Source organism: Synechococcus sp. BDU 130192, assembly GCF_963876085.1.
Classification (GTDB): Bacteria; Cyanobacteriota; Cyanobacteriia; order Cyanobacteriales; family MRBY01; genus MRBY01.
In genome coordinates, this window is sequence record NZ_CAWNNO010000033.1 from 227,915 (window position 1) to 284,002 (window position 56,088).

At 49.7% G+C, this 56,088-nt stretch carries 57 protein-coding genes (1 of these 57 running past the window's edge); 34 read left to right on the forward strand and 23 right to left on the reverse strand.

What is annotated here, in order from left to right:
* A protein-coding gene (locus tag AACT35_RS09705; RefSeq protein WP_041443552.1) for a SpoIID/LytB domain-containing protein crosses the window boundary here: on the forward strand, window positions 1-973 show its 3' portion. Its footprint begins 146 nt before the window's first position; 973 of the gene's 1,119 nt are visible here — the last part of the coding sequence; its start codon lies beyond the left edge, outside the window; its stop codon occupies window positions 971-973.
* Window positions 974-1,075: 102 nt separating this feature from the next.
* Here the strand turns inward: AACT35_RS09705 and crtH are convergent, their stop codons facing one another.
* On the reverse strand, window positions 1,076-2,617 hold the full coding sequence (gene crtH / locus AACT35_RS09710) for a carotenoid isomerase (RefSeq protein ID WP_099240789.1): 1,542 nt from the start codon (window positions 2,615-2,617) through the stop codon (window positions 1,076-1,078).
* A gap of 229 nt (window positions 2,618-2,846) precedes the next feature.
* Complete coding sequence (rpmF, locus tag AACT35_RS09715) at window positions 2,847-3,014, reverse strand: 50S ribosomal protein L32 (RefSeq protein WP_012307503.1); 168 nt, start codon at window positions 3,012-3,014, stop codon at window positions 2,847-2,849.
* Between the two features lie 95 nt (window positions 3,015-3,109).
* Between rpmF and AACT35_RS09720 the strand changes: the two genes are divergently transcribed.
* The 6 genes from AACT35_RS09720 (at window position 3,110) to AACT35_RS09745 (ending at window position 9,536) form a co-directional block, all read left to right on the forward strand.
* The gene (locus AACT35_RS09720) at window positions 3,110-4,327 is read left to right on the forward strand and encodes a DUF389 domain-containing protein (RefSeq protein WP_339374608.1); all 1,218 of its coding nucleotides are present in this window, start codon (window positions 3,110-3,112) and stop codon (window positions 4,325-4,327) included.
* Between the two features lie 344 nt (window positions 4,328-4,671).
* The gene (gene pstB, locus AACT35_RS09725; RefSeq protein WP_012307505.1) at window positions 4,672-5,475 is read left to right on the forward strand and encodes a phosphate ABC transporter ATP-binding protein PstB; all 804 of its coding nucleotides are present in this window, start codon (window positions 4,672-4,674) and stop codon (window positions 5,473-5,475) included.
* A gap of 317 nt (window positions 5,476-5,792) precedes the next feature.
* A complete protein-coding gene (locus tag AACT35_RS09730) occupies window positions 5,793-6,245 on the forward strand; it encodes an FHA domain-containing protein (protein WP_030006412.1) in 453 nt (150 codons plus the stop codon).
* Window positions 6,246-6,301: 56 nt separating this feature from the next.
* Window positions 6,302-7,096, forward strand: coding sequence for a TIGR03943 family putative permease subunit (locus tag AACT35_RS09735; RefSeq protein ID WP_012307507.1), 795 nt, complete (start codon window positions 6,302-6,304; stop codon window positions 7,094-7,096).
* Window positions 7,097-7,129: 33 nt separating this feature from the next.
* Window positions 7,130-8,692: a phospholipase D-like domain-containing protein gene (locus tag AACT35_RS09740; protein WP_099240791.1), complete on the forward strand. Its 1,563-nt coding sequence runs from the start codon at window positions 7,130-7,132 to the stop codon at window positions 8,690-8,692.
* 55 nt (window positions 8,693-8,747) lie between these two features.
* Window positions 8,748-9,536: a tetratricopeptide repeat protein gene (locus AACT35_RS09745; protein WP_099240793.1), complete on the forward strand. Its 789-nt coding sequence runs from the start codon at window positions 8,748-8,750 to the stop codon at window positions 9,534-9,536.
* Between the two features lie 11 nt (window positions 9,537-9,547).
* On the opposite strand, the gene recQ is transcribed toward AACT35_RS09745, so the two are convergent.
* The 5 genes from recQ to AACT35_RS09770 form a co-directional block, all read right to left on the reverse strand.
* On the reverse strand, window positions 9,548-11,686 hold the full coding sequence (recQ, locus tag AACT35_RS09750; protein ID WP_099240795.1) for a DNA helicase RecQ: 2,139 nt from the start codon (window positions 11,684-11,686) through the stop codon (window positions 9,548-9,550).
* Between the two features lie 22 nt (window positions 11,687-11,708).
* Window positions 11,709-12,344, reverse strand: a complete 636-nt coding sequence (locus AACT35_RS09755) for an exopolysaccharide biosynthesis protein (protein WP_065710954.1) — start codon at window positions 12,342-12,344, stop codon at window positions 11,709-11,711.
* 120 nt (window positions 12,345-12,464) lie between these two features.
* Window positions 12,465-14,438, reverse strand: a complete 1,974-nt coding sequence (gene htpG, locus AACT35_RS09760; protein ID WP_099240797.1) for a molecular chaperone HtpG — start codon at window positions 14,436-14,438, stop codon at window positions 12,465-12,467.
* 119 nt (window positions 14,439-14,557) lie between these two features.
* The gene (locus tag AACT35_RS09765; RefSeq protein WP_012307513.1) at window positions 14,558-15,151 is read right to left on the reverse strand and encodes a D-glycero-alpha-D-manno-heptose-1,7-bisphosphate 7-phosphatase; all 594 of its coding nucleotides are present in this window, start codon (window positions 15,149-15,151) and stop codon (window positions 14,558-14,560) included.
* The gene (locus AACT35_RS09770; protein WP_099240799.1) at window positions 15,144-16,103 is read right to left on the reverse strand and encodes a glycosyltransferase family 9 protein; all 960 of its coding nucleotides are present in this window, start codon (window positions 16,101-16,103) and stop codon (window positions 15,144-15,146) included. The genes AACT35_RS09765 and AACT35_RS09770 overlap by 8 nt, the downstream gene beginning before the upstream one ends.
* An 82-nt stretch (window positions 16,104-16,185) precedes the next feature.
* Between AACT35_RS09770 and ispD the strand changes: the two genes are divergently transcribed.
* Entirely contained in the window at window positions 16,186-16,881 is a 696-nt protein-coding gene (gene ispD, locus AACT35_RS09775) for a 2-C-methyl-D-erythritol 4-phosphate cytidylyltransferase (protein WP_099240869.1), read from the forward strand.
* On the opposite strand, the gene AACT35_RS09780 is transcribed toward ispD, so the two are convergent.
* The 3 genes from AACT35_RS09780 to AACT35_RS09790 form a co-directional block, all read right to left on the reverse strand.
* On the reverse strand, window positions 16,878-18,542 hold the full coding sequence (locus AACT35_RS09780) for an adenylate/guanylate cyclase domain-containing protein (RefSeq protein ID WP_099240801.1): 1,665 nt from the start codon (window positions 18,540-18,542) through the stop codon (window positions 16,878-16,880). The two genes, ispD and AACT35_RS09780, sit on opposite strands and share 4 nt — an antisense overlap.
* A 228-nt stretch (window positions 18,543-18,770) precedes the next feature.
* Entirely contained in the window at window positions 18,771-19,307 is a 537-nt protein-coding gene (locus tag AACT35_RS09785; RefSeq protein WP_099240803.1) for an AMIN domain-containing protein, read from the reverse strand.
* Window positions 19,292-19,603, reverse strand: a complete 312-nt coding sequence (locus AACT35_RS09790) for a DUF3067 family protein (protein WP_012307518.1) — start codon at window positions 19,601-19,603, stop codon at window positions 19,292-19,294. The genes AACT35_RS09785 and AACT35_RS09790 overlap by 16 nt, the downstream gene beginning before the upstream one ends.
* 227 nt (window positions 19,604-19,830) lie before the next feature.
* On the opposite strand from AACT35_RS09790, the gene petC reads away from it, so the two are divergent.
* Complete coding sequence (gene petC, locus AACT35_RS09795; RefSeq protein WP_012307519.1) at window positions 19,831-20,373, forward strand: cytochrome b6-f complex iron-sulfur subunit; 543 nt, start codon at window positions 19,831-19,833, stop codon at window positions 20,371-20,373.
* Between the two features lie 50 nt (window positions 20,374-20,423).
* Window positions 20,424-21,401 (forward strand): cytochrome f, encoded by a 978-nt coding sequence (gene petA / locus AACT35_RS09800; protein ID WP_062434829.1) that lies wholly within the window; start codon window positions 20,424-20,426, stop codon window positions 21,399-21,401.
* Window positions 21,402-21,450: 49 nt separating this feature from the next.
* Here petA and AACT35_RS09805 read toward each other — a convergent pair whose 3' ends face one another.
* The 4 genes from AACT35_RS09805 to miaB all read right to left on the reverse strand — a co-directional run bounded on the left by AACT35_RS09805 (window position 21,451) and on the right by miaB (window position 24,215).
* On the reverse strand, window positions 21,451-22,035 hold the full coding sequence (locus AACT35_RS09805; RefSeq protein WP_099240805.1) for an HD domain-containing protein: 585 nt from the start codon (window positions 22,033-22,035) through the stop codon (window positions 21,451-21,453).
* An 81-nt stretch (window positions 22,036-22,116) separates the two neighbouring features.
* Window positions 22,117-22,374, reverse strand: a complete 258-nt coding sequence (locus AACT35_RS09810; protein WP_062434834.1) for a hypothetical protein — start codon at window positions 22,372-22,374, stop codon at window positions 22,117-22,119.
* Window positions 22,375-22,377: 3 nt separating this feature from the next.
* Entirely contained in the window at window positions 22,378-22,854 is a 477-nt protein-coding gene (locus tag AACT35_RS09815; protein WP_099240807.1) for an MEKHLA domain-containing protein, read from the reverse strand.
* Between the two features lie 5 nt (window positions 22,855-22,859).
* On the reverse strand, window positions 22,860-24,215 hold the full coding sequence (gene miaB / locus AACT35_RS09820; protein WP_099240809.1) for a tRNA (N6-isopentenyl adenosine(37)-C2)-methylthiotransferase MiaB: 1,356 nt from the start codon (window positions 24,213-24,215) through the stop codon (window positions 22,860-22,862).
* Between the two features lie 280 nt (window positions 24,216-24,495).
* Between miaB and pipX the strand changes: the two genes are divergently transcribed.
* The 9 genes from pipX (at window position 24,496) to AACT35_RS09865 (ending at window position 33,810) form a co-directional block, all read left to right on the forward strand.
* Window positions 24,496-24,765, forward strand: a complete 270-nt coding sequence (pipX, locus tag AACT35_RS09825) for a transcriptional coactivator PipX (protein WP_012307526.1) — start codon at window positions 24,496-24,498, stop codon at window positions 24,763-24,765.
* A gap of 42 nt (window positions 24,766-24,807) precedes the next feature.
* A complete protein-coding gene (locus AACT35_RS09830) occupies window positions 24,808-25,476 on the forward strand; it encodes a YggS family pyridoxal phosphate-dependent enzyme (protein WP_099240811.1) in 669 nt (222 codons plus the stop codon).
* A 418-nt stretch (window positions 25,477-25,894) separates the two neighbouring features.
* Window positions 25,895-26,488: a cell division protein SepF gene (locus tag AACT35_RS09835; RefSeq protein WP_012307528.1), complete on the forward strand. Its 594-nt coding sequence runs from the start codon at window positions 25,895-25,897 to the stop codon at window positions 26,486-26,488.
* 154 nt (window positions 26,489-26,642) lie between these two features.
* Entirely contained in the window at window positions 26,643-27,452 is an 810-nt protein-coding gene (gene proC, locus AACT35_RS09840) for a pyrroline-5-carboxylate reductase (RefSeq protein WP_099240813.1), read from the forward strand.
* Window positions 27,449-28,606: a 7,8-didemethyl-8-hydroxy-5-deazariboflavin synthase subunit CofH gene (gene cofH / locus AACT35_RS09845; RefSeq protein ID WP_099240814.1), complete on the forward strand. Its 1,158-nt coding sequence runs from the start codon at window positions 27,449-27,451 to the stop codon at window positions 28,604-28,606. The genes proC and cofH overlap by 4 nt, the downstream gene beginning before the upstream one ends.
* A gap of 92 nt (window positions 28,607-28,698) precedes the next feature.
* Complete coding sequence (ccsB, locus tag AACT35_RS09850; RefSeq protein WP_065716720.1) at window positions 28,699-29,715, forward strand: c-type cytochrome biogenesis protein CcsB; 1,017 nt, start codon at window positions 28,699-28,701, stop codon at window positions 29,713-29,715.
* Between the two features lie 146 nt (window positions 29,716-29,861).
* The gene (locus AACT35_RS09855) at window positions 29,862-31,619 is read left to right on the forward strand and encodes a KGK domain-containing protein (protein ID WP_158227981.1); all 1,758 of its coding nucleotides are present in this window, start codon (window positions 29,862-29,864) and stop codon (window positions 31,617-31,619) included.
* A 53-nt stretch (window positions 31,620-31,672) separates the two neighbouring features.
* Complete coding sequence (gene tilS, locus AACT35_RS09860; protein WP_099240818.1) at window positions 31,673-32,701, forward strand: tRNA lysidine(34) synthetase TilS; 1,029 nt, start codon at window positions 31,673-31,675, stop codon at window positions 32,699-32,701.
* Between the two features lie 329 nt (window positions 32,702-33,030).
* Window positions 33,031-33,810 (forward strand): RNA polymerase sigma factor SigF, encoded by a 780-nt coding sequence (locus tag AACT35_RS09865; RefSeq protein WP_012307534.1) that lies wholly within the window; start codon window positions 33,031-33,033, stop codon window positions 33,808-33,810.
* Here AACT35_RS09865 and AACT35_RS09870 read toward each other — a convergent pair whose 3' ends face one another.
* The 6 genes from AACT35_RS09870 to AACT35_RS09895 form a co-directional block, all read right to left on the reverse strand.
* The gene (locus AACT35_RS09870) at window positions 33,811-34,788 is read right to left on the reverse strand and encodes a DnaJ C-terminal domain-containing protein (protein WP_099240820.1); all 978 of its coding nucleotides are present in this window, start codon (window positions 34,786-34,788) and stop codon (window positions 33,811-33,813) included.
* Window positions 34,789-34,913: 125 nt separating this feature from the next.
* Complete coding sequence (locus AACT35_RS09875; protein ID WP_099240871.1) at window positions 34,914-37,148, reverse strand: PBP1A family penicillin-binding protein; 2,235 nt, start codon at window positions 37,146-37,148, stop codon at window positions 34,914-34,916.
* 196 nt (window positions 37,149-37,344) lie between these two features.
* Complete coding sequence (locus tag AACT35_RS09880) at window positions 37,345-37,548, reverse strand: phycobilisome linker polypeptide (RefSeq protein WP_012307538.1); 204 nt, start codon at window positions 37,546-37,548, stop codon at window positions 37,345-37,347.
* Between the two features lie 225 nt (window positions 37,549-37,773).
* Window positions 37,774-38,259, reverse strand: coding sequence for an allophycocyanin subunit beta (apcB, locus tag AACT35_RS09885; RefSeq protein WP_012307539.1), 486 nt, complete (start codon window positions 38,257-38,259; stop codon window positions 37,774-37,776).
* 83 nt (window positions 38,260-38,342) lie between these two features.
* A complete protein-coding gene (locus AACT35_RS09890; protein ID WP_012307540.1) occupies window positions 38,343-38,828 on the reverse strand; it encodes an allophycocyanin subunit alpha in 486 nt (161 codons plus the stop codon).
* A gap of 455 nt (window positions 38,829-39,283) precedes the next feature.
* Entirely contained in the window at window positions 39,284-40,144 is an 861-nt protein-coding gene (locus AACT35_RS09895) for a DUF72 domain-containing protein (RefSeq protein ID WP_099240822.1), read from the reverse strand.
* Window positions 40,145-40,402: 258 nt separating this feature from the next.
* Here AACT35_RS09895 and AACT35_RS09900 point away from each other — a divergent pair, with 258 nt between their 5' ends.
* The 4 genes from AACT35_RS09900 (at window position 40,403) to crtB (ending at window position 44,367) form a co-directional block, all read left to right on the forward strand.
* Window positions 40,403-40,582 (forward strand): NblA/ycf18 family protein, encoded by a 180-nt coding sequence (locus AACT35_RS09900; protein WP_030006436.1) that lies wholly within the window; start codon window positions 40,403-40,405, stop codon window positions 40,580-40,582.
* Window positions 40,583-40,831: 249 nt separating this feature from the next.
* The gene (locus AACT35_RS09905; RefSeq protein WP_012307544.1) at window positions 40,832-41,704 is read left to right on the forward strand and encodes a universal stress protein; all 873 of its coding nucleotides are present in this window, start codon (window positions 40,832-40,834) and stop codon (window positions 41,702-41,704) included.
* A 169-nt stretch (window positions 41,705-41,873) separates the two neighbouring features.
* Complete coding sequence (gene pds / locus AACT35_RS09910) at window positions 41,874-43,289, forward strand: 15-cis-phytoene desaturase (protein WP_099240824.1); 1,416 nt, start codon at window positions 41,874-41,876, stop codon at window positions 43,287-43,289.
* A 136-nt stretch (window positions 43,290-43,425) separates the two neighbouring features.
* A complete protein-coding gene (gene crtB, locus AACT35_RS09915) occupies window positions 43,426-44,367 on the forward strand; it encodes a 15-cis-phytoene synthase CrtB (protein ID WP_012307546.1) in 942 nt (313 codons plus the stop codon).
* A 62-nt stretch (window positions 44,368-44,429) separates the two neighbouring features.
* On the opposite strand, the gene AACT35_RS09920 is transcribed toward crtB, so the two are convergent.
* Window positions 44,430-44,825 carry a response regulator gene (locus AACT35_RS09920; RefSeq protein ID WP_012307547.1) on the reverse strand — a complete coding sequence of 132 codons (396 nt, stop codon included), beginning with the start codon at window positions 44,823-44,825 and terminating at the stop codon, window positions 44,430-44,432.
* A gap of 319 nt (window positions 44,826-45,144) precedes the next feature.
* Between AACT35_RS09920 and AACT35_RS09925 the strand changes: the two genes are divergently transcribed.
* Entirely contained in the window at window positions 45,145-47,661 is a 2,517-nt protein-coding gene (locus tag AACT35_RS09925) for a DNA gyrase/topoisomerase IV subunit A (protein ID WP_173867259.1), read from the forward strand.
* Here AACT35_RS09925 and AACT35_RS09930 read toward each other — a convergent pair.
* Window positions 47,636-47,827, reverse strand: coding sequence for a hypothetical protein (locus AACT35_RS09930; RefSeq protein WP_099240828.1), 192 nt, complete (start codon window positions 47,825-47,827; stop codon window positions 47,636-47,638). The genes AACT35_RS09925 and AACT35_RS09930 overlap by 26 nt on opposite strands.
* Before the next feature lie 103 nt (window positions 47,828-47,930).
* Between AACT35_RS09930 and AACT35_RS09935 the strand changes: the two genes are divergently transcribed.
* From AACT35_RS09935 to AACT35_RS09945, 3 genes are all read left to right on the forward strand, one after another.
* Window positions 47,931-48,752, forward strand: a complete 822-nt coding sequence (locus tag AACT35_RS09935) for an ABC transporter permease (protein WP_254048077.1) — start codon at window positions 47,931-47,933, stop codon at window positions 48,750-48,752.
* A gap of 50 nt (window positions 48,753-48,802) precedes the next feature.
* Entirely contained in the window at window positions 48,803-49,030 is a 228-nt protein-coding gene (psb34, locus tag AACT35_RS09940) for a photosystem II assembly protein Psb34 (RefSeq protein ID WP_099240830.1), read from the forward strand.
* 379 nt (window positions 49,031-49,409) lie between these two features.
* Window positions 49,410-49,733: a translation initiation factor gene (locus AACT35_RS09945; protein WP_099240832.1), complete on the forward strand. Its 324-nt coding sequence runs from the start codon at window positions 49,410-49,412 to the stop codon at window positions 49,731-49,733.
* Here the strand turns inward: AACT35_RS09945 and AACT35_RS09950 are convergent.
* Window positions 49,730-50,623, reverse strand: coding sequence for a ChaN family lipoprotein (locus tag AACT35_RS09950; protein ID WP_099240834.1), 894 nt, complete (start codon window positions 50,621-50,623; stop codon window positions 49,730-49,732). The two genes, AACT35_RS09945 and AACT35_RS09950, sit on opposite strands and share 4 nt — an antisense overlap.
* Before the next feature lie 137 nt (window positions 50,624-50,760).
* Between AACT35_RS09950 and AACT35_RS09955 the strand changes: the two genes are divergently transcribed.
* The 7 genes from AACT35_RS09955 (at window position 50,761) to AACT35_RS09985 (ending at window position 55,907) form a co-directional block, all read left to right on the forward strand.
* Window positions 50,761-51,174 (forward strand): VOC family protein, encoded by a 414-nt coding sequence (locus AACT35_RS09955; protein ID WP_099240836.1) that lies wholly within the window; start codon window positions 50,761-50,763, stop codon window positions 51,172-51,174.
* Between the two features lie 46 nt (window positions 51,175-51,220).
* Entirely contained in the window at window positions 51,221-51,817 is a 597-nt protein-coding gene (locus AACT35_RS09960; RefSeq protein WP_099240838.1) for a hypothetical protein, read from the forward strand.
* A 79-nt stretch (window positions 51,818-51,896) separates the two neighbouring features.
* Window positions 51,897-52,553, forward strand: coding sequence for a YdcF family protein (locus tag AACT35_RS09965; RefSeq protein ID WP_099240840.1), 657 nt, complete (start codon window positions 51,897-51,899; stop codon window positions 52,551-52,553).
* 30 nt (window positions 52,554-52,583) lie between these two features.
* Window positions 52,584-53,048, forward strand: a complete 465-nt coding sequence (locus AACT35_RS09970) for an NADAR family protein (protein ID WP_065710980.1) — start codon at window positions 52,584-52,586, stop codon at window positions 53,046-53,048.
* Between the two features lie 88 nt (window positions 53,049-53,136).
* On the forward strand, window positions 53,137-54,348 hold the full coding sequence (locus AACT35_RS09975) for an FAD-dependent hydroxylase (RefSeq protein WP_099240842.1): 1,212 nt from the start codon (window positions 53,137-53,139) through the stop codon (window positions 54,346-54,348).
* 90 nt (window positions 54,349-54,438) lie between these two features.
* Window positions 54,439-54,957 carry a hypothetical protein gene (locus AACT35_RS09980; RefSeq protein WP_254048078.1) on the forward strand — a complete coding sequence of 173 codons (519 nt, stop codon included), beginning with the start codon at window positions 54,439-54,441 and terminating at the stop codon, window positions 54,955-54,957.
* 59 nt (window positions 54,958-55,016) lie between these two features.
* Window positions 55,017-55,907: a hypothetical protein gene (locus AACT35_RS09985; RefSeq protein ID WP_012307561.1), complete on the forward strand. Its 891-nt coding sequence runs from the start codon at window positions 55,017-55,019 to the stop codon at window positions 55,905-55,907.
* Window positions 55,908-56,088: the final 181 nt, after the last annotated feature.

The window sequence follows — 56,088 nt, forward strand, 5'->3', positions numbered from 1 at the left end:
CACCAATGCTTTAATCAGAAATGGCCAAGGCCAAGTCCTCGGTGAAATTGCCGGAATGAGTTCCTTTGCCGTGGGACGCCAGGGTAATCAATTGGCGTTTGACCGTTGGCGGGCAACTGAGGTTTGGATTGAGCCCCAGGGTGATGGCTATGTGTGGATTGGCGATCGCTGGTACCGGGGGCGCACCCAACTCCGGCAGAGTGGCAACGGAATTCTCGCCATCAATCACGTCGATCTCGAAGACTATCTCTATAGTGTTGTCGGCGCTGAAGCAATTCCCAGTTGGCCCCAGGAAGCCCTCAAAGCCCAGGCTGTCGCGGCCCGTACCTATGCATTAAAAAAACGCTCGGAAAATGCCGGGAAACCCTATGACCTAGACACCACAACGGCGACACAGGTCTACAAGGGTCTAAATAGCGAGTACAGCACAACCCATGCTGCCGTTAACGCCACGGAAAGTCAGGTGATGACCTATAACGGTAGTGTTATTCTGGCGGTATTCCATTCTTCTTCGGGTGGCCATACCGAAAACGTCGAGGATATCTGGAGTCAACCTCTGCCCTATCTCCGGGGGGTCGTAGATTATGACCAATCTTCGCCAGTCTATCAGTGGAGTAAAACCATTTCTGCGGCTCGCTTAGGGGAACTGGTTGGTGGTGTTGGTACTGTAAAGCAACTCATTCCCCAACGGGCTACCCCCCAGGGTCGGGTGATTACGATGAAAGTGATTGGCGATCGCGGCACCAAAAATATCAGTGGCGATCAACTGCGTAGTTTATTGGAACTGCGTAGTACCTTGATCAATGCCAGAATCCAACAGGGCGACGTTTATATCTACGGTAAAGGCTTTGGCCATGGCGTTGGTATGAGTCAATGGGGAGCTAATGGTTTAGCAGCCCAGGGCATTGATTACCAACAAATTCTGCGTCACTATTACCAAAATGCCACCATTGCCAAGTTGACGCCACGGTAACTGTCAGTTTTCAACGTGAAGTAAATACAAGATCTCAGGAGGGGTAAAATTCCCCTCTTTTTTGGTTTTCCCAAGGGCGATCGCCTTTCTTGTGCCTGTCACTTAATAGCCGAGATCTGTCGCCACCTTGTGGGCACAGGCAAAACCAGAAAACGCCACAGCATTTAAGCCCTGTCCGGGGAAGGTACTATCGCCGACACAATAAAGTCCAGAGACTTCTGTTTTATTGACCCTGGGTGGAAAACCAGCAAAATTAAACATTCCCAATAACCCCAAAAGTTTGCGCTGGGGAATCGGCCCGTAGGAGCCATCGACCCGTCCGAGGAATTTGCGATGGGTGCGCGGTGTCCCCACTTCCATGTAGTCCAATCCCGCATCTAATCCTGGAAAAATAGCTTCAAGGCGATCTACGAGTTGCCAGGCGGCGGCTTCTTTTTTGGCTTCATATTCCTGAGGAGAAAGGCCCTGCCATTCGCTCAGCCAACTGGGGGTAAAGGTGTGAATGATGTGGTATCCCTCAGGGGCCAGACTCGGATCGAGGAGCGTCGGAATAGAAACAAAAATAGTACCCTGTTCGGCTTCCATGGTGTCCCAATTTTCGAGCAAAATGTGGTGGCATTCCGTCCCAGGAGGAAGAACATCGGCTTTGACACCGAGGTGAACGCTGAGAAAGCTGGGGGATTTTTGGTAATTCTCCGTCCACTTTTCTTCAAAAAAGGGTTTATTTTCACTGGGGAGCAGCTTTTCAAAAGTATCCCAACGGGTGGCATTGGAAATGACTTTTTTGGCGAAATACTCGGTGCCATTGGCTAAGCGCACGCCGACGGCCCGGCCTTGGTCGGTGATGATTTCGTAGACATTTGCACCATATTGGATTTCACCACCATGTTGTTCGAAACCTTCAGCCAACTTGAGGGCGATTTGGCCCACTCCGCCTTCTGGATAGTTGATGCCCCCGTAATGGCGATCGCTAAACACCATACCCGCATTAATCATGGGAGTCAGTTCAGCTGGCACCACTGACCAGCAGTAACATTCCATATCGATAAACTTCAGCAGTTCGGGGTCTTTAATATATTGACGGGCGAGATCCCCAGCATTTTTGGGTAAATATTTAAGTAACTCTAGGCAAGCAAAGGGTTTCTGCATAAAGACCCGCAGCAGGTAGCGAATTTCTTCGAGGGAAAGCAACTCAATGCTATTGAGGCAATTAAATACTTTCCAGCATTCATCATAAAATTTACGAATGCCCTTGGCTTCGTGGGGAAACCGTGCCGTTAACTCCGTTAAAAATTCTTCGTAGTCACGGTGTACCTTGACCTCAAGATCATTGGGGAGATGGTAATGAATTTGCACCGGATCTGGGATGGTCGGAATTGACATATCCACTGCGGCGAGGGCCCGGGTGAGGAGATTGGTGGTGCCGCGATCGCCAAAGCCAAAGATCATCGAAGCGCCCACATCAAACCGATAGCCCTGCCGCTCAAAATAACCCGCACTGCCACCGGGGATCACATAGCGTTCTAGCACCAGCACCTTGATCCCTTTTGCTGCTAATTGGGTTGCCGTGACGAGGCCCCCGATACCGGAACCAATGACAATCACATCGTACTGGGGAGCAGAAATGGCAGTTTTGGCGGTCATAAACGGTGAGGCTCGCAAGGTAGGCTAAATTTTGACTGTTACATAGTCTACCTTTATTTCCCTTGGGATTAGTAGGGTAACTCTCCGGCGATGTTGCGGCGACAGTTCTTCGTTGGGCATGGGCCTTTGTCACAAAAAAAGGCGGAAAACTTTCCACCTTGTTGTATCAGAACTATATTTATTTTTAATAAGAGATTTAGAGGGCACTGGGGCCAGAAAAATACTGAATTTACTCTTCGTCGTCTTCGGGGGAAGGATAAACAAAGCTAGAACGACCAGTGAGTACAGATTTGCCAAGGGAAAGGGCCTTTTGGGCTTCGATGGTTGCCTTACGCTTCCAGTGGGCCCGGCGTTGGTCACGCTTTGCCTTTGAGGTTTTCTTCTTTGGAACTGCCATGGGATTAACTACAGATTTTTACAGAATTACCATTATAAAATCTTCTCTCCCAAAAAGTAAGTCCTCCGTCAGAATCTCTTGAATTGTGGGGGTGAATGAAGGCGGGGTTTGTCACGGGTAAAGAAATCCATGCAAATCCCACCAGAGAGGAACCGAGCTTTTACAATCGAAATCGCATTTGTGTGTCTATTTGTCCAGGAGTCTTAACAGCGATGGTGTGGTATCGACGACGGCTATACCGTAATCCCCAAGCCTACGGGGTCGTGATGGAATGGTGGTTGGGTTGGGTCGATTTTGTGCAGTGGTTTATTCCTCGCCCGGTGACGGGGAAAAAGACGCGGCGTCTGTATCGGCAGCTTTTGATCGAGGCGAGCTGGCGGCTTAATTTTGTGATGTTGACGGTCAGCTCCTGTATTATTGCCACCTTCGGGCTCATTAGTAATAGTACGGCTGTGATTATTGGGGCGATGCTGGTGGCGCCGCTCATGTTGCCGTTGCGGGGATTGGCCTTTGCCGCCCTAGAAGGGGAATTGAAATTATTTTGGCGATCGCTGTATTCAATTACCGGCGCAACCGCCCTTTCCCTGGCTTTATCCTGGATGATCGGCGTCGTCATTGGTATTCCTGATTTTGGCTCGGAACTCACGGCCCGGACGCAGCCAAATCTGATCGACCTTGGTATTGCCGTGGCCGCTGGGGGGATTAGCGGTTTTGCGAAGGTGCGCCGAGGGATCAGCGATGCCCTCGCCGGGACGGCGATCGCCGTTGCCCTGATGCCTCCCCTCTGTGTGGTGGGCTTATCTTTTTCCCAAGGCTATTTCAATTACTCCCGTGGCGCTTTCTTACTCTATCTAACCAACCTCCTCGGCATTACCCTTGCCTGCATGGTGGTCTACATCTTGGCCGGTTATGCCGAGATCAACCACGCCCTGGGTTGGACGATGGCCCTAACCCTGATTTTGTTAGTACCCCTGGGGGCAAGATTTGTTCAACTCGTGCAACAGCTCCGCCTACAACAAACCATCACCAGCCAGCTCACAACTAAAACCGTCACTGTTGGTCAAGATGTTGAAAATGTTCGGGTGCGGGTTGACTGGACTTCTTCCCCACCGATTATCTATGTTAATCTCCAGGCGAAAAAAGAAATTACCCCCAGACAAGCCCTGCTCGTTGAAGAATTTTTACGCAAGCGTAATCGGCAAATTTTTAAAATTGTGTTTCAGGTCAGTCCAATCCAAGAAGTCAAAGCCGATGACATCGATCCCCATGATTTAGATTTACCCCAATTGGACATGGCCCCACCACGCCAATAAAAAAGACTCCAATTGTCAACTAGAAATCCTTGAAAGATCAAGCTTTTCGCTTTAGTTCAACCTAACAATAACCGACAAAGAACGACCCTATCTAGCGCCAGTCAAAAGGTTTACCTATTCTTAAAGTCAAGATGTCGCAGGACTGATAATATACTGGAGCCGAAGGTTTTGTATTCTAATGGTCTAGGCAAAACTGATAAAGCTGGCAAACGCGGAAACCCTCTCCATCGTTAAGCTCTTCTCAGATTTAAACAAGCCTCAACATTAGCTCCACCAAGTCATTCGGCAAGTGATTGACTATTTTCTTGACTCCCCGCATCCGGCCTAGATAAGCTGCTTTTCCAATGATTGAACTCGACAATGCAAACGCCACAGACTACGTTCTGCAGACAGAAAATGTCAGTGTCTATTACGGTAACTTCCTGGCGATCAAAGGCGTTTACCTCAACATTCCCAAAAATCAAGTAACAGCATTTATTGGCCCCTCTGGTTGCGGTAAAAGCACTCTGCTGCGTTGCTATAACCGTCTCAATGATCTCATTCCTTCTTTCCGCATAGATGGCGACATCGCTTACCATGGCAGTAGTCTCTACGGATCCGGTGTAGATCCAGTGGAAGTGCGCCGTCGCATTGGCATGGTGTTCCAGAAGCCAAACCCCTTCCCCAAATCGATCTATGACAATATCGCCTATGGGGCACGGATCAATGGTTACAAGGGCGACATGGACGAACTGGTAGAACGCTCACTGCGCCAGGCCGCTCTTTGGGATGAGGTTAAGGATAAATTGCGTCAAAGTGGCCTCGCCCTATCTGGGGGGCAACAGCAACGGCTTTGTATTGCCCGGACAATCGCCATTCAGCCAGAGGTGGTGTTGATGGACGAGCCCTGTTCTGCTTTAGACCCGATTTCGACTCTCAAAATTGAAGAGTTGATCCACCAGCTCAAAGAGCAATACACGATTGTTATCGTGACCCATAATATGCAACAGGCTTCGCGGGTCGCTGATATGACGGCATTTTTCAACGTGAAGACCAATGATGATGGTACTCGCCAGGGCTATCTGGGGGAATGTGACCGCACGGAGGTTATTTTCCAAAATCCCCGGGAACAGGCCACCCAAGAATATGTCAGTGGCCGTTTCGGTTAATTTGAGGGAATGACTTTAGGGTCTGTTTTTCTCGCAACGCTACACTAAATTTTTGTCTCAGCCTTAGCCCATATCTGCTGTTGCAGGTAATGGGTTTTTTGTTTGTGATTGAATTTGTTACGGGTTGACCAAAAAAGACGGCACTTCGATAGGATAGGACAATCCTAGAGACTGAACATGAATTGGGCTTTGTGGGTTCATACCACGATTGAATGTTGAACTGATATGTTTAAATGTGAGGACTTAGTATTGTCTTTGTTTAGCGACAATTTTTCTGCACTGATTTGGAATCCATGGCTGTTGCTCCTACCGTCACAATGAATCAACCTCAACATGTTTTTGTTGTCCAAGATGACACTGGACAACGGGAATATATTTTGACGGATGCTCGCTATTCTATTGGGCGTCGTAGTAGTTGCGCGATTCACCTCCAGTCTCAGTTTGTGTCTCGTCTCCATGCCACCTTAGTCCGGCATCTCACGGATGATCATGTTTACTATCGCATTGTTGATGGGGACGGTTTGCAGGAGGCGAGTGCCAATGGCATTTTGGTCAATGGGAACAAAGTGAATGCGGTCACACTCCAGGATGGGGATGTCGTGACGTTTGGCCCCCAAATTTTGGGTCGTTACGAACGGCGATCGCCGCGTGCTTCAAAGCGCACTCAGCCAGGGGAGGAAGATCCCTTTGACATTACGCTCATTGATCCGGCGATGTTAGCCGAGGATCAAGAACTGATGGCTGATGAAGAGGCAACACGTTTGTTTTAGGGTGGCCTTAACGGAAACGGGTGATAGTTGTTTGAGGTATTTTTTCCAGGAACGCAATGGTTAATTTTTCTGCTCCGAAAGCGGCTGGTTTGGCCCCTTGGTTTGATATTACGGCCCTGTTGTTGTGGGGAGCTTTGCTGCTCAAGTATGCGATTACGGGCCAGCTAGCTCTGTTGATCCACCCCAATTACTTCGGTTTATGTGTGGCGGCGGGGATTATTCTCCTCCTGCTGGGGTTGGGAAAATTACTACAACAGGTGCGTCCCCAAGTTAGTGGCGGGGAGTCGGTGCAGCACATTACGCTATTACCCCAGAATGTGGGGAGTGCCCTATTAATTGTGGTGGCGATCGCCGGATTTTTGATCCCGCCGACCATTTTGTCGAGCCAAACGGCGATTCAACGGGGTTTAACGGAAGAGTTGCCCCTCACCCGGAGTCAACCGGAAAGTTTTCGGGTCGGCACCTCCCCAGAGGAGCGGACGTTATTGGATTGGATTCGGACGTTGAATGTTTACCCGGAACCCGATGCCTATACGGGGGATCCGGTGAAGGTGAACGGCTTTGTGACTCACCTGCCCCAGTTGCCGGACAATTACATGATGGTGTCGCGGTTTGTGTTGACCTGTTGTGCAGTGGATGCCTATCCGGTGGGATTGCCCGTGAAACTCGAAGGCGATCGCCAAGCCTTTGCGCCGGACTCTTGGGTAGAAGTCACGGGGGAAATGATTACCGAGGATCTCCAACTCACCACAGAAGCTGAGGGTGATAATAATTTGCCCCAGCGTCAGTTGGTGATCCAAGCCAGTGCCGTCGAACCGATTCCCACCCCCAGAAATCCTTACGATTATTAGGTATAAGGGTGGTGTTGCGCTCTTAAATCTTCGATGGTTAATCCCGCCGTTCGCCGCCCATTTTTCGTTCTTTGGGGTCTGTTGGCCGTTGGTCTGCTGGGTTGCCAGGGGGGAAGGGGGCGATCGCCCCAGGATGAATCCATTCAGGTGTATTTCAATCAGCGTCAAGGCCGACGTATTAGTTACACCGAACCCTACCGCCAACTGAAACGCCCAGGGGATAACCTCGAAGAAATTTTGATTGAGGGCATTAACAGTGCCCAAAGCACCATTGATATTGCGATTCAGGAGTTGAACTTACCCCTGGTAGCTGAAGCTCTGGCCGACCAAGCCGCTGCGGGAATCACAATTCGCGTCATCGTCGAAAATAATTATCGTCAACCCTGGGCCACACCTGATTCGGCAGAAATTTTAGAACTCGATGAACGGGATCAGGGAAAATACCAAGAATTTGTCGCCCTCGCCGACGAAAACCAAGATGGCTTTTTGGATGCGGCAGAGACGGCTAAATATGATGCGATCGCCATTTTAGAACGGGCAAAGATTCCGATTTTGGACGACACCGCCGACGGTTCCAAAGGGAGCGGCCTGATGCACCACAAATTTATGGTGGTCGATGGGGAAACGGTGATCACCGGCTCAGCAAACTGGACATTGAGCGGCATCCACGGAGATTTCGCCAACCCGGAAACCAGGGGCAATGTAAACCACCTAATGCGGATCCAAGATGCGGCGATCGCCCAGGTTTTTACAACAGAATTTGAGGAGATGTGGACAGGGCGTAAGTTTGGAGTCCAGAAACTTCAGGAACCGCCCCAAACCTTTAGCGTAGGCAACAGTCGCGTCACCGTTCAGTTTTCGCCTTTCTCTAGTTCCCAACCTTGGGAAAATACGAGCAATGGTCTCATTGGCAGCACCCTCGCCCAAGCCCAGGAGTCAATTAGCCTGGCCCTATTTGTGTTCTCTGAGCAAAAAATCGCCAATATTTTAGAAAAAGAAGCTCAAGAAGGCACTGCAATCCGCGCCTTAATTGATCCGAGTTTTGCCTTTCGGGAATATAGCGATGGACTGGATCTGTTGGGGGTGAATCTCAAGGAAAAATGTGACCCCTTTAATCGGCCCTGGGCTAACCCCATTCAAACTGTCGGCACGCCCAAATTACCCAAGGGGGACAAATTTCACCACAAATTCGCTGTCATCGATGGAAAAACCGTAATTACTGGCTCCCATAATTGGTCGGCTGCTGCCAATAATCAAAACGACGAAACTCTCTTAATTATCCAGAACGAGGCGATCGCCCAACAATTTCAAGCTGAATTCGATCAGTTTTATACCACGGCCTATCTGGGGATTCCGCCCTTTATCGCCAGCAAACAAAAAAACATCCCTGCTGACTGTACCGTAGCCGCCACCGATGGCCCCGTGAACCTCAACACCGCCAGTGCCGTCGAACTCGAAACCTTACCTGGTATTGGCCCCAGCCTCGCCCAAGGAATTATCGAAGGCCGCCCCTACTCTGGTTTGACGGATCTGCAACGGGTATCGGGCATTGGGGAAAAGAAAGCCGCCGACCTGGCCGGAAAAGTCACTTGGTAGAGACGCGTTATAGTACCCTTAGCCCTTTCTCTGAACGCCGTTGAGCGATTTATCTATGCGCCCAATTTTTAGTTTTCTGTGTAGTCTGCTGCTGTGGATTAGCCTTTGTTGGCCCAGTGTTGCCCTCACCAATGCCCAAATCTCTGAAGGCGATCGCCTCACCCAAACCGCGATCCAGGCGGCGAAAAAAGGCGATTTGTTTACCGCCGAAAAAATTTGGTCCGATTTAATTGAAGCATTTCCCCAAAATCCGGCCCTCTGGAGCAACCGAGGCAATACGAGGGCGAGTTTAAATCAGTTTGATGCAGCCCTCGACGATCTCAATGAAGCGATCCGCCTGGCCCCAGACCAAGTCGAACCTTACTTTAATCGCGGTGCGATCCTCGAACAACAGCAACGGTTTAGCGAAGCGATCGCCGACTATGACAAAGCCATCGAACTCGATCCCCAAGAGGCGATCGCCTACCACAATCGCGGCAATGCCTATGGCAGTTTGGGCAATTGGGAACAGGCCCGCCAGGACTACCAGAAAGCAACGGAACTGGATCCCCGCTTTGCCTGGGCCGCCGAAAGTTATGCCCTTTCCCTGTATCAAGTTGGCGAAAACAACCAAGCGATCCAGCGAATGAAAGGCCTGGTGCGCAAATACCCGATGTTTGCTGATGCGCGGGTGGCTCTGACGGCGATGCTCTGGGGCAACCATCAATTCGGCGAGGCTGAAAGTAACTGGGTGGCTGCAGCGGGTTTAGACGATCGTTACCGGAATCTAGAGTGGTTAGAGGATATTCGTCGCTTTCCACCGAAAGTCCTTGAAGATTTAGATAATTTCCTCAATCTCCAGTAAATTTCAAGATTCTAGGCTGATTTTGCGGTTTGCAGCAGTTTAGCCCGCACCAGTTTAATTGCATCGTAGCTGTATTTTTCCTGGAGGTGCTCCCGCAACTGCGTTAAGGATTCTGCTCCCACGGTGGCGATCGCCTTTTCAATTTCCACTTGGGCGGCTGGTTTGACGAGGCGGTCTAGGTCAGTAATCTCGCCATTCTGGAGTAATGTTGCCAGGTGCTCGTTGATCGTCCCCGCCGTCAGACTGCGCCGCTTGGCAATTTCTGTAACCGAAAGGCCCTGTTGATAAAGCTGGAGGGTGAGTAACTGGGTGCCATTGACCTGGGGGTTTGGTGGCTCTTGGCTGGCGCAAAATTCCTGAATTGCCGCGAGGAAAGGCTCCCCATAACGCTGGTATTTCGCACTCGTTACCCCAGAAATCAAACAAAAATCTGCTTGGGTGCGGGGTCGCTGAGTTGCCATTTGCCGGAGGGTCGCATCGGAAAAAATCATATAGGGAGCAACCCAATTTGCATCGGCCAATTGTTTCCGCAGTTGTCGCAGTTGCCCAAAAAGAATTTCCGCATCGAGGCGACTTTCAGAAATCCCCAGAATTTCCTGGGCCGTTTGCCGCCGTTCCACAGCAATTTTCACTGTTTTCTGTTGTCGCAAAATTTCCCAACTGCGAGCGTTGAGCTTCAAGACCCGATAGCCGTCGCTTGTTTCTGCTACTAAGCCCTGATGTAAAAGCGATCGCCCCAAATTTTTCCATGCTTCCTTAGTATGGTCGAGGCCAATGCCATAGGTAGACAGTTGGTGGTGCCCATTTTGGATAATTTTTTCTTTCTTGGAACCCCGCAACACATCGATAATGTAGGTCATGCCATAACGTTCTCGACAGCGGGCAACACAGGATAAAAATTTCTGGGCCTCAATCGTCCAATCTTCGACAGGGCGAGGATTCTGGCAATTATCGCAACCGCCGCAGTCCCCCGGAAATTGCTCCCCGAAATAGCTCAGTTGGATCGTCCGCCGACAATCGATCCCCTCGGCATAGTCGATCATCTTTTGCAGCTGTTGGTAGGCAATTCGTTTTTCCTGTTCGTCTTCCTTGAGTTCAATGAAATATTCGGCCCTTTTAATATCCCCTGCCCGATAGAACAGAGTACAGTGGGCAGGCTCCCCGTCTCGACCCGCACGACCCGACTCTTGGTAATAGCGTTCTAAATTGGTCGGTAAATCATAATGCACCACAAAGCGCACGTCGGGTTTGTTGATGCCCATGCCAAAGGCAACGGTGGCGACCATCACAGGCACATCATCCCGGATAAATTGCTCTTGATAATCCGCCCGTAAACGATCCGCCAAGCCCGCATGGTAGGGCAAGGCTTTAACGCCATCTTGTTTGAGGCGATCGGCCAACTCGTCTACTTTTTTGCGGCTAGAACAGTAGATAATTCCCGGTTGCCCGCGCCGTTGACGAACATAGCGCAGCAGTTGCGTATAACTTTTCCGGTCTTTGGGAAGAACCTCGTAGTAAAGGTTGGGGCGATTAAAACTGGTGCAGTGAAAGCTGGGGTTTTGTAAAGCGAGTTGATCAATAATATCTTCACGGACGCGCTGGGTGGCGGTGGCGGTAAAGGCCTGGCAAGGAGTCTGGGGATAACGCCTCCGGATGCGACTGAGTTGGCGGTATTCGGGGCGAAAATCATGGCCCCATTCTGAAACACAGTGGGCCTCATCCACCACAAAGCCAGCGAGGCCAATGGTCTGATCCACATCTGTAAGTAGTTGCTGAAAGCCTTCGTTAAATAATCGTTCTGGGGCAACGTAGAGCAGTTTAATATTGCCGTTAAAAATTGCCTGGATCCGCGATCGCGCTTGGTCGAGGTTGAGGGTACTGTTTAGGAAAGTTGCACCAATGCCATTGTCTGTCAGGGCATCGACTTGATCCTGCATTAGGGCAATCAAAGGAGAAATCACCACCGTCAACCCCGGTTTCAGCAGGGCGGGCAGTTGGAAACAAAGGGACTTGCCCGCTCCTGTTGGCATCAGGGCGAGGACGTCGCGGTTTTCCAGGGCAGCGGTAATGACCGCCTTTTGGCCATGGCGGAAATTGTCATATCCGAAGAAGTGTTTGAGGGCGGCTTCTAGGGATGGGAACTGGGACATGGCGGCAACAAAACGAAAACAACTAGCCCCCTAATCGTACCGTGACCCAGTCTTTGAGCAGATCCAATAGGCTGAGGCCACCGTTGAAGAACACATAAATGACGGACACCATCAGCACGGCAATGACAACAGAGAAAACAACCCCAGCGCCACTGATCAAGCCATCGTCCTCTTGGAGGCCAAAGGCGGTGAGGAAAATCGCCATGGCCGGGAGGGTATTGGTGCCGGGAATGGGGATCATCATCGAGGTAGCCATCAGGGCAATGGTACAACCCATAACTGTGCGACCCAGGCGACTCTGGCAAACGATGGGAAACCGGGGGTGGGCGATCGCCTCAATTTTTTTGAGCCAAGGGAGACCTTTTTTCAGGATGCCCTGGGCCATGGTCGTTTTGATGGTTTTTCGTTGCCAAGCAACCGGAAGCCAGAGTTTTTTCCGCCCAAAAATCAACTGGAGGGCGATCGCAAAAATTAAAATCCCAAAGGGCGTCGAATAACCCGGGGCCGGAATCGGCAGGGCCGACGGAAAGGCCAACAGCAGCAAAATGACCCCAAAGACTTTTTCCTCTGCGAGGGCGATCGCCTGGGCTAAACTAACGGTTTCACCACGGTCTTCTTCAAAAAAATAACGGTGCAATTCTTGGGAGAGGCGAGCCATAGCCAAATGTTACGCAGAGGGACAGCTACTGAGCATAGCGCAATGCCCGTCCGTTAATTGTGTTTACAAAAAAAATCTCCCCACCGGGGGGGGAGATCATCGGGCGAGTTAAATGAAGGCTTACTTCTGGGTTAAACGGGTCAACACTTGGTTCGAACGTTCCACAAACGCTTTCATCCCCTCCGCATCAAAGGCCTTCTGGGCCATCAATGCCAGGTCATAGACGTGCTGACACATCATATCGATGGTTTCCTGATTCGAGGCTTTGCCATCTGCTTGGATAATTGAACCCTGGCTGAGTTGGTAAATATTTTCGATCAAGGGGTGCGACAAATTAATCATCAACACATGATCTTCTGGGAATTGCATTGCCGTCTGTTGCATCATCGCCGTCATCTCTTGCAGACGTCGCATGGCCTCTGGTAAAAGCACCATTGCCGGGGGCGTTGCCGCTGTTTCTGCGGATTTAATCGATTGGGTTTTGATGTTGACCTTTGGTTTCCCAATCGCCTTTTCAAACAACTCTTTAATGACGTCGCCACGGGTTTTGTTGGTATTCGGGTCAACAATTTCACTGGCCTTATCGTCTTCTACGAGGCTTTGATCTAGCTCCGAGTCCACCCGTGAAAACTTCACATTGCTGTATTCCTGTTCCAGGAAAGGAATGAAGTAATTGGTATCAATAAAGGAGTCCATGTAAAGGACTTCTAAACCTTGGTTTTTGTACAGTTCAATGTAAGTGCCCTGGGTGCTGGGATCGGTGCAATAAAAAACGCGATTTTCGTGCTTTTCTTTATTGCGCTCTAAATAATCTTTGAGGGTTGTATAGGGGGCCGTAGACGTTGCCTGGGTGTCTTCGGATTTCACGTCTTCCCACACATCGCCATCATTGCCCTGTACTTCTACTTTCGGCGTTGTCGCTGCTGTTTCTGGTTGGTGGGTTGTGCGGTAAATGAGAATGTCTTCGACTTGTTTTTTAAACTTCTCATCGCGGATACTACCGTACTTCACAAAGGTGCCGACATCTTCCCAACTTTTAACGTAGTCACTATAGCTTTCGTTGTAGAGGGACTTCAGGCGATCGCCAACTTTTTTGGCAATGTAATCGGAGATGCGGCGCACTGTCCGGTGGTTTGTTAAGGCACTGCGAGAAACATTGAGGGGAATATCGGTGCTGTCCACAACGCCCCGCAGCGGCATCAGAAATTCAGGGATGACTTCTTCGCAATGGTCACTGACAAAAACCTGATTACAGAACAGCTTGATTTGTCCTTTAGTAACATCAATGTCCGGGCGCAGTTTCGGAAAATAGAGAATGCCATTGAGCAAGAAAGGATAGTCCGTATTCAAGTGAACCCACAGTAATGGGTCTTCTTGGAAAGGGTAGAGATAGCGATAAAATTCGAGGTAATCTTCGTCGGTTAAATTCTGGGGAGATTCTTTCCAAATGGCCCGCTGTTTGTTGATTTGTTCCCCTTCAAAGCGAATGGCAACGGGCATAAAATCAGAATAGGTTTTAACCAATTGGCGAATCCGTTGGGATTCTAAATATTCTGTTTCCTCGTCCATCATGGTGAGGGTAATGGTTGTGCCGATGCTGGTTTTGTCACTGGCACTCAGTTGAAATTCGGGGGAACCATCACAGCTCCAATGAACCGCTTCCGCACCATCTTTGCAGGAAAGGGTATTAATTTCTACTTGAGTGGCCACCATAAAGGCAGAATAAAACCCTAAACCAAAATGCCCGATTAAATCGTTCGCATCCTTGCCATATTTTTGAATAAATTCTTCGGCACTCGAAAAGGCAACTTGGTTAATATATTTTTTGATTTCGTCGGCGGTCATCCCAATGCCATTATCGGTAATGGAGAGTTGTTTTTTCTCCTTGTTAACGTCAATAATGATTTCCCCATCGGGCACATCAATGCTACTTTCACCGGCCATTTTTGCCATTTTGCGCTTGGTGATCGCATCGGCGGCATTGGAAATGAGTTCCCGTAAAAAGATCTCGTGGTCGGTATACAGAGATTTTTTGATTATCGGGAAAATATTCTCGGTATGGATTGTAATATTGCCTTTTTCGAGGACTGCCATAGGTCGTATGTTTCCAACTTGGTCTAAGGATTTGTCCTCTATTTTGCCGGAACTTGGGAAAACCTCAAGGCGGCGATCGCCCCCATCCCTAGATGCGGATTTCCGTATTTTCTTGATTCCTATGGCTTCTTTTGGAGCTGTTGTAATACCCAATTCACCCCATCTTGGAGATCCTTGGCGACATAATCGGGCTTGGTATGGTGTTGGTACTTGCCGCTGAGAACTTGTTTACCGTAGCCTGTTTGAACCAAAATTCCCCGGAGGCCAGCGTTGTGGGCGAGGTCAATATCCGTCGCCTTGTCCCCCACCATAAAACTACGGCGTAAATCTAAATCATGTTCCCAGGCCGCTGTCACCAACATTCCTGTATTCGGCTTGCGCCAGGTGCCCCACTGGGTAAAGTCTGGGTGGGTGCCCCCGGCTGACTGGCTTAAATAAGGGCAATAATACAGCGCATCGAGGTGGGCCGCCGCTTCTTGGTTTAGGAGGGTACGCAGTCTGGTGTGGAGGGCTTCTACATGGTCAATGCCATAGTAGTCCCGGGCTGGCCCCGATTGGTTGGAAACCAAGCAACAAAAAATTCCTTGATCGTTGAGCGATCGCACAGCCGCCGCCACCCCTGGAATTAGATTCAGGTCTTCGAGGGTGTGAATATATCCTGCTTCGATGTTAAGGACACCATCACGATCAAGGAAAACTGCTGGTTTAGCCACGCCAAATTTGAGCCAATACGTCTTTGGGTTGAATATCTGCCATTTTTCCAGTGGGAGACTGGATGCCAATCAATTTATCATTCTGTGGCGGTAAGAGCTTTTCGGCGTGGGTCGCACCAAAGAGAGCAATGGTGTAAGTCCCCACGGCGGCGGCCAGGTGCATCGGCGCACTATCTGTACAAACCATCAAGTTGGCCCCGGCAATCATGGCTGCTGCTTTACCAATATCCTCAGGCCGTGTCACCTTTAGCGCTGGATAAAGGGCGATGAGTTCCGTGACCCAAGGGGCATCGTCCGGGCCTTGGAGCAAGACAATCGGGAGGTTTGGCTGCTTACTCTGGATATCTTCAATGATCGGTTGCCAATTTGCCACAGGGTAGAGTTTGTTGATGCCCTTGGCTTGGGAGAGTTGACTGGCACCACCGTGGATCAGGATATACCCCTCGGTTAAGCCCAGGCGTTTTTGTTCCCCTTCGGCCCACTGAATGTCCCCATTGGGCACTGTGATACTGGGGGATGGACAATCGGTGTCAATGCCTAAGCCTTTGAGGAGATCGTGGTAGAGGGCCGCTGCGTATTGGTTTTCGTTGAGGGGGGCTGGATTGGAGATAAACCAAGATGTTGCGGTTTTGTAGCCCACGCGGGTGGGAATTCCATTCAGCCAGAGCAGGAAGCCCACAGCCCAATTTTTGCCGAGGGAGAGGGCAATTTCGTACTCGCGATCGCGGATGGTGCCGAGAATATTGAGATAGTCAGCCGGGCCATTGCGATCTTTAAAGTCGAAGGTCAGCACTTCATGAACCTGGGGACAGACGCGATAGGCTGCCTTGGCACGGGGTTCGACCAGAACGTCAATCATGGCTTCGGGATAACGTTCCTTGAGATCAGCGAGGGTCGGGAAGAAGAGGATTTGGTCGCCAACTCCTCCGGGAACTAGGGCTAGTATGCGCATCTTGGGGGTATAAACTTACGTATCCAGCATCATTTTAGAAGAGAATAGGCGGAAACGTTTAGTAACTTAGGGAAAAGCCATGGTGCACTTGTTATTGCCTGCGGCGGGCGTCGGCAAACGGATGGGCGGCGATCGCAACAAACTGCTGATGACACTACAGGATAAACCGCTCTTTAGTTGGACGCTCCAGGCAGCGGCGGCGGCGGATGCGGTGGCCTGGATTGGCATCATGGGACAGCCTTTAGATTTTCCGGACTTTGAGGCAATTTTGGCCGATTTAAAGCTTTCTAAGCCTGTCCAACTGATTCGAGGTGGCAAAACTCGCCAAGAGTCAGTTTATAACGGCCTACAAGCCCTTCCCCCAGAGGCAACCCAGGTGCTGATCCACGATGGGGCGAGGTGTTTGGCCACCCCAGCACTATTTAATCGCTGTGCGGCGGCCCTAGAAACCTGTGAGGGCTTAATTGCGGCGATCCCCGTCAAGGACACCATTAAGGTGGTAGATGAACAAGGTTGGGTCAAAGAGACGCCGGAGCGGGCGAAGCTTTGGGCTGCCCAGACGCCCCAGGGGTTTACGGTGCAGCGCCTCAAGGATTGCCACGAAAAAGGCAAAACCCTGGGTTGGGAAGTGACCGATGATGCGGCTTTGTTCGAGCGTTGTGGTCTGCCTGTGAAAATTGTCTCTGGGGAAGAAACAAACCTCAAAATTACGACGCCAGGAGATTTGGCGATCGCCGAATTTATTTTGCAGAGCCGTGATGAAATGCCAAAAACCTAGGAGTTGGAAACCTCGGTGCTTTTTAACAGCGGTTTGGGGTGGCGGTGCCGTTGGGTACGGTAAACCTGGATGGGGCGGTCAATGCCTTTAAATCGCCCGGCACCCATGGGAATAAATAAATCCTGGTGGCGATCGCCAATCGCTTGATATGTCGCATCGGTGATCACACATTCCCCCGGCGGACAAATGGTCTCAAGGCGGGCGGCAAGATTCACCGTTCCCCCCAGAACCGTGTAGTCCACCCGCTGGGAGCTGCCCACATCGCCCACAAAAGCCTTGCCGCTATTTACTGCAACCCGCAGTTGAATCGGTTGGGGCCAAATATTTTGTAAATTTAGTTGATCAAGGCGGTTGAGCATGCCCATGGCGGTGGCGATCGCCCGTTCAGCATGGTCGATCTGGGGTTCCGGTGCCCCAAAAAACGCCATAATGCAGTCGCCAATAAACTTATCGAGGGTTCCTCCTTGGGCAAACACCGAGTGGAGCATCTCTTCAAAAAAAACGTTCAGCAAATCCGCAATGGCACTGGGGGAAGACTGCTCCGCAATGGGCGTAAAATTAACGATGTCTGCAAATAGAATACTGATTTCCGCTTCCCTAGGGGGGAGTCGCCCATTTTTTAACGCCCCCACCGAAATTAATTGATGTACCACCGCAGGCGAATGGTAACGCTCTAGTTTTTGACGAATTTGAGCCTGTTCCTGGAGACGACGGCTCAGCAACCACCGTTGCACACTGGCTGCCAACAGATGGCCAATGGTCGAAAAAAAACTTAAATCATCATCGGTTAACGATTCTGATTCATCTAACTTCAAGTGGGCATCACCATACAAAACCCCCACCACTTTTGTTTGATCCCATAGGGGCACCGCCAACACTCCCCGAATCCCCTTTGCCAAAATGCTATCTTCCCCCGCAAAGCGCTGGTCGCTCTGGGCATCTACGGATTTGAGGGCAACCCTTTCTTTAAAAACCTTTTGGCAGACCGATTGACTAATCCAAGCACTGGTGCGGATGGCCGGGTGATTATCCGGGAGACTCTGGGCCGCAGCACTGAGGAGTTCTAATTTGCCATTGCCCCGAATATCAATGAGCAGCGCCAGCCGTTCTAAGCCTGGCAATTCCTGAAAAATAACATTCCGGGTCAGGCGAAAAATAGCTTCAATGGATTCGGCAGAACTAAGTTGTTTCACAATGTCCACCAACTCCTTGAGGCGGGCGATCGCCGTTTCCGTGTGGGGCTGATGACCATAGCCTTCTTCCCCCTGTAGCCATTGCTCCTTGAGATCTTCGGCGTTACGGAGAATAGTGCGCCCCGATCCCCATTGGTCGGCCTGTAGATCTGTCGTTTCATCGAGGGTCACATTCTGGAACGTGACTAAAATTGAGGCATGGCCAAGACGGATTAAATCTCCTTGGCGGATCGTTTGGGGCTCAGTAATCCGGACGTGATTGAGATATGTGCCATTGGTGCTGCCCAAGTCCTCTAAAATCCAAGCTTGTTGTCGCCGTTTGATCCGGGCGTGGTACCGGGAAATTTGGGTCATCTGTAGCGAGAGACTACATTCAGGCAAGCGACCGATCACAAACTCCCCTTGATCGACCACCACAATACGTTCTGGGTAGCCCTCAGCTTGGATGCGGAGTTGCAGATCAGTCATAGGAGTTTCACGGGAAATAACACGTGCCAGTGGCCTGCGAAAAAAATTGCTGAATTTAAATAGTCAAAGCGATGACAGGGGAATTCTGCCCACGGAAGTTCAGAAAACAAGGGGAAATTTTGCTCGGCTTGTCATAAAAAGTCAGCGCCCGAAGCGGAGATTCATCCCTGAGTGTAGCCCAAGGAGGATATTTTTCTGTCTAAAGATAGTGGCGATCGCCACAAACCGTTAAGGAAGTTCTGGCAATGGGGGGAGTTGGATCGGTATCGCCTGGGTGGGAGGCAAGAGGGCCGGGGGAAATGTGAAGGGGAGATCTGCACTGGCGATCGCCCCTTGGAATTCAAAGTTCCACACCACAGAACCATCGGCCTGGGGCAAACGTTGAAAGGTGGGCGACCAAGTGGGCGGAATTTCCCCAGCCCAGGTTAAGACAATGCGGGTGGTGCGGTCATTAAATTGGCCAATGCGTAGTTGACGAATGGTGCCGTCGTAGGCCTGGGTCAAGGTGGCAGCGGGCCAGCGGGTATCGGTCAGGTCAATGATCAGACGAGTCGGATTACTGAGGCGAGAATATTGGGGAATCGTCGTTGGGGCGGTTTGGAGGCGGAGTTGCTGTGCTTGGGGATCAAAGGCCCAATCTTGGAGGGGGAGCAACTCTGGCGATAGATCGGCGATCGCCTTGGGGCTGTGGCTCAGTCCGGCTACCAACACCAGCACTACACAGACACTCTGATTAAAATATTTTTGGATTAACCCAACAGCCATTCTGAGGCCCGTTCTCCCAATTCCAAACGAATACTAATTGCTTTGCCGACCCTGGGGCGTTCTGTGGTTTCTTCGAGGTAAGTATGGACTTGTTGACTCACACCCCATTCCCCTAAATAAGTGGCGATCGCCTGGAGATGTTCCTCATATTGAGCCTCCGAGAGGGGAAAAGAAACCTGTTCCAAATATTTCCACATCACCTGGAGATACCATTCCCCCTTAATTTGTCGCAGTTGGATGTCATAGGATCGTCCCCATTTACGCCACAAAAGTTCCCGTAGTTCTCCACCATTCATCGCCCACTCCTCCTGCGGTTCATTGACATTTCTGTGGCCAAAAGCCTAATCTCAGCCGATCTGTAATAATTTATCTACAAAACTTTGTTAACCTTTTTAAAGACTATCCGGCAACCAACTAAGGCTCAAGCTCAGGTAAAACGCCATCTTTGCTCGCCATTTGGATGATATTCTTCATAGGAAGTATTGTAGAAACGCTTACATAACTATACAAAAAGGCTCTGATTATGACTCAATTATCAGGTTCCTCCGATGTTCCAGATCTAGGTCGTCGCCAATTTTTGAACCTCCTCTGGGTGGGGACGGCGGCGGGAACGGCTCTCGGTGGTTTATATCCCGTTATTAAATATTTTATTCCTCCTTCTAGTGGTGGCGCTGGTGGTGGCGTGATTGCTAAAGATGCCCTCGGTAATGACATTATCGTGAGCGACTATCTCCAAACCCACACCGCAGGCGATCGCTCCTTGGCCCAAGGCCTCAAAGGGGATCCCACCTATGTGGTTGTCGAAGGGGATAACACCATCTCCAGCTATGGGATCAACGCCATCTGTACCCACCTTGGCTGTGTCGTCCCCTGGAATACCGCTGAAAATAAATTCATGTGTCCTTGCCACGGTTCTCAGTATGACGAAACCGGGAAAGTTGTCCGCGGTCCGGCTCCTTTATCCTTGGCCCTTGTCCATGCGGAAGTGACTGAAGATGACAAGATCTCCTTCACCGACTGGACAGAAACCGATTTCCGTACTGACGAAGCTCCTTGGTGGGCCTAAAGACCCCATACGGGTTCATCCATTAGAGAAAACGCTTGTAAAAATTTACGATGAAAACACCTGAACTGATGGCAATCTGGCAACGGCTAAAGACCGCCTGCCTCGTGGCGATCGCCACCTTTGGTTTATTTTTCGCCAGTGATGCCCTTTTCCCCCAAGCCGCTGCCGCCTATCCTTTTTGGGCTCAGCAAACCGCCCCAGAAACGCCCCGTGAAGCAACAGGCCGGATCGTCTGTGCCAACTGTCACCTCGCTGCCAAAGAAGCCGAGGTGGAAATTCCCCAGTCCGTTTTACCCGATCAAGTTTTTGAAGCCGTTGTCAAAATTCCCTATGACCACAGCCAACAGCAGGTTCTAGGGGACGGCTCCAAGGGTGGCCTCAACGTTGGTGCTGTTTTGATGCTTCCTGATGGTTTCAAAATTGCGCCCGCTGATCGTCTCTCTGACGAACTAAAGGAAAAAACCGAAGGTCTCTACTTCCAGTCCTACGCTCCGGATCAAGAAAACGTCGTGATCATTGGGCCGATTTCCGGTGATCAATACGAAGAGATCGTTTTCCCGGTACTCTCCCCCGATCCGAAAACCGATAAGAACATCAACTACGGTAAATATGCAGTCCACCTCGGTGCGAACCGTGGCCGTGGACAAGTTTATCCCACTGGTGAACTAAGCAATAACAATCAATTTAAAGCGTCTGCCACCGGCACCATCACCAATATTGCAGTGAATGAGGCTGCGGGTACGGATATTACCATTTCCACTGAAGCGGGCGAAGTGATCGATACGATCCCGGCTGGCCCCGAAGTGATTGTTTCTGAAGGTCAGGCGATCGCCGCTGGTGAAGCCCTCACGAACAACCCCAACGTCGGTGGATTTGGCCAAAAAGATACAGAAGTTGTTCTCCAGAATCCCGCTCGCATCTATGGCTACATGGCCTTTGTCGCTGGGATTATGTTGACTCAAATCTTCCTCGTTCTGAAGAAGAAACAGGTAGAACGGGTTCAAGCCGCTGGCCAACTCGACTTCTAAATTACAAGAAATTTAAAATTGTGCGAAGGCAGACTCCGGTCTGTCTTTTTTATTGCTGATGTGCTTGATTCGCCGCCACTAATGTCTTCAAAGTTTCCATCGTGCGGTGCAATTCCTGGGCGAGGGGATGGGATAAATCGAAGATTTTCAAAAGTGAGTTGTAATACCAAAGGGTGCCCTCTTTTTTGCCTTTAAAACGGGGCCAGAGAGCTTCACCGATCCGTTGGTAATCCCACAAAATAGATTGGACATTGTAAAGTTTATCGGCCATGACAACGAGGTGCACTGAGGCTGAAGCTGTTTGTAGATGCTGCAGGTAAGCTTCTTTGCGTTCCCGCCAAGGCCTCTTTTTTTCACCATCAAAACTATTGGAACAGCCTTCGACAATGGTTGCCACCCGCTCGCCAAATTTTTCACAGATTAAAGCTCTGGTTTCCCATCCCCCTTGGTCTTTGATGGCATCATGGAGTAGGGCGGCGATCGCCTCGTCTTCATCACCACCGGCTTCGAGCACTAAACTGGCAACCCCCAGGAGATGGGCCACATAGGGAACGCCAGAACCTTTACGCACTTGCTGACGGTGTAATTTTTCCGCAAAAACCAGCGCTTCAGAAAATCGATCAGAGAGTTTCATCAACTTAATGCCTAGGTTGCATTTGCACCAATCCTAACCAATGAACTAGGCAGGATTGTGCCTCATTAATGGGGAAGAGAATTAAGACAGTTCATCGGATTTGTCACCAAACCAGAGGCCCAGTTTTTTCACCACCCAACTGAGGATTGCCCCCAACATCAAAATACCAATGGCTGGCGTAAACACAGGCTCCCAGAGGGAATACCACAAATCCCAGCCCAGATTAACCCCCGATGAGCGGCCAACTAAGGCGATCGCAAACCAAAAAAAGGCGAACAACACCACAAACACATCCGCGACCAATAGACGATCCAACCACAGGGTAAATTGCTCTTTCATGTCCTAATCTAAATCTGTCCATTTAGAATATACGGCAGCCTGCCCCCAGTAATTCCCCGCCGAGTCGAGTAAGTCCCAAAGCTTAACATCCTCGATCCGTACCCGCTTCCCGCTTTTGGTAATGCGTACCCCCGAAAAACCCGTTTTGAACCCATAACTACGGCTGCTCGCTAACAATTGATTGCGCTCTGCTTGTACCTGTGCCGAAGGTTCCGCCGATTGTCGGGAGGGCATCTGTAACAACTCCTCCCAAGACCGTTCCCAAAGTTCTAAACCGAGACGAGAACCATAGTTATAAATTGGGTCGGCCTCCGTGCCATGGGAAAATACCACCAGCGGCGCGTCAAATAAAATCGCCGCCTGCTTTTGGGGGGATTCACTGCGATCAATCAAATCCGCCCCAAACCAATGGTGATAACTATCCAAAATAAGCTGCACTTGGGTGATCGCCGCTGGGGTGAGCCAAGGTTGAGTGGTCATAGTATCTAAGCAGTTACGAGGGCTTCAATGGCTTCTCCGGTTAGGCTAAAGGCCCGTGCTTCGGTGATTTTGACCGCAACAATTTTCCCTTTGAGTTCGTTAATGTCTCCCTCAAAAAAAGTGAGGCGGTTGCCCCGGGTCCGTCCCATAACCTGACTCGGATTTTTCGGATTTTGATCTTCAACAAGCACTTCTTCGATCCGTCCGGCATAGCGTTGGGAGCGTTCTGCTGCTTTTTGGGCGACCAAATGATTCAAACGTTGGAGGCGATCGCCTTTTACTTCCTCTGACAATTGATTATCCCAAGTGGCGGCGGGGGTGCCGGGTCGGGGAGAATAGGCCGCCGTATTTAATTGATCAAAACCAATCTCATCCACTAATTTGAGGGTGTTTTCAAACTGCTCTTCCGTTTCTCCGGGGAACGCCACAATCGCATCCGCACTAATGGAAGCATCGGGCATATAACTCCGAATGGTATTGATAATGCGGCGATATTTTTCGTGGGTATAACCGCGTCGCATCGCCTTAAGCACCTCATTGTCCCCAGACTGGAAAGGAATATGAAAATGCTCACAAACCTTGGGTAACTCCTGGCAAGCCTTAATCAAGCGTTCCGTAAAGTAGCGGGGGTGACTGGTGGCAAAGCGAATCCGCTCAATGCCCGGCACATCGTGGACGTAATATAAAAGGTCAGTGAGGGTATATTTATTCCGGCCTTCTGCTGTGGTCCCCGGTAGATCCCGGCCATAGGCATCGATGTTTTGACCGAGGAGCGTGACTTCCTTAAACCCTTGTCGCCCTAGTTCTTCCATTTCTGCCCGGATCGCTTCTGGATAGCGCGATTGTTCCGTGCCCCGCACCCCAGGGACAACACAATAGGTACAGTGCTCATTACAGCCGTAGATTACATTGACCCAGGCCGTAACCGTGCTGTCTCGCCGGGGTTTCGTAATATCTTCAACGATATGGATTGGCTCCGTTGCCACCACCTGACTTCCCCCTTCAACTTGCTCTAACAAATCCTGGAGACGGTTGGCATGTTGAGGCCCCATGATCAGATCCAGTTCCGGGACACGGCGCAGGAGGCTTTCTCCTTCCTGTTGGGCGACGCAACCAGCAACGATCAGGGTGAGGTCGGGTTTTTCTTGTTTCCGCTTAGCCTGACGACCGAGGTAAGAGTAAACTTTTTGTTCCGCATTATCCCGAATCGTGCAGGTGTTGTAGAGGACGAGATCTGCAGCATAGGGATCTTCGGTGAAGTGATAGCCCATCTCTTCGAGGATGCCTGCCATACGTTCAGAGTCGGCCTTGTTCATCTGACAACCGAAAGTGGTAATGTGATATTGACGAGGCTTAGTCATGGTCGTTTCAAAAATAATGGGCTAGGCAAATTAGCAGCTTTTTATTCTACCAATTTAGGTTTCGCTTGTGGGAGATGGGGATGTGAATCCGCCAAAACCTCGATGTGAGTTGTGAAAACTCTGGATCACGCTATCCCAGGGGGAGCCTTGCCTATATACTATGTCTAATATTTTTGATGTGTATTTTTGATTACAGCAAAGCTAACCTCTGATTTTTTGTGGTCGAAAACCGAAAAAGAAAGGGTGCTTTGTGGCTATTGGTGAACTCGCTAAAATTTGAATGAATACGGAATCTTATTTTAATCACCCGACATTTGGGATGCTCTTTCGGATTTGTGAACTGGAAGACAAGCAAGAGTTATTTACAACGCTCTATGCCCAGCGGTTATTTTTCATTGTGCACCAAGATACCAATGGCATGAGTTTTGAGTCGGTCACCCGGATGGATGCCCGGTTAAAAATGGAAAATCGCCTGCGTCAGGTACGCCGATCCGGTGCCATGGCTGAGTTTCAAGTATTACAGGCGCTCTATAAACGGACGTTCCAATAAGCGAGTTAGTTGAGTCTAAAATTTACGGGTCATTTTTTAGTAATGTCAGATGCGATCGCCGAAAATATTGCCCGACTACGGGAAGAAATCCCCCCGGAGGTGCGCCTGATCGCCGTTAGCAAAACCCACTCTGCGGCAAAAATTCGCCTGGCCTACGCGGCGGGAATTCGAGATTTTGGCGAAAATCGGTTCCAGGAAGCCCAGCAAAAACAAGCGGAATTAGAGGACTTGCCGGATATCCGGTGGCATTTTATTGGCCATCTGCAAAAAAATAAGGCAAAAAAGGCGATCGCCCATTTCGATTGGATTCATACCGTCGATAGTCTCGCCCTCGCCCAAAAACTGGATCAGTACGCCGCCTATTTAGAAAATCCAGCCCGCTGCTGTTTACAAATCAAACCCCTGCCTGACCCCAATAAATTTGGCTGGGAAATTCCCCAACTCCTGAGTGATCTACCGCACCTCGCCACCTGTCAACACCTCAAGCTTCAGGGTTTAATGACAATTCTTCCCCTGGGGCTTTCCCGCACTGAGACCCAGATGGCCTTTGAACAAGTATTTTCCCTCAGGGAACAACTGAATCAGATGGCAAGCTTACCAGAGCAATTAACAGAATTATCCATGGGAATGTCCGGTGATTATCCCCTGGCGATTGAGGCTGGAGCAACAATGATTCGCGTTGGCCAGAGGATCTTTGGGGCACGGGAATAAGCCAATCTAACCGCTGAAAAATTTGTTGATCACCCCAGTAAATAGCCGCAGTTCCATAAAGAATTTTGAAATTGATCCTCTTGCAACAAATCTATTGATGAAAAATATCTAGAATTTGCAATGTTCGCTTCACAAAATCTTATCAATGTCGATTCTCCAAAACTTCACTTTTAGGGCAAAATAAGCCATATGTCCCAAGGCGATCGCTAAGCTTAAGAATTTTAAATTGGCGAAACCCTAGATAATTCATCCCTTAGAATATGCTCAAAATTACCTAAGTCTTGGTCAAGTCTCTTCACCCTTCGAGCCTTATATCCTGGACAAACAATTTTTGGAGATGTTGCCCATCATCTACCAAGCCGACGAAGCATATCATCAATCAATATTGAAAACCCTATAACCAAGGATATTTAGCCCCATGTTCAACAGCATACGTAACTTCCTAGGCTTCAACGAACCAGAAGAATACGAAGAATACTATGAAGGGGAAATTGATAACAACGATTATCATGCCCTCTATCCTGCTGAAATGCCCACCCCTTTGCCCGAAGAGAGTGCGCCTGCCCCCCGTCGTCTACCTGAAAACCCTACCGTTGCTTCCAACTTTGCCATGAACTCTAACACCACCCCCACTCGTAACAATGTCATCGGCCTCCCTGGCGTCAGTAACTCCCCGGCTGAAGTGGTTGTTTGTGAGCCCCATTCCTTTGAAGAAATGCCCCAAATTATCCAAGCCCTTAGGGATCGACGTTCCATTGTCCTCAATCTCAACATGATGGATCCTGACGAAGCACAGCGGGCAGTAGATTTTGTTGCGGGTGGGACTTTTGCTATTGATGGCCACCAAGAACGGATTGGCGATAGCATTTTCCTCTTTACACCGAATTGTGTACAAGTCACAAATAGCTTAAGCCGCGAAGAAACTCCTGCCACCCCGGCAGCCCCGGCTCGCCCAGCGGCCCCGGCTCCCGCTTGGAGTGATGAGATGACACCGATGGCCCAGGCTCAATAAGAATTGGCCCAACAAAAACGCTGTAAAGTCCAAGGCGATCGCCAAATTTTGGGGATAGATTTTCTGTCCCCTTTTTGGTGCGCTACATTTGCCTTCTGGGAAAAAATCAGTCAAGATGAATGCGTCATTTCAGGGATGAATGTGAAGAATTAAGATGGCGGCAAAATTCGGCATGATTGGCGGCGGTGTTATGGGAGAGGCCCTCCTCGCACGGCTCCTCAAGGAACAAATTTACTTGCCAGCAGACGTGATTGTGAGTGAACCTGTGGCGGAGCGACGGGCCTATTTACAGCAGGAATATCAGGTGGGTGTCACGGCCAGTAACCAAGAAGCGGCGATCGCCTCTGAGGTTCTGATGTTGGCAATCAAACCACAAATTTTTAATCAAGTCGCCACTGAACTCCAAGGCCAGCAGCTAGAAACGCCTCCCCTGGTGTTGTCAATTCTTGCTGGGGTGACCCTGGCTCAGTTACAAGACGGTTTTAGGGACTATCCAGTGGTGCGGGCAATGCCGAATACACCGGCGATTATTGGCCAAGGGATGACGGCGATCGCCCCTGGGGATCGCGTTTCAGAGGCCCAGGTCGCCCTCGCAAAACAAATTTTTGGGGCTGTGGGTGAAGTGGTAGCAGTACCAGAGTCTCTGATGGATGCGGTAACTGGACTTTCTGGCTCTGGCCCGGCTTTTGTGGCCTTGATGGTAGAAGCCCTGGCCGATGGCGGCGTGGCGGCAGGTTTGCCCCGGGCCACAGCCCAACAACTCGCCCTCCAAACGGTCAAGGGAACGGCGGAATTACTCCAAACCTCCGGCTTACATCCCGCTCAACTCAAAGACCGGGTGACCAGTCCGGGGGGCACTACCATCGCTGGTGTTGCGGCCCTTGAAGCCCACGGGTTTCGCTCAGGGGTCATTGCTGCTGTTACCGCGGCGAAGGCCCGTTCTGTCGAGTTAGGCCAAGGATGAAGTTACTGCAGGTACTAGATGCGGCGATCGCCGGTGTTGATCTCACGGTTGAGGCCGGAGTATTCCTCCTTTCCCAAACGGAGCCGGAGGCCATCGAAAGTATCCGCATGGCGGCTGATGCCCTCAGACAAATGCTTTGCGGGGAAACCGTTACCTATGTGGTGAACCGCAATCTAAACTTCACTAATATTTGTGAGCAGCACTGTCACTTTTGTGCCTTTCGACGGGATGCGGGAGATCCAGATTCTTTTTGGCTCGATCAAGCACAACTCCAGGAAAAAGCGGCGGCGGCCTGGGCGGAGGGAGCAACGGAACTGTGCATCCAGGGGGGGTTAAATCCCCAGGCGAAACGTAATGGGCGATCGCTCGACTATTACCTCGATTTGGTTGCTGCTTTGAAGGATGCTTTTCCGGGTTTGCATCTCCACGCCTTTTCTCCCCAGGAAATTGAATTTATTGCCCGCGAGGATCAGCTGTCCTTCCAGGATGTAATCATTGCCCTCAAGGATGCTGGTGTTGGTTCCCTACCGGGTACGGCGGCAGAAGTCCTCGACGATCAGATTCGTCGTCAAATTTGCCCCGAAAAGTTAAAGGCGGCAACGTGGCTAGAAATTGTCAGTACAGCCCATCACCTGGGACTACCGACCACCAGCACAATGCTCTGTGGCCACATCGAAACACCATTGCACCAGGTACAACATTTAGCCCAGATCCGGCAACTGCAACAACAGGCGATCGCCGAGGGTAAACCCGCTAAAATTACCGAATTTATTCTGTTGCCCTTCGTCGGTCAAGCCGCGCCCCAGGTACTCCGCAAAAAAGTGGGCCGAGATCAACCGGATCTACAAAAAACCCTGTTATTAACGGCAGTGGCGCGTCTCTTTCTTGGCAAATGGATCATCAATCACCAGCCGAGTTGGGTCAAACTGGGCTTAGGGGGGGCCACCACTGCCCTCCGTTGGGGCTGCAATGATTTGGGCGGCACCCTCATGGAAGAGCACATTACCACCATGGCTGGGGCCCAAGGGGGAACCTGTTTAACGGTCTCTCAATTACGAACGGCGATCACCTCAGTGGATCGCCTTCCCGCAGAACGTAACACCCTCTATCAGAATCGACATAGCCGTCGGGGGAGCTCAGCCGATATGATCTAATGGGAAGATAAGTAACGATAAAAATTTTTTAATTACAGTCCGCTAAAAGTCCAAGTTTTTTTTGATCGATATTTTTTTAGGAGAATCGCACAATGGATTTGGTCGCACTCCAAAGCCTTTTAGATAACACTTCTTTTTTGGTTCTTTTCTTGACGATGCTCCTCTATTGGGGCGGGGCTGCGTTTCCGAACATTCCGGGCTTAACCGGTTTAGGCACCCTCGGCGTGGCGATCGCCAATCTCTGCATGGCCACCCTCCTGGGAGCCCGTTGGTTAGAAGCCGGCTATTTCCCCCTTAGTAATCTTTATGAATCGCTCTTTTTCCTCGCCTGGGGGGTAACCACCATGCACCTCGTCGCCGAATGGATGAGTCGCAGTCGTTGGGTCGGTGTAATTACTGCTCCGGTTGCCATGGGGATCACGGCCTTTGCTGCCCTATCGCTCCCGGCGGAAATGCAAAATTCTGCCCCTCTCGTCCCGGCTCTCAAATCTAACTGGCTGATGATGCACGTCAGTGTGATGATGATCAGCTATGCCGCACTCTTGGTGGGATCTCTATTGGCGATCGCCTTTTTAATTGTCACCAAAGGCCAGAAAATTGAATTGCGGGGCAGTTCCGTTGGTAATGGCAGCTATCGACTCCGCCAGCCCCAAAACACCACCGACGAAACCCCAGTGACCGTAGTCGCTTTTCAGAAAACCGAACCCCAAAGTAACGGTAATACCGCCGTCCTAGCATCCCCTGACCTCCAGCAGCTCACTACGACCCCAGCTCTCAGTCCCCAGATGTTGAGCCTTGCCGATACCCTCGATAACATCAGCTACCGCATCATTGGCCTAGGATTTCCGCTTTTGACCATTGGGATTATTGCCGGTGCCGTTTGGGCCAACGAAGCCTGGGGTTCCTATTGGAGTTGGGATCCCAAAGAAACCTGGGCCCTGATCACTTGGTTAGTTTTCGCCGCTTATTTACACGCCCGTATCACCCGGGGTTGGCAAGGTCGACAACCCGCCTTTCTCGCAGCGGCAGGTTTTTTAGTCGTTTGGGTATGTTATCTAGGGGTCAATATTCTTGGTAAAGGATTGCATTCCTACGGTTGGTTTTTCTAAAAATCCGTAAATTTTAAAGAGAAAAAGACATTTCCGTAGGAAAAGCCCGATTAAAATAAGACACAAAGGCGGGAATTGTGATCAATCCGCCCGAACCCTCTTTTAGCTTGATGACCTAACTATTTTGACACTGTGGGGAAATAACCGTGAGCAAAAACTTTCAACCACTGAGCAACGGTGAAGTGCTGTCGATTAATAGCGAATCTCGTTTTGTAATCGGCCATAGCACTTTTCGCGTTGACGAGTTCGCCGCCGCCTTAAAGCAACTCTTGCTAGAACAAGGGTTGGGGGGACTCACCGAAGAAACCGTTGATTGGTTAACGGATAACGGCATTGAATGTGATGTGCTGCGGTTTGGTGCCTCTGGTTGGGTCAAAGGAAAAGTCAGGCTACACCTTGAATTTGCCGAAGAAGACGGTGGGGAGGCAAGCGCAGACCCAAAGCCTAAGGCAGCTGCCGATCTCCTTCCTTCGGTAGCTGCCAGTGATTTCCCTAGTGCGACTGCCTCTACGACTTCTGAATCAGAATCAGACTTTGATGATTTGGAACTAGAGTTTAACGAAGCAGAATTTGCTGACCTTGGTTTGGATTTTGATGATTCTGAATCTGATACCCCAGAGACAGATCTACCAGACCTTGACCTGCCGGACATGGAGGTCGAGCCCCAAGATATTAGTGCAGATTTAGAAGATTTAAATCTAGCAACTGCCGATGGTGCTGATTTCTCTGATCAGGATGACCTCGATGATTTTGAGGCCCTTTTTGAAGAATCTAGCGACACAGCCGAAGCAGACTTGGCAGAACCAATCGACGACCTTGATGATCTGTTCGGGGAAGAAGACTTTGATTTTGATGCTGCTGTTGCCGAAGTAGAACCTGAAATTCATGGGCCTGACACGGCATCAGAGGAAACTGCGGGAGTCACTGATACCTTCTCAGAAGACCTAGACTCAGAGGAGTTAGAAGAGGCGCCAGACTTTGCCGAGACAATGACTCCTGAAGCAGATTTTACCGGGATCGCCCCAGAAGCTGATCACGGTGAGGAGAATATCTCGACTAGCACCTCAGAACCCGTTGAAAAGTCCACCGTTAATGGTAAAGAAACCATTGTTTTTCAAGAGACTCTGGTGCAGCCGGATGAAGAGTTTTTAGAAAATATTTTTGATCAAGAAACTTCTGAATCCCCAGAGCAACAAGCTTCAGAGGCAGAAGCTGAGCTTCAAGAAACCGATGATTTAGAGGCATTATTTGCGGAAGACACACCAGCTAATGCGCTAAATGAAGCAATTTCTGACGAAGATCTCAATGATTTGTTTGGTGATACAGAAGAGGGAGATTTTGATCTTGATTTAGATTTAGATGAATTTGCCGACGACGATGAGCCAACTGCAATCACCGTCGATAGCATTGAAGAACAGGAAATGGCCCTTACAGACCTGTTTGATGAACCGGAACAGATTCCAGAGGAAGACGATTTATTCCAATCCCTATTGGAAGAGAGCCCAACCCCTGAGACTGGTGATTTAGAAACTTTAGATCTACCAGAAGATCTACCGGAAATGGAGACAGAAAGTACTCCTGAAGCCCTAGAAACAGATTCTCTTGAGGCCCCTAATCCCTTTGGAGAGGTGACAGAAGATCAAGCACCAACCCAGGAGGATGTTTCAGAGGCGGATGATCCGTTTGCGGTGTTTACAGGTCAGGACGCCGAAAGTCTAGATGATCTGTCAGGGGATTTGGAGTTGTCTTTAGATGAGGCAGAAGAGCCATTATCCGAGGATAGTGATCTCGATTTAGACGATCTTTTTGATGACTCAGAAGTTTCAAGTACCCAGAATACCCAAGCATCGGAGGATGATCTGGGCCAGTTTATCAATGTTGCGATGTTTCGTAAAAAGCCATAAGCCTGGATACGAAGGTAATGATCCTATGGGCGTATTAGTAGATCGATGATTCCATGAACTGGAGTCCTTTACACGCGCGGCTACACCAACATTTGAAGGAGTCAAATTTATTGCCTGCAGGGGCCAAGCTCATCATGGCTGTCTCCGGCGGGCAGGATTCTGTGTGTTTAAGTCGGTTGATGCTGGACTTACAACGCCATTGGCAATGGTCCTTGGCGATCGCCCATTGTCACCATGGCTGGCCCGGTGATGAAGAGATTGCCGCCCACGTACAAACTCTGGGGGCACAATGGCAGTTACCTTTCTACCTCTGCCGCGCGGCGTCTTCTCTTCCAGAAACAGAAAATGCGGCACGCCGCTGGCGCTATGACACCCTAACTCACTTAGCAGAACAACTCGATCAGGCCTATGTGGTGACGGGTCATACCCAAAGTGACCGTGCCGAAACCCTAATATATAACCTGGTGCGGGGGGCGGGGACGGCTGGTCTAGGCAGTCTCACCGAACGGCGATCGCTCTCCGATAAGGTCAAGCTGGTGCGTCCTTTGTTGACAATTACGCGACAGGAAACGGGGGAATTTTGCCGACAATTTAATCTGCCTGTGTGTCTTGATCCTTTCAATCAACAAATGCGCTTTAAACGCAACCAAATACGCCAGCAAATCTTGCCCCATTTACAGACATTAAACACCCAAGCCGATAAACACCTTGCCCAAACAGCTCTCATTTTGCAGGATGAAAATGACTACCTTGAGGCGATCGCCCAACAATATCTCCAGCAAGCCCTAACTCCCCAGCAACATCTCCATCGCCTTGTCCTACAGCCCTTACACATTGCCCTCCAACGCCGGATTATCCGGCAATACCTCCAGCGGATTTTGCCCAAAATGCCCACCTTCGCCCAAATTAGCGCTACAGTCGAGTTGATCCATGGCTGCAATGGCGATCGCCTCAGCACTTTACCCGGTAAAATTCAACTGCAAGTCATGGGAGAATGGCTTGTGCCGGAAGCACTAAAATCAAATTTACCCAAACCAACTAATAATCAAGATCATTATCCGCCGCAGACCAAAGACTATTAATTCCGTAGATTTAGGGAGTCTTTGGAAAGAATTTAAAAGGTTATCTTCCCTGGTTTTTCAGTAGTTTCACGGAGTTTTGTTGAAGATTCCGTAAAAAGTAGTGAATTTTGATAAAAATCAATACTATTTCGGATCTACCTATGCCAATATTATGATCACGAACAGTACAACTGATGGATGTTAGGGGTATCTAAATTTATCTTTCCCAAAATCCTCCCTTAGTCTCGCATTAATTTTGAAGTTTTTCATCAGAAAAATAGCGTATCTTTTTTAGTTTGCTCCAATCCATTTCTCAGTAATCGCTTGACCATTAATCTGGCCGAAAAATAATGGAACCTACGACGACAAAAGTTAGTGACAATATTAAGTCAAAAACCCTGGAACTGTTACAGGAATATCGGCAGTCCCAAGATGTCAAAATTCGTAATCAGATTGTAAGTTTAAATATTGGCTTGGTTCGCAAAGAAGCCCACCATTGGTCGAGACAATGTAGCGAAAATTTTGATGATCTCATGCAGGTGGGGAGCTTGGGTTTGCTCCGGGCCATTGAGCGATTCACCCTAGAGCGGGGCAATGCTTTCAGTTCCTTTGCGAATCCCTATATCCGTGGTGAAATTCAACATTACCTGCGAGATAAAAGTTCTACTGTCCGTATTCCCCGCCGAATGTTGCAATTGCGGCAACAGTCTAACCGCTTTATCCACACTTTTCGCCAAGAACATAATCGACAACCCTCTGCCATCGAAATTGCTGAACACCTCAACATTTCTGTAACTGAATGGCAATCCATTAATCTGGCTTATCAAAACCGTGATCCTGTCAGTCTTGATGTTTCTGTAAAAGCTGACCAAGGGGAAAATACTTCTTTAGGAGATCTGGTTCCGGATCCGGGTTACAAAAGCTTTCAACTGGCCATTGAAGATCAAATTCGCATTCAACAGGGCCTTGCTCAACTCGAAGAACATACCCGCAAGGTATTGGAATTTGTTTTTCTCCACGACCTTACCCAAAAAGAGGCCGCTGACCTACTAGGAGTGAGTGTTATTACCGTGTCACGGCGGATTAAAAAAGGGATTAATTCCCTTAAGAAAATCCTCGGTGGTGATTAGTTAGAGGCTTATATTTTGGAGGCGATCGCGGGGTTTAAAAGAATTAAGCGCCCGGAGCTTCTCATAACACTCTTTTTCCGCTTCGGTGGGTGCAGCAGGGATAGCAATCTCAATTTTGACAAGCTGATCTGTGCGGTTTCCCTTTGGTTTGGGCCAGCCCTTGCCTCGGAGTCGCAGTGATTGTCCTGATTTAATCCCTGGGGGAATTTTCATCGTCACCATACCATCCGGCGTTGGGACGGCGACAGATGCCCCTAGCACAGCCTCATCGGGGGTAATGGGTAAAGTACAGATTAAGTTATCCCCTTCAAAGTGGAAAAAGTGATGGGCCTGGAGCTGAACAATTAAATACAGATCACCCCTCTGGCCACCCATGGCACTGGGAGAACCTTTGCCCTTGACACGGATTTTATTGCCGTTGGTTACTCCTGCTGGGATTTTGACTGTAATTGTCTCTGTGCCTAGGCTCAACCGTTTTTCAACACCGCGAAAGGCTTCGGACAATGTCAGTTGAATATTTGCTTCTCGATCGGCGCCTTGGGTTGTACCACTCGCTGCTGTATTGAAACCAAAATCACTGTAGGGATTCCCTGTGCCTCTTTGCCCAGCACCCGCTGCGGCTCGTCCGAGTAAATCGTTAATAAATTCATCAAAGCTGCCAAAATTACCAAAGTCGAAGTTACTAAAGTTCTCAAAATCGACGTTTACGCCAGCACCATAGGGACTACCGCCCCCGCGAGCCGCCTGTTGCCAGTATTGGCCAAACTGGTCATATTTTTGCCGTTTTTCTGGATCAGAAAGGACTTCGTATGCTTCACTAATTTCCTTAAACTTCGCTTCAGCGGCATCATTACCTGGATTGCGATCAGGATGGTATTGGAGAGCGAGCTTGCGAAACTTTTTCTTAATTTCATCGGCAGAGGCACTTTTACTGACCCCAAGGATGGAATAGTAATCTTTAAAATCCGTTGCTGCCATCGAAATTAAGCCTCCTTGCGGGGGTCATGATTTACTACACCATAGAATAGCAAATTGCTCTGCCAAGAATGGTTTGGTTTTCCCGATGGTGCGTTGTTAGATTTCCGTATTGGAAGCGGTTTTAATTAAAAGGCTTCACGCATATAAGCGCCCCACAGTTTAGCCGCGTATGAGCTCCCGCCCCGGGTTGGACTATTATCGTCGTTTCCCAACCAAATGGCCGTTACTAAATCTTGGGAGGGGACATAGCCAACAAACCACAGGTCAACATTACTGTTCGTTGTTCCTGTTTTGCCGGCTTCATCAAGGCCCAGACGGGCGGCGGAGCCTGTGCCCCCTTGAATCACTCCCTGGAGCATACTGGTCATGGTGCGGGCGGTATCGCGGGAAATGACCTGTTCTCGGTGGAGATCGGCGCGGTTACTGAAATCGTAGAGTAAATGACAGCTATCAATAGTTTCACCAGTACAGTCGCTGCTATCAAAAATCCGACGGATGGCGTGGGGTTTATTCCAGGTGCCGTCGTTGGCAAAGGTCGCATAGGCCCCTGCCATTTCTAAAACAGAGACTTCACTTTCTCCCAAAATCAAACCAGGGGAGGGTCTCAGTTGTGAGTCTACGCCTAATTGTTGGGCAAAGTTAATGACGCCATCTAACCCCACTGTCTGGGCAATGCGCAGGGCGATCGCATTTTCTGATTGGGCCATGCCGCGGAACATATCGGTACTGGCGGTGCTGGTGCGCTCACAACCACGGTATTGTTGTCCTTGCCAATTGAGAGGCGCACAGGAAAAAGAAGTGTAGGGGGAAATGCCTTGTTCAAGGGCGGCACCATAGCCAAACACTTTAAAGGTTGAACCTGGTTGTCGTTTCGCCTGGACGGCGCGATTAAATTGGCTTTCGGCATAATCTTTGCCGCCAACCATGGCGAGAATTTCACCCGTGTCGCTATCGAGGGTGGCGATCGCCCCTTGGGAAAATCCAACCTGGGTGCCATCCTGCTCAATGGAGGCCTTGAGAGCCGAGGCCGCTTTCTGTTGCATCGTGATGTCCAGCCCCGTTTCGATGTAGAGATTCCCCATTTTTAGGGCATCTTCCCCCAGTAATTCCGTCAACTCCTGCTGTACATAGCCATAGAAATAAGGAGCGGCATTGTTCGATAGCGAACGGCGGGCTTCTTCACTTAAACGCTCTTCGATGGGCGTCAACTTTGCCTGACGTTGTTCTTGATCGGTGATCATCCCTAACTTGTGCATCCGGTCAATCACAAGATTGCGCTGTTCGCGGGATTTATCCGGATCAACAATGGGATTAAAGGCATTTGGGGCGGGCAACATGGCGATCAAAGTCACAGATTCCAGCAAATCGAGGTCTCGGGCTGACTTGTCAAAATAAAACTGAGCCGCATCCTCAAAACCCGATTGGCCTACCCCCAGGTAAACCTTGTTTAAATACAGCAGCAAAATTTCATCTTTACTGAAGAAAGTTTCCATCTTCAAGGCGACAATTATTTCCCGCAATTTACGGCTGGCACTTTTTTCTCGCCCCACCTCTGGAAATAGACTCCGGGCCACCTGTTGCGTAATTGTACTTGCCCCTTGGGTCGCACTTCCCCGTAAAAGAGCCACCCTGATCGCCCGCGCAATCCCAATGGGATCAATGCCTGGGTGCCAATAAAAACGGGCATCCTCAGAAGCCATTACCCCGTTTTTTAGGTAAGGTGAAAAATCCTTGAGCCGCTGCAGTTCCCGATGGCTATCGGTAGTAACAGGATTAATTGCGGTCTCTCCGTCCCGGGAAAAAATCACGACAGGGCCTGTAACGCCGGAGGGAAGAGGATTTAAAGGATATTTTGTCCATTGCCATAGCAAGAATAGGGTCAAGAAACCGACGAAGCCACCACCGCTTAACAGACTATACCGAATAATTTTGACCCAGACCGGCATTTCATAACGGTAGGTCAAACAAGCGGCCTGGGCTAATTCGGGGGGCGCAAGATGAATCACGTCACCATGGCGGAGGGGAAAATGTTTAACTTTACGCCGATTGACATAAATACCATTAGAAGAGCGTTCGTCATGGATGAGGTAATGGCGCGGATTTTCGGGATCTTTACTAAGTGAAAAATGTTGGGCACTCACCGTTTCGTTGCGGATGGTGATGTCTTGGCTCGAACTCCGGCCCCCTGTGTGGCGATCGCCAATCAACGGAAAAGGTTGTGTCTGGCCTTCAATGTGTAACTCAGGTACGCGAGCACCAGGCTTGAGGGTATGCTGCCCAAAGTGAACCATCGTGTTGAAGGCTTGGGTGACCATCTGTCCCAATTGTGTTTTTGGAGGTTGGGGATTTTGTTGGGTCATCGCGAGTACCACCACAAAGAGACACTGAAAATACAAGATCTAGGGTAGTCAATTTTGGCGTGAAATTTAGACTTCGTTACCCATTCGTGAACCAAATTTTTGCCAATGACCCCAGATTTTGCCAAAAAAATAAGAGGCCGTTAATCGACCTCCCCAAGTCAAACCCAAAAACAGATAGACACTTGACGATTTGTATTTAGGTCAAACCAGTATTGGTGCCGGGCTTACCAGTTGCCAGTTGCACCTTAACAATCTTGCCGCCCATCTTCATGATGCGTTGTTGCTCACGGAACCAATTGTCGTAGGGAACCAGCTTGGTGAAGTATGTATTTTGTAATTCACGCTGTGTCCGAATTCGGCTTTGGCTTGGTACACAGGCCGTAATTTTAAACATCCGCATAGCTTAATGATCTCCTTAAAAGTTTTTGAACCCAGTCGTTTATCTGAAAGAGTTTTATTATCAAGGCTGATATAGCAAAGTTCGGAAGTCGCAACCCAGATTCTAGATCCCCAAAACTTGTACCCAGATAAACCTAGTAAAAGCTTATAAAGAGCTAGACAGTGAGCGCATACCTCCGAACTCAATTGGGTTACTACACCATTTGCATCCGACAGATGCGAAGCATTAGCTTAAGCCAGAGCAGATGTAGTCGAAGTAAACACCCATTTCACGGCCAGCGTCAGCACCGACAAGACCAGCAGTGACTTCTTTCATTGCTTGGATTGCTTGAACAGTAGAACCAACGGGTACACCGAGGGAGTTGTAGGTTTCTTTCAAACCGTTGAGCACACGCTCATCGAGGATGGAAGGATCGCCAGCAAGCATTGCATAGGTTGCATAGCGGAGGTAGTAGTCGAGGTCACGAATACAAGCAGCGTAACGACGAGTGGTGTACATGTTGCCACCAGGACGAGTTACATCGGAGTAAAGGAGAGACTTAGCAACAGCTTCCTTTACAATTGCTGCAGCGTTAGCACTGATGGTGCTAGCAGCACGGACACGGAGAGCACCAGTTGTGAAATAAGCCTTGAGCTTATCCATTGCACTGCCATCAAGGTACTTACCTTGGACGTCAGCAGAGTTGATTACAGAAGTAATTGCGTCTTGCATTGTTATAATTCCTTATCTTAGTAGGTCTTAACGAAGTTCCAGAGGGTAAAAACCACTATGGAGAAAGTAATCAAATTTTATGATTACTCCATTGCTCCGATGACATAGTCAAAGTAAGCACCAGCTTCAGCTGCATCGTCGCCAGACATCATGCCAGTCGCAACAGCTTTCATTTCACGAACGGCCTGAGCAACCGCATCAACGGGAGTGCCCAAGGACTTGTACATTTCGCGAACACCAACAAGACCGATTTCTTCGATGGGAGTTACATCACCAGCAACGACACCGTAGGTGATTAGACGGAGATAGTAGTCCATGTCACGGAGGCAAGTTGCAGTCATTTCTTCGCCGTAAGCGTTACCGCCGGGAGAAACAACGTCGGGGCGCTTCTGGAAGAGGGCATCACCAGCAGATTTGATGATGCGCTCACGGGAGCCAGTCAGGGTTTCAGCGATCCGAAGACGGCTTTCACCAGAAGTAACAAAAGCTTTGATGCGATCGAGTTCACCGGGGCTGAGGTAACGAGCTTCAGCGTCGGCATTCACGATGGATTTCGTGACAATACTCATCTATGGATTCCTCCTCTAGATATGAGACTAAATAAAGTAAATAATTACCAGATTTTAGGTTTAAACTGGTTTTTTATCAAATGAATGGTGGCTTTCTTTAATTTGCTTTATATTGCTCAAATTAAAACCAACATTGTGGGTGTGTGAAGCCCCTAAGCGTCCGGATTACTACCTAAATGTTTCATCAGAGAAATAAGCCGACACTGTCCTAGGTTTTCCTACAGCCATCCGCAAATATTTTGCGTTACTGTGTCACCTCTCCTTGTTGTTTCGTAACAGTTTTTAACATCTACAGGGGCTAAGGGGGATCTTGGGTTGAGTGCTGTCCTGAGGGACTAGAGCTGGTATTTTTCTCAGGTGCTGGCAGGTTTACTGAAAAATAGACCTCGAATTTTGGACTTTGACACGCATGGAAATGCCAGGATTGGGGGGTCGATGCCGAAAGCCAATGGTTTTTAGAAAAGACTGAGTTGTTCTGGTTCGGGGGTGAGCTCCTGCCAGGGAAGGGGCGGCACTGGAATCTGGGCCTGTTGTAGTTGTTCTTGGAAATAGCGGGCATGGCCGGGGGAGTGATCTTCGATGGGACAGTGCATGAAGAAATAGATGGAGTGGCCAGCGGCATACCATTGCTGAATCTGCTGGCACCATTGCTCAAAGTAGGGCTGATTTAAGGAACGTTTGGGATGGCTGATAAAACGGACAATGGCTTTCTGGTTCGTTACTGTTGGGATCAGCGGCACTTCTGGTTTGGGGCGTTGGGAATGGGCCTGGGGGTTATCGGGGCAATTGTAAATGGGGCGGGTATCTAATAGAACTTTACTCACACTGTGGTGAGCGAGCAGGGTGTCAAGGCGCAGGCGATGGGACGTCTGAAACCAGTCGAGGTGGCGTACTTCTACGCCTAGGGTGACGGAAGAATCTGCTAGAGCGAGTAGAAATGCCTGTAGATCGTCGTAGTAATTCGGGGAATAGTAAGGGGGAAGCTGGGCAAAGATACAGCCTAGGCGATCGCCTAAAGGTGCAACCCGGTCGATAAACGCTTTTGCCTGGTCTAATTGAGCCATTAACGGGCCTTGGTGGGTCACGGTCTGGGGAAATTTCAAACAAAAGCGGAATTCAGGGGGCGTTTGTTCCCGCCAGCGTGTCACAGTTTCGGCGGATGGCACTGCATAAAACGTCGTATTTCCTTCTACGGCATGGAGGCGATCGCCATAGAGTCTCAAAAAATCCTTCGCAGCACTGCCCCTTGGGTAAAAATCCCCTAACCAACCCCGGTAGGCCCAGACTGCACACCCCAAACGAAATTCCTGTACCACGAAGACATTTCTCCCTACTGCTAGTTTGGCTGTCCCTGATTTTTACTGATTTTATCTAGAAATCCAGACAAACAAGTATTTTTACTCATTGCTTTGTTCACTTTGAGCAACTTCTTGGGAGAAGAATCGCTAAAAACGAATTGACGCAATCACACAGTTGTCAATAATTGTTTACAATATGTAATAGTTGGCCGGGCATTTCTGCATCAGTAGAAATTCAGCCCAGTATTAATTGTCAAAACTGTTCAGGAGATAACTATGTTTCCAACAAATAACGAACTCTCATTAGAACAACAATTCAGTCTCCGTTCCTTCGAAAGCCAAGTGCAACAGATGAACCGTGAGCAAGCCCTAGAGCACCTCGTGAAACTTTATGAGCAAATGCTCTCACGGGAGAATATGTACAAAGAAGTGATCAAACACCAATGGGGACTCTAGAGGATAATCCAAATGCTGGAAACAGCACTAATAGTCCGATTTATTCCGACTAAGAGCATCCACTGGTGAACGTGAATATTTTTCACTGGCCTCCTTCTCAAGCCTGATCACAACAGCATCACGCTAGGGATGTGGGGGTAGGGAAAAAATTCCAAACGATTTATTGACTTGCAGTTCAACTTCTTCGGGGAGAAGTGCTACCGTAAAGAAAATTTTGATTCTTAGCCCACAATTTTTAGCGATATTGCCATGTTTCATAGCGCCTTAGTCTGTACAGATTTTTCCGATGGCTTAGATCGACTCACTGGCTGCATCGCAAATCTGGTACAGGGAGGACTATCCCGGATTGTTTTTTTCCATAGTGTGCCCCTCTGGACAGAAGGCAATATCCCCCGCATTGACAAAGAAAAAGTTGCCGCTGCCCAAGCCCATCTTTCCAAGGCCCTCACCCAGGTGCCGGCTGGTGCAGATGTCAAAGTAGAAATTGTTTCTGGGAATGCCCTCGATAATATTCCCCAAGTCCTTGAGCAATATCAATGTGATGTCATTTTGGTGGGCACCCCCATCAAAAATTTAATCCAGGAAAAAATGTTTGGTAGTACAAGCCTGGGTCTGATCAAGTCTCTGAAAAAGCCGATCATGATCCTCCGACCCCAGATTGTCTCTACCTATACTTGTGAAGAGTTGGCACTGCGTTGCCGCCATCTGTGGCGATATCTGCTGCTTCCCTACAATGGCAGTGATGAGGCGAAATATCTAATTGAACAGGTGAAGACTTTTGCGAAAAATGCGCCCCAAGGGGCGATCGCCAATTGTTTTTTGTTGTCTGTCCTTGATAATTCTGGTATCCAGCGCATTCAGATTGAATATCTCCAAAAAGAGGCCGAGGAAAAACTCGCGAAGGTCAAAGGAGAGCTAGAAGCCTTGGGGTTAACGGTCAAAACCGCCGTTAAAATTGGCAATCCCCTCAGTGAAACCCTCGACATTGCCGTCAAAGAAGATATTAGTGCGATCGCCATCGCCAGCAAACCCCGCAATCAACTCCTTGAACTCACGGTACATAGCTATGCGAGCGATTTGTTGCACCGCAGTTGGTTCCCGACCCTATTTTTCCCGATGTAGGTAATCCGGCATCAAAATAAAGGCGATCGCCCTTGCCGCAATTTAGACCGTGGATTTTGTGGAAAATCAAGGGATTTCTGGAGAAAAACTCAAATGTAACGAATTGCAAAGTATAATGAACAACATCTAATTTTTAGTTGTCGTTCGTTAGAGTAGGAAGCCCTTCACCATGCGAGTTGCGATCGCCGGAGCCGGATTAGCAGGATTATCCTGTGCGAAATACCTTGTTGATGCAGGACATACTCCTATTGTCCTCGAAAGAAGAGACGTTCTCGGTGGCAAAGTCGCCGCATGGCAAGACGAAGATGGAGACTGGTACGAAACTGGTTTACACATCTTTTTTGGAGCCTATCCCAATATGCTCCAGCTCTTTAAGGAACTCGACATCGAAGATCGTCTGCAGTGGAAAGAGCATACGATGATCTTCAACCAGCCTGATGCTCCCGGTACCTATTCCCGGTTCGACTTTCCCGATCTGCCTGCCCCCATCAACGGTGTGTTTGCCATCCTCCGCAACAACGACATGCTCACCTGGGAAGAAAAAATCAAATTTGGCATCGGCTTAATTCCGGCGATGGTACAGGGCCAGAAATATGTCGAAGACATGGATCAATATTCCTGGTCCGAATGGATGAAGAAACAAGGAATTCCTGAGCGGGTCGAGAAAGAAGTTTTCATCGCCATGTCCAAGGCCTTGAACTTCATCAACCCCGATGAAATTTCTGCCACCATTCTGCTCACCGCCTTGAACCGCTTCCTCCAAGAAAAGAACGGCTCAAAAATGGCTTTCCTCGATGGCTCTCCCACCGAACGCCTCTGCAAACCCATCGTGGACTACATCACTGAACGGGGCGGCGAAGTCCATCTCAACCGTCCCCTCAAAGAAATTCAACTCAACGAAGATGGCTCTGTAAAAGGCTTCCTGCTGCGTGGTCTAAACGGTGCCGAAGACGAATTCTTTACCGCTGATGCCTATGTATCAGCGATGCCTGTTGATCCTCTCAAGGTAATGTTGCCCAAGCCTTGGAAAGAAATGTCCTTTTTCCAGAAACTGGATGGTCTCGAAGGCGTCCCGGTAATCAACCTGCATATGTGGTTTGATCGCAAATTAACCGATGTAGATCATCTCCTCTTCTCGCGATCGCCTTTATTAAGCGTGTATGCGGACATGAGCAACACTTGCCGCGGCTACTACAGCGACAAATCCATGTTAGAGCTGGTCTTGGCCCCCGCAAAGGACTGGATTAGCAAGTCCGATGAGGAAATCATCGCCGCCACCATGGAAGAATTGCAACAACTCTTCCCCGATGACTTTACGGGTGATAATCAAGCCAAACTTTTGAAGTACCATGTGGTGAAAACTCCCCGCTCCGTTTACAAGTCAACCCCCGGTCGCCAAGATCACCGTCCCTCCCAGGAGACACCCATCTCCAACTTCTTCCTCACTGGGGACTACACAATGCAGCGCTATCTCGCCAGTATGGAAGGGGCCGTCCTCTCCGGGAAACTCACCGCCCAAGCTGTTGCGAAAGCGGCTGAAACCACCCTTGCTGACCAGGCCACCACTGTTTCCGTTGCCGCATAAAATCAGTCCGTGGGAGACTTCTTGACAAAATTAAGATTAATTTCCCATTTGACTCGTACAATGCGACAATCATTATGGCTTTTTTTGCCCACGGGGAGGCCCGGAAACGACTCCCCAGACACTTCGCCCGCAACGCATGCTGCAATTGTCTAGACTTCAACCTTCCCCACCCACTGCCTCGTCCTTCATCTCCCGTGAAGAGGCCTACGAATATTGTCGTACTGTTACGGCGATGTATTCTAAGACGTTTTACCTAGGCACCCTCCTCATGCCCAAGGAAAAACGCGAGGCAATTTGGGCCATTTATGTCTGGTGTCGTCGCACCGATGAACTGGTTGATGGGCCAGAAGCGGTTAATACTACCCCAGAAACCCTCGATCAATGGGAGCGGGATCTCGAATCTGTATTTGCGGGGCAACCGGTTGCCGATCCAGATGTGGCCTTGGTGGATAGCCTGAATCGCTTTCCCCTCGATATCCAGCCCTTTCGGGACATGATTGCTGGGCAGCGCATGGATTTGTATCGCAGTCGCTATGAAACATTTGAGGACTTGGAGCTCTATTGCTACCGAGTCGCTGGGACTGTGGGCCTGATGTCCGGGGCGGTCATGGGTTTAGAAAATCGCACAAATACGGCCCCCTGGAATCGTCAAAGTCAGTCTCAGATGCCGACGGAAGAGGCGATCGCCCTGGGGATTGCCAATCAACTAACGAACATTCTCCGGGATGTGGGGGAAGACCGGGGTCGTGGTCGCATTTACCTGCCCCTAGAAGATTTAGCGTTATTTAACTATTCCGAAAAGGACTTGTTCGCGGGAGTCATCGATGAGCGGTGGCGATCGCTAATGAAATTTCAAATTAAGCGGGCCCGCCATTACTACCAAATTGCCGAGCGAGGAATTCGGTCGCTCCATCCCGATGCCCGCTGGCCGGTGTGGTCTGCCTTGATGTTGTACCAAGGGATCCTCGATATCATCGAGAAAAATGACTACGATGTCTTTAACCGCCGCGCCTATGTGCCGACGGCCAAGAAAATGGTTTATCTGCCCGTCGCCCTACTGCGATCGCAAGTGTTGTAAACCATTAACGTCAACGGATTTTTACTGAAGCCAAGAAAAAGGCGATCGCCAAGTTTTATTTGTTACTCTCCGATTAGGCGATGAATCTGCTGCAAAAAATCATCATAATCAACCACTGGCTTAGAAATATACCCCTCAGCCCCACTCTTGCTCAGGAAGGTTTCGCGATCGCCTTGCATCGCGTGGGCTGTCACTAAAATCACTGGAATTTCCTTCGTCTGGGGATCTGCTTTGAGCATTTGGGTAATCCGAATTCCATCCACTGACTCCCCTTCATAGAGACTTGCCGTTAGGGAAACATCCATCATCACCAGATCAACCTTTCCCGCTGATGTTAAGGCCATAATTTCCCCGACATTCTCAGAGCAGAGCACATCAAACTGGCCCCGTTTCTGCAAAATTGTGCTGAAAACACGCACATTAATCGGATCATCTTCAACTATCAATATCGTGGCCATAACTACTTTCTTGAGATTAGGGACAACTGCAAACAATCAATTCTGGGATTCACTATGGCGTAATCACTGGGGTCTTGCGGGCCATTGAGCAGAAGCACAATATATCATCTCTGCCACCTCGATTATTACCCCCTTAAATTAAAGACATCGCGTAACTTATTTCTACCCAAAGCAAAGCGAATCCATAACAATGTTTTTTGCGACAGAGAGCCCTATGCCTTTATGGTGAAAAAGATGCAAACGCTTGTAAAGATTTAAGAATCAACAGTATATTCCTTGAAAACAGCGTTCCCCATTATTGTCCAATCAGCATAAATTCATGGCACAACAACTCGATCTGCTCCAGTCCGGTCACATTATCCCGACAGCGCTCCATGTGGAAATGGAACAGTCCTATATGGAATATGCGATGAGTGTGATCGTCGGACGGGCATTGCCGGATGTGCGGGATGGTCTTAAACCAGTGCATCGGCGGATTTTGTATGCGATGTATGAGTTGGGCTTAAGTCCGGATCGCCCTTACCGCAAATGTGCGCGGGTGGTGGGGGATGTGTTGGGGAAGTATCACCCCCACGGCGATCAGTCCGTTTATGATGCGTTAGTGCGGTTGGTGCAGGATTTCTCGACGCGCTATCCGTTGTTGGCGGGACATGGAAATTTTGGTTCGATTGATAATGATCCGCCGGCGGCGATGCGGTATACGGAAACGCGGTTATCGCCCGTGAGTTTTGAGGCGATGTTGGCACAGATTAGTGAGGATATTGTTGATTTTACGAATAATTTTGATGGGTCGCAGCAGGAGCCAGTGGTGCTGCCGGTACAGTTGCCGATCTTGCTGCTGAATGGCTCTTCGGGGATTGCGGTGGGGATGGCAACGAATATGCCGCCGCACAATTTGGGGGAAGTGGTGGATGGGTTGATCGCTTTGATTGATGATCCAGAAATTGAGGATGAGAAGTTATGGGCAATTATTCCTGCGCCGGATTTTCCGACAGGGGGAGAAATCGTTGATCTCGCTGGGGTGCGCGACGCCTACCGGACGGGACGGGGCATTATTCCGATGCGGGGCATTGTCCATTTGGAAGTGCTGCAGGTGGGGCGGAAACGGAAGCGGGATGTGAATGCGCTGGTGGTGACGGAACTGCCCTATCAGGTGAATAAGGCGGCGTGGATTGAAAAGATCGCGGATCTGGTGAATGATGGCAAGATTGCGGGGATTTCGGATATTCGGGATGAGAGCGATCGCCAAGGGATGCGGGTAGTGATTGAACTGAAGCGGGATGCGGAACCGGAGAAGGTTTTGAAGCTGCTTTATAAGAAAACGGCGTTACAGTCGAATTTTGGGGCAATTTTGCTGTCTTTGGTGAATAATCAGCCGCGCCAGTTGTCGTTAAAGGCGATTTTGCAGGAATTTCTTGAATTTCGAGAAGAAACGGTCACTCGGCAATATCGGTATGAGTTAGAGCAGAAGGAAACGCGGCAACATTCGGTGGAGGGGTTATTACTCGCGCTGAATAATTTGGATGCGGTGATTGATATTTTGCGGAATGCGGCGGATGGCACGACGGCAAAACAGCAGTTTCAGGCGGCATTGGGGTTTAGTGAAAGTCAGTCGGATGCGATCTTGGCGATGCCGATGCGACGGTTAACGGGCTTGGAACGGCAAAAACTGGAACAGGAGTCTACGGAACTGGCGACGGAGATCGCCAAGTTAAATAAGTTGTTGAGCGATCGCCACGAATTACTCAAGGCACTAAAGCGGGAATTGCGCAGTTTAAAACGGAAATTTGCCGACCCGCGTCGCACCCGTTTACCGGATGTGCCATCCCCTGAACCGGAACCTGTTACAGTCGAGGCGGAGCCAGACACCCCCGCAGCGACCCCGAAGAAAAAACGCCAATCCCGCAAAAAGGAGGAACCTGTGCTTGCCCTCCTGCCGCAACTAACGGAGACTTCCCATGTGGCGATCGCCGCGTCGGGGGGAGTGTATTGGGGTAATGATGATGCGGGGCTATTGGACGAGGAACCGACCATTTTTAAGGTGCAGATTGGCACGCAGGAAAATTTAATCGTCTGCACCGATCAGGGGAAAGCTTTTCCGGTGGCGATCGCCGATTTACCCTACCAAGAACAGCGGGATAAGCCCCAATTAATCGATTTATTACCAGATCATGCCCTACGGGATGACCATCAGCCGATCACCCAGTTTTTACTGCCCGATAATTTAGCAGAGTACGATTTACTTTTACTTACAGCCCAAGGACGGATTAAACGTCTCCCGGCGATCGAACTCGAAAGTTTCACCAGTCGCGGCTTGAGTCTGATCAAGCTCAAGGATAAAGACACCCTCAAATTCGCCTGTTTCGTGAAGGGGGGTGAACAGGTGGCGATCGCCGTCAGCAGTGGGCGGGTCTTGCATTTACCCGTAAACGATCACGAAATCCCTGTCATGGGCAGAACCTCCCAAGGGAACCAAGCCCTGCGCCTCCGCTTTAATGAGCAAATTGTCGCCTGTGTTCCCTGCCAACGGCACAACGAACTTTACTTAATCTCCGAGGAAGGCTACGGCAAAAAATTAGCCGCCAGCAGCTTACGGCTCGGTAAACGGGGTGACATGGGCAACCATGTGATGCGCTTTGAATCAAAAACTGATCTGCTCCTCACACTTTTCGTTCCCGATCAGCAGGAATCCCTGTTGGTAAAAGATTCCCAAGAAAACCTCGATCTATTGCCCTTCGGTAAATTCAACCTCGCCGAAAAGGATAGCGCAGGACAAAGACTGGTGAAATTAACTGGGGGCGATCGCCTCGTTAATTGTTATCTGAGTGGGTCGTAGAAGCCATAAAAAAGAGGGGATAAATTTCCCCTCCGTGGTCATTGCCCTTGAGCTTGTTTTTGAGCATTTTATTGCGTTTTTTTAGTTGCCGTTGACGGGCCGCGCCGCCTTTGCCTTTGTCGTTACGACCCCGACGCCGGGGACTTTCCCAACTTTTGATGCGCATCGGATTAATGGTGATTTTTTAAACTTCTTTTTTGACAATAACACAAATGGCCTAGATTTTTCTGCGCGGCCTAAAACTCAGCTATGGGTTAGACTTTCAGCCTATGATAAAAACGACTTTTTTCTGGGAGATTATAGTGCGATCGCCGTTTCGAAAAGCACAGGTTTTATTCACCACCTACTACGCCTACATGGTGGAATATCGGGCCGAGCTATTTTTTTGGGTGCTCAACTCGTCCCTACCGATTATCCTGTTGGGGGTCTGGACAGAAGCCTCGAACCAAGTGGAGTTGCCCCTGTCTGCGATTGAATTTGCCCGCTACTTTATCGCCGTCTTTTTTATTCGCCAACTGACCCTCGTCTGGGTGATCTGGGAATTTGAAAAGGAAGTCTCCCAGGGAAAATTGTCCTTTGCTCTACTCCAACCTATTGATCCCGTTTGGCGACATTTTGCGAGCCATGTGTCGGAACGATTTGCGCGCCTGCCCTTTAGCATTGCCCTGGTGCTCTTGTTTTTTGCCCTTTATCCCCAGGCATTTTGGGTACCGAGTTTGACCCAGGTATTGCTCTGTATTCTGACGGCGGCGATCGCCTTTGGTCTGCGTTTCCTCCTGCAATACACCTTTGCGATGGCGGCCTTTTGGGTGGAACGGGCCAGCGCCATCGAACAAATTTGGTTTTTGTTTTATATTTTCTTCTCTGGCTATATCGCTCCCCTGGAAACCTTTCCGCCCCTCATGAAGGAAATTGCCCTGCTGACCCCTTTTCCCTATGTGGTGTACTTCCCCTCGGCGATCTTGATGGGGTTGCCGGTGCGTCTCACCGAAGGCTTCATTGTCATGGGCGTCTGGAGTTTGATTTTCTATGGCCTAAATCGCTACTTTTGGCGTAAAGGTTTGAAACATTATTCCGGCATGGGTGCGTAGGAAGCTTAACTTTTGTTGAGTTTTATTGATAGCTATAAAGTCCGGTTCCTATGATGATCGAAACCCCAGGGGGTTTAAAGATTGACAAATTTGAAGGAGCCACCATGCGCTACATGGAAGATGAAGACGGTAAGCTGAATAATTTTGCCCAAGAGCCCAAAATGTACCAAGCAGAGGCAAAAACAGCGAAAGAACAAAAAAATTTGCTGGTTATTGGTGTTCTAGGAGGCGTACTTGTGGCGACCCTCATCGGTGTCACGGTGCTGATCTCCGGTTAGGGGTCTGGTCTGGTGGCGAAGGAAGTCAGGCTACACTAAAGATGTGATGGATCAATCACATTTAAGAGGCGATCGCCATGAATGAAGGACTTCTCGCTGTTGAGATTATTGGGATTTTTACGGTTGCGTTTATAATTTTGACCCCAATTCTTTATTGGGTTTTACCGCACCATTTTTCTCTTTCCTGAAAGCAGTTTTGGTCAAGTTTTCTCGGGCTGTACCTGGCCCACCACAAGGATATTGATGGAATCAAGTTAACCAAGGGCGGCCCTGTCGCTCTTTTTTTGTGGTCGGTATGATTTTTAAACGGGTGATGACGCAACGAACCATAAAACCCGTAAGCTATGGACAAGTACACCCAATCGATTAAATGTGAACGATGGCGCGTAAAAAAGTTGTCTATCAAGAATTTGGTAACACTGTCCCAGACGAGACCCCGGAAATCGTTGATCTGCCGCCCCAACAGCAAAGTCTCCGCATCCAAGCGAGCCGTTCTGGTCGTAAAGGCAAGACGGTAACTGTAATTACGGGACTACAACATTCCCCAGAGACGTTACAAAAACTTCTAAAGCAATTGAAAAATAAATGTGGCTCCGGGGGCACCCTCAAGGACAATACCCTAGAAATCCAGGGAGATCAGCGCCAGCCGATTCTCGCATTCCTCCTTGACCAAGGTTACAAGGCGAAAATTAGCGGTGGCTAGGGAATGGTCGGCGCTTCCGTCCACCAAAAGAGATCGGCAACCTCTGGCGTCGGGGTGAGATCAGGATTGGGATTGAGCAATACGATCTGCTGTTTTAGATTTTCGCCGAGGCGACGTTGCACCCGATCAGGAATGCCGTAGCCATAAATGACATGGCCTTGACCCGCGAGGGTGATGATTTGGGTATTGGGATTGCGTTGAGCAAAATTGGCGATCGCCTCGGCCATGGTCTCATCCCAGACCACCTGGGCGGCAAAAAAATTGTCAAAGTCAAAGTTGCCATGCTGACCGTGGCCCGTAAAGGCATCCTGGAGAAGCGCCTGATAACTTTCATTGCTCAAGTCTAAATCGCTGCGGGGAGGCAAATATTCAAAATCCGCCGCCTCTAAACTAGCCAAACCTGCTGAGGATACCTGACGTACCACTTCATTGGGGGCATTGAGGGCGATCACTGGAATCTGTTTTTCCTGGGCAAAACGAAGAATAGGCGCATACAATTCCCAGTCAAAACCCCACCGGGTTTCATATTCCGTTTGGGCGACAAGGTCAGCTTCGCTAATTTCCCCGGCAATGTATTGATCTAAAACCCATTGGAAAGGCCGTTGAAACATTTCCATGGCGATCGCCACCTGGGGATGATGGTCGTGGAGGGCTTTGATAATTTCTAACTGGGCGATGTGGTCAGCCTCGCTGGTGTGGTGTTCACCGAGGTAAATGACTTGTGCTGTTTTCAGGGTGGCAAGGGCAGCCCTCGCGTCGGTTGTGGGCGCGGTTTTGACAGTGATTGCGTCTAAGGTATTGCCGAAACTGTCATCGGCATAGGCAAAGGAGCCATAGAAAAAAATGCTTCCCCACAATAGCCAACCCCAAGCACTGCGCCATGCTCCCATAAACTTTTCCCCACAAATCTTTTTTTAGAAAACAAAGAGAACGCAAAAAACTATGGCTATGGTAACGCAGGGGATTTTTGGCGACAGATTTAGCCCTGGGGGAAAATTGATCTGTCCTCTACCGAAACCAGTCAACCATGCACCACGCTTCAATTCGCACCGCCGATATCCACCGGGCGATCGCCTTTTACGGACAGCTCGGTTTTGCCATGGAAACCCAGTTCACCACGGGGTACACTCTCGCCTGTTGGCTTAAAGGCCCCCTTGGACGTTTGGAACTCATCCAAATCCCCCAACCAAAGCCCGCCCCCGATGCCTTTGGTGATGAACATTATGTCGGCTACTATCATTTATCCTTTGACCTGACGGAAATCACGCCAGATTTAGCCACTTGGCTCGCCGATTTGCAACAAAAGGCTCCGGAACCGATCACGGTTCTTCTAAAACCCCAACAGCAGATGATTGGCGATCGCATTTATGAAGTGATGTTCCTCGCCGATGCCGATGGGCTGCCCCTCGAATTTATCCGGTATCAGGGAGCACGAGCTTAAAATTGCCCTTTGCTACACTGGAGAGCCTGTGAATTTTTTCTCGCCCATGACCGACGAACAGCTCAAGCTTTTTTCTGTGGCCGATGCCCCCAATCCTTACCGCGTCGAACGCGCCCCCAGGCTTACCATGGGCCAAGAAAGCCTCCTGCAATGGAAGCAACGACTGCAAAACTTTCAGGACAAGGTTCGTCAAAATCCAGCCGCAAGCCAAACCAGTTTACTTTTTGAGACCCAGTCGAAGCCAGACCACTGGGACGCCGAAAAAATTGACCCCTTTACCCTGCCGCCGAAGCCCTGGGATTTCTATCGAAATCGTTATGATCCCCTCCAGGAAGGTCAAGCAAATATTTACTTTGTCCTCGACCATGCGGTGCCGTTGCTGCTCTATGTGGGGGAAACAAAATTATCGATTAAGCAACGCTGGAAAGGGGTTCACGATTGTAAAGATTACATTGATGCTTACATCAGCTTGCACCGTCAGTACGGCTTGAATGTGGCGGTCAATTTAGCGTTTAATGTGTCAGTCCCCACAGACCGTTCCCAACGGCTCGCCCTAGAACGGGATTTAATCTTGAAGTGGCGATCGCCGTTTAATAAAGAATGTTGGCGCTACTGGGGACAGCCCTTTCAGCGGCGGGGCTAAGATGGGGCTATGCTTCCCGTAAATTTTTCTACCCATTGCCTATAATTGGCGATGTTTCGCTTCCTCTCTTTCCCTTGGCATGGCTATTTCTCCTAGAAAAGTGGCGCGACCGCGATCGCCCCGACAGCAGCAAACAACGTTTTTCCGACGGCGCTGGTTTGTTTTGGGTCTAATTGGCCTAACCTGTGGGGCGATCGCCTACCAACGTATCCAAGGCGCTTTACGTCCAGCCAAAGCCATTTTTGTCCTTGGGGGCCACGAAGAACGGGAGCGGTTTGCGGCTCAGTTTGCCCAGGAACATCCGGAGTTAAAAGTTTGGGTTTCCTCCGGTAGCCCACCGGAATATGCCCGCCAGATTTTTGCGAACTATCAAATCGAAGGCGATCGCCTCCAGCTCGATTACCAGGCCGAAGACACCGTCACCAACTTCACCAGCCTCGTAGACGAATTTAAACAAGAAAATATCGATAGCGTCTACCTCATCACCTCCGAAAACCACATGAACCGCGCCAAGCTCGTGGCCAGCATTGTTTTCGGTACCCGTGACATTGCCATTAAACCAGTGCCTGTCCCGTCAGATAATCCCCCGGAAACGACGATGAAATGTATCCGCGATGGACTCCGCTCAATCCTCTGGGTGGTTACCGGCGAAACGGGCCGCGAGTGGCAAACCCTGACTCAAATTTCTCCCCAGGCGATCGCCCCCAGCGCCAGACGACCAGAGGAGAATTTATAATAGCTGAGGTTTTGCTTGCGTACAGGAGTCATGATGGAGTCAACCGCCGAACCGATTTATTTCTACAAGGCCCATGACCCCTATGGCTGTTTCTCGAATTTTTCCCTGCACCCGATCCACTGCGAAGCCCTAGATTGGCCTACCGTTGAGCATTTTTACCAGGCCCATAAATTTCTCCCTACCCACCAACAAGATCTCATCGACAAAATTCGCGCTGCCCCGACCCCAGAAATTGCCGCCGCCCTAGGCCGCGATCCCCAGCACCCCAAACGCCCCGATTGGGAAGACATTAAACGAACCGTGATGTGGCAAGGGGTTTGGACAAAATTTAAAACCCACCCTGACATTGCCCAAATTTTGCTGGCAACGGGGGACGCAGCAATTATTGAAAATTCCCCGGTGGACTATTACTGGGGCTGTGGTGCCGATGGCAGCGGGCACAATTATCTTGGCAAAGTGTTAATGCAGGTGCGCAGTCAACTACGCCAGGGGTAATCACGCCATAGCCTTCTCTCTCGCGAAAATGTTACCTTTTGTTTAGGACAAGCCACGTCCTACGGTCTTTAGTTTCTCGCGCTCAGTAATGGAAAAATCTCACCTTGGGTTTGATGTGATCATTGTCGGTGGCGGTATTGTCGGGGTCACCCTCGCGGCTTGCCTCAAACGGACAAATTTGCGGATTGCCATCGTGGAAGCACAACCCCTTGATGTGGTGACCCAACGGCAGCGGGCCTATGCGATGTCCCTGCTTTCCCAGCGGCTTTTCCAGGAGTTGGGGGTTTGGGAGGCGATCGCCGCCCGCAGTGGCAAATACCGCAATATTCAACTGTCGGACGAAAATTTTTCTGGTGTCGTTAGATTCTCCCGTCAGGATCTCAAGACCGATTTTCTTGGGTTTTCGGGGCAGCACCAAGTTGTTCTTGAAACTCTCCAGGCTTCTCTGCGGGGCTATGGCAATATCCGCTGGTTCTGTCCAGCCCAAGTCACCGCCATTCACTACGAGTCTGAGCAGGCGATCGTGGAGCTATCCAGCGAAACCCAGGGTCAGATCAAGATTCAAGGGGCCTTGGTAGTTGGAGCCGACGGGCCACGCTCTCTTGTGCGCCAAGGGGCAGGCATTAAAACGAGGGGGTGGAAATATTGGCAATCCTGTGTCACCTGCGTTGTCGAACATGATGCCCCCCGCAATGATGTCGCCTTTGAACGGTTTTGGGGTACGGGGCCGATGGGAGTTCTACCCCTAACCGAAAATCGCTGTCAAATCGTCTGGACAAATCCCCACGCCGAAGCCCAACGCCTAAAGGACTTGCCCCCTGACGTTTTCCTAGAATATTTAGAACAACACACCGGCCCCCAGCTCGGTCACTTAAAATTGCTTGGCGATCGCCAGGTCTTTCCGGTGCAGCTGATGCAAGGCGATCACTATGTGGATCATCGTCTCGCGTTGGTGGGAGATGCGGCCCATTGTTGTCACCCGGTAGGGGGACAGGGTCTCAATTTAGGCATCCGCGATGCGGCGGCCCTCGCCCAAACCTTGATCGAAGCCCAGCAACGGGGCCAGGATCTAGGAAGTTTGGCTGTGTTGAAACGCTATGAACGGTGGCGCAAGCGTGAAAATCTGGTAATTCTTGGCTTTACGGATTTCCTCAACCGCCTTTTTTCCAACCGCATTTGGCCTGTGGTCTGGGTGCGCCGTCTGGGGCTGATTGTGATGGCGAAATTTAATCCCCTGCGCCTGTTTGCGCTCAAACTCATGACCGGACAAAAGGGCCGTCAACCCCGCATTTTGGCGTAACTTTCTTGCTAGATTATTAATTTTTCGGGAGATTCTAGGGATTTGCGTTCAAAATTGAAACCAAGTGAGCGTAAATTTCCCAATCATCCCATGCGTTTTCAATTTATTTATCGGACGATCGCCCCTGTGCTTCTGGCGAGTCTATTGTTCCTGACGGCCTGTGGTGGCAATGCCCCGGTTCCCCCCCCTGACCCGAACCCTGGGACTAATACTGAAGTCACCACCCCGGCAACGGAGACGGCCCAAACACCCCAAAAGGGCAGTGCTTTTAATCAATTTTTCCCAGCGGACAAAACCGAGGGCTATGACCGGGTCTTTACCCAAGAAAAAGAGGGTTTCGCGGAAATTAAATTAACCCTCAACGGTACGGAAATGGCAAAAATTTCCATCTCAGATACCGCCACCAATCTCGCTGCCCGCGATAAATTTGCCGATGCCGAAGAAACGTTTGATGGGTTCCCCCTCGTGGCCCAGGGAGCAAATGCCCATGCGGTTTTAGTGGGCGATCGCTATCAAGTGAAAGTGATGTCGCGGGATGCTAGTTTTGGCCCCGATGAGCGCAAGGCTTGGCTTGCCAAGGTGAATCTACAGGGTTTAGCGAGTTTATAAAGTCAATTTTTTGTAAACCACAGCCGTAATTTTCTATTGACTAAATTAGGAGGTTTTTCATGAGTGCTTCGATTGTGGAGTTGATGGATCAGTTACCCGAAAAAAATCTCACGACCATGCTTTTAAATGGTCTGGATTTTGTGGTGCCTGGGGAATGGACGAACATTGTTGGCTTCGACAATATGGTCAAAGCTGTGACGCGGGAAACCGATCCGGCAATTATCCAAGCGGTACGCGATCGCGCCATTGTCCTCTACAGCGACAAATCCCAGGGTTATCAGCGGGCGATGTGGATCTACCAAACCGTTGACCAGGCGGATAAAGCATTGGCGGCGGCGGCCCTGGCGAATAAAGTGGGCGACAAAATTCCCTTGGTAGGTGGCTTGATGCAGAAAGTGACCCCCAATGCTGATAAGGCCCAGGCGATTGATTTGTGTCTAAAGCTGGTCGCCGAAATTACCTGTTTTTGTCAGATTAATGGCATTCCGGGGGATAGTCTGGGGGATTTCATGAAGGCGATCGCCGACTACAGTGGCGAAGAATTGATGCGGATTGCGACCCTGATTTGTGTGGATGGTTTAATTCCCCTGGGGCCAGATTTCCTCCAAAAAATTGACCGCACCTTAAATAATCTTTCGGCGGGAGAACTCAGCAATAATCCGGCCTTTGGTCGTGTCGGAGAATTCTTGCCGGGTGGGAATCCTGCGGGGAAACTGGCTTTTATTAACCGCAGTTTTAGCTCCATGCAGGGCTGGATGAGCGGCTTTGTGAGCGCCCGTGGTTTGACCCCCGAAAAAATCATGGATCATATCCAAGGGTTTGTGGAAGTTTCCGATAACAAGCTCGATTATGTGGCGGCCTTCTTGGATCTCAGTACCAACTATTACGAACACACTGGCACCCAAACCGTTGCCCGGCGGCTCATTGACCGCGCCTATGGAGAAATCTAAAATCAGCCATTACCAGGCAAATTTTGATAATCTGCTAGTTTAAGGGAGGAAAATCACCTCTCTTTTTTGTTGTGTTGTGGGAAAGCCAAAAGCCGTGATGAAGCCGAAAAATTCCTGGTGGCGATCGCCAAAAATTTTATGGATCAAGTTTTGTCTGATTGGCAGCTTACTGATCGGTTGT

What these genes read in the sequence shown, in the direction of transcription:
- crtH (WP_099240789.1), bottom strand. Translation starts at nt 2,617, where the DNA reads ATGACCGCCAAAACTGCCATTTCTGCTCCCCAGTACGATGTGATTGTC.
- rpmF (WP_012307503.1), bottom strand. Translation starts at nt 3,014, where the DNA reads ATGGCAGTTCCAAAGAAGAAAACCTCAAAGGCAAAGCGTGACCAACGC.
- AACT35_RS09720 (WP_339374608.1), top strand. Translation starts at nt 3,110, where the DNA reads ATGAAGGCGGGGTTTGTCACGGGTAAAGAAATCCATGCAAATCCCACC.
- pstB (WP_012307505.1), top strand. Translation starts at nt 4,672, where the DNA reads ATGATTGAACTCGACAATGCAAACGCCACAGACTACGTTCTGCAGACA.
- AACT35_RS09730 (WP_030006412.1), top strand. Translation starts at nt 5,793, where the DNA reads ATGAATCAACCTCAACATGTTTTTGTTGTCCAAGATGACACTGGACAA.
- AACT35_RS09735 (WP_012307507.1), top strand. Translation starts at nt 6,302, where the DNA reads ATGGTTAATTTTTCTGCTCCGAAAGCGGCTGGTTTGGCCCCTTGGTTT.
- AACT35_RS09740 (WP_099240791.1), top strand. Translation starts at nt 7,130, where the DNA reads ATGGTTAATCCCGCCGTTCGCCGCCCATTTTTCGTTCTTTGGGGTCTG.
- AACT35_RS09745 (WP_099240793.1), top strand. Translation starts at nt 8,748, where the DNA reads ATGCGCCCAATTTTTAGTTTTCTGTGTAGTCTGCTGCTGTGGATTAGC.
- recQ (WP_099240795.1), bottom strand. Translation starts at nt 11,686, where the DNA reads ATGTCCCAGTTCCCATCCCTAGAAGCCGCCCTCAAACACTTCTTCGGA.
- AACT35_RS09755 (WP_065710954.1), bottom strand. Translation starts at nt 12,344, where the DNA reads ATGGCTCGCCTCTCCCAAGAATTGCACCGTTATTTTTTTGAAGAAGAC.
- htpG (WP_099240797.1), bottom strand. Translation starts at nt 14,438, where the DNA reads ATGGCAGTCCTCGAAAAAGGCAATATTACAATCCATACCGAGAATATT.
- AACT35_RS09770 (WP_099240799.1), bottom strand. Translation starts at nt 16,103, where the DNA reads ATGCGCATACTAGCCCTAGTTCCCGGAGGAGTTGGCGACCAAATCCTC.
- AACT35_RS09780 (WP_099240801.1), bottom strand. Translation starts at nt 18,542, where the DNA reads ATGACTGATCTGCAACTCCGCATCCAAGCTGAGGGCTACCCAGAACGT.
- AACT35_RS09785 (WP_099240803.1), bottom strand. Translation starts at nt 19,307, where the DNA reads ATGGCTGTTGGGTTAATCCAAAAATATTTTAATCAGAGTGTCTGTGTA.
- AACT35_RS09790 (WP_012307518.1), bottom strand. Translation starts at nt 19,603, where the DNA reads ATGAATGGTGGAGAACTACGGGAACTTTTGTGGCGTAAATGGGGACGA.
- petC (WP_012307519.1), top strand. Translation starts at nt 19,831, where the DNA reads ATGACTCAATTATCAGGTTCCTCCGATGTTCCAGATCTAGGTCGTCGC.
- petA (WP_062434829.1), top strand. Translation starts at nt 20,424, where the DNA reads ATGAAAACACCTGAACTGATGGCAATCTGGCAACGGCTAAAGACCGCC.
- AACT35_RS09805 (WP_099240805.1), bottom strand. Translation starts at nt 22,035, where the DNA reads ATGAAACTCTCTGATCGATTTTCTGAAGCGCTGGTTTTTGCGGAAAAA.
- AACT35_RS09810 (WP_062434834.1), bottom strand. Translation starts at nt 22,374, where the DNA reads ATGAAAGAGCAATTTACCCTGTGGTTGGATCGTCTATTGGTCGCGGAT.
- AACT35_RS09815 (WP_099240807.1), bottom strand. Translation starts at nt 22,854, where the DNA reads ATGACCACTCAACCTTGGCTCACCCCAGCGGCGATCACCCAAGTGCAG.
- miaB (WP_099240809.1), bottom strand. Translation starts at nt 24,215, where the DNA reads ATGACTAAGCCTCGTCAATATCACATTACCACTTTCGGTTGTCAGATG.
- pipX (WP_012307526.1), top strand. Translation starts at nt 24,496, where the DNA reads ATGAATACGGAATCTTATTTTAATCACCCGACATTTGGGATGCTCTTT.
- AACT35_RS09830 (WP_099240811.1), top strand. Translation starts at nt 24,808, where the DNA reads ATGTCAGATGCGATCGCCGAAAATATTGCCCGACTACGGGAAGAAATC.
- AACT35_RS09835 (WP_012307528.1), top strand. Translation starts at nt 25,895, where the DNA reads ATGTTCAACAGCATACGTAACTTCCTAGGCTTCAACGAACCAGAAGAA.
- proC (WP_099240813.1), top strand. Translation starts at nt 26,643, where the DNA reads ATGGCGGCAAAATTCGGCATGATTGGCGGCGGTGTTATGGGAGAGGCC.
- cofH (WP_099240814.1), top strand. Translation starts at nt 27,449, where the DNA reads ATGAAGTTACTGCAGGTACTAGATGCGGCGATCGCCGGTGTTGATCTC.
- ccsB (WP_065716720.1), top strand. Translation starts at nt 28,699, where the DNA reads ATGGATTTGGTCGCACTCCAAAGCCTTTTAGATAACACTTCTTTTTTG.
- tilS (WP_099240818.1), top strand. Translation starts at nt 31,673, where the DNA reads ATGAACTGGAGTCCTTTACACGCGCGGCTACACCAACATTTGAAGGAG.
- AACT35_RS09865 (WP_012307534.1), top strand. Translation starts at nt 33,031, where the DNA reads ATGGAACCTACGACGACAAAAGTTAGTGACAATATTAAGTCAAAAACC.
- AACT35_RS09870 (WP_099240820.1), bottom strand. Translation starts at nt 34,788, where the DNA reads ATGGCAGCAACGGATTTTAAAGATTACTATTCCATCCTTGGGGTCAGT.
- AACT35_RS09875 (WP_099240871.1), bottom strand. Translation starts at nt 37,148, where the DNA reads ATGACCCAACAAAATCCCCAACCTCCAAAAACACAATTGGGACAGATG.
- AACT35_RS09880 (WP_012307538.1), bottom strand. Translation starts at nt 37,548, where the DNA reads ATGCGGATGTTTAAAATTACGGCCTGTGTACCAAGCCAAAGCCGAATT.
- apcB (WP_012307539.1), bottom strand. Translation starts at nt 38,259, where the DNA reads ATGCAAGACGCAATTACTTCTGTAATCAACTCTGCTGACGTCCAAGGT.
- AACT35_RS09890 (WP_012307540.1), bottom strand. Translation starts at nt 38,828, where the DNA reads ATGAGTATTGTCACGAAATCCATCGTGAATGCCGACGCTGAAGCTCGT.
- AACT35_RS09900 (WP_030006436.1), top strand. Translation starts at nt 40,403, where the DNA reads ATGTTTCCAACAAATAACGAACTCTCATTAGAACAACAATTCAGTCTC.
- AACT35_RS09905 (WP_012307544.1), top strand. Translation starts at nt 40,832, where the DNA reads ATGTTTCATAGCGCCTTAGTCTGTACAGATTTTTCCGATGGCTTAGAT.
- pds (WP_099240824.1), top strand. Translation starts at nt 41,874, where the DNA reads ATGCGAGTTGCGATCGCCGGAGCCGGATTAGCAGGATTATCCTGTGCG.
- crtB (WP_012307546.1), top strand. Translation starts at nt 43,426, where the DNA reads ATGCTGCAATTGTCTAGACTTCAACCTTCCCCACCCACTGCCTCGTCC.
- AACT35_RS09920 (WP_012307547.1), bottom strand. Translation starts at nt 44,825, where the DNA reads ATGGCCACGATATTGATAGTTGAAGATGATCCGATTAATGTGCGTGTT.
- AACT35_RS09925 (WP_173867259.1), top strand. Translation starts at nt 45,145, where the DNA reads ATGGCACAACAACTCGATCTGCTCCAGTCCGGTCACATTATCCCGACA.
- AACT35_RS09930 (WP_099240828.1), bottom strand. Translation starts at nt 47,827, where the DNA reads ATGCGCATCAAAAGTTGGGAAAGTCCCCGGCGTCGGGGTCGTAACGAC.
- AACT35_RS09935 (WP_254048077.1), top strand. Translation starts at nt 47,931, where the DNA reads ATGATAAAAACGACTTTTTTCTGGGAGATTATAGTGCGATCGCCGTTT.
- psb34 (WP_099240830.1), top strand. Translation starts at nt 48,803, where the DNA reads ATGATGATCGAAACCCCAGGGGGTTTAAAGATTGACAAATTTGAAGGA.
- AACT35_RS09945 (WP_099240832.1), top strand. Translation starts at nt 49,410, where the DNA reads ATGGCGCGTAAAAAAGTTGTCTATCAAGAATTTGGTAACACTGTCCCA.
- AACT35_RS09950 (WP_099240834.1), bottom strand. Translation starts at nt 50,623, where the DNA reads ATGGGAGCATGGCGCAGTGCTTGGGGTTGGCTATTGTGGGGAAGCATT.
- AACT35_RS09955 (WP_099240836.1), top strand. Translation starts at nt 50,761, where the DNA reads ATGCACCACGCTTCAATTCGCACCGCCGATATCCACCGGGCGATCGCC.
- AACT35_RS09960 (WP_099240838.1), top strand. Translation starts at nt 51,221, where the DNA reads ATGACCGACGAACAGCTCAAGCTTTTTTCTGTGGCCGATGCCCCCAAT.
- AACT35_RS09965 (WP_099240840.1), top strand. Translation starts at nt 51,897, where the DNA reads ATGGCTATTTCTCCTAGAAAAGTGGCGCGACCGCGATCGCCCCGACAG.
- AACT35_RS09970 (WP_065710980.1), top strand. Translation starts at nt 52,584, where the DNA reads ATGATGGAGTCAACCGCCGAACCGATTTATTTCTACAAGGCCCATGAC.
- AACT35_RS09975 (WP_099240842.1), top strand. Translation starts at nt 53,137, where the DNA reads ATGGAAAAATCTCACCTTGGGTTTGATGTGATCATTGTCGGTGGCGGT.
- AACT35_RS09980 (WP_254048078.1), top strand. Translation starts at nt 54,439, where the DNA reads ATGCGTTTTCAATTTATTTATCGGACGATCGCCCCTGTGCTTCTGGCG.
- AACT35_RS09985 (WP_012307561.1), top strand. Translation starts at nt 55,017, where the DNA reads ATGAGTGCTTCGATTGTGGAGTTGATGGATCAGTTACCCGAAAAAAAT.